This is a genomic window from Candidatus Hadarchaeales archaeon, assembly GCA_038736355.1.
GTDB lineage: Archaea > Hadarchaeota > Hadarchaeia > Hadarchaeales > WYZ-LMO6 > WYZ-LMO6.
In genome coordinates, this window is record JAVYML010000002.1 from 390173 (window position 1) to 440073 (window position 49901).

Annotated in this window: 61 protein-coding genes, 1 other RNA gene and 1 pseudogene; 39 read left to right on the forward strand and 24 right to left on the reverse strand. The window is 54.7% G+C overall.

The annotated features are described in order from the left end of the window. Window positions 1-19: 19 nt before the first annotated feature. From QXG22_04440 to QXG22_04450, 3 genes are read left to right on the forward strand one after another with little or no spacing between them, the layout of a single operon-like run. A complete protein-coding gene (locus tag QXG22_04440) occupies window positions 20-307 on the forward strand; it encodes a hypothetical protein (GenBank protein ID MEM0359238.1) in 288 nt (95 codons plus the stop codon). After that, window positions 277-2202, forward strand: coding sequence for a helicase C-terminal domain-containing protein (locus tag QXG22_04445; protein MEM0359239.1), 1926 nt, complete (start codon window positions 277-279; stop codon window positions 2200-2202). The genes QXG22_04440 and QXG22_04445 overlap by 31 nt, the downstream gene beginning before the upstream one ends. Then, on the forward strand, window positions 2124-2876 hold the full coding sequence (locus QXG22_04450) for an ERCC4 domain-containing protein (protein ID MEM0359240.1): 753 nt from the start codon (window positions 2124-2126) through the stop codon (window positions 2874-2876). The genes QXG22_04445 and QXG22_04450 overlap by 79 nt, the downstream gene beginning before the upstream one ends. Here the strand turns inward: QXG22_04450 and QXG22_04455 are convergent. Further along, a complete protein-coding gene (locus QXG22_04455) occupies window positions 2818-3951 on the reverse strand; it encodes a pyridoxal phosphate-dependent aminotransferase (GenBank protein ID MEM0359241.1) in 1134 nt (377 codons plus the stop codon). The genes QXG22_04450 and QXG22_04455 overlap by 59 nt on opposite strands. Before the next feature lie 59 nt (window positions 3952-4010). On the opposite strand from QXG22_04455, the gene lysS reads away from it, so the two are divergent. Next, window positions 4011-5588: a lysine--tRNA ligase gene (gene lysS, locus QXG22_04460; protein MEM0359242.1), complete on the forward strand. Its 1578-nt coding sequence runs from the start codon at window positions 4011-4013 to the stop codon at window positions 5586-5588. Here lysS and QXG22_04465 read toward each other — a convergent pair. After that, window positions 5578-6300, reverse strand: a complete 723-nt coding sequence (locus QXG22_04465) for a nucleotidyltransferase domain-containing protein (protein MEM0359243.1) — start codon at window positions 6298-6300, stop codon at window positions 5578-5580. The two genes, lysS and QXG22_04465, sit on opposite strands and share 11 nt — an antisense overlap. Beyond that, window positions 6276-6578: a divalent-cation tolerance protein CutA gene (gene cutA / locus QXG22_04470; protein MEM0359244.1), complete on the reverse strand. Its 303-nt coding sequence runs from the start codon at window positions 6576-6578 to the stop codon at window positions 6276-6278. The genes QXG22_04465 and cutA overlap by 25 nt, the downstream gene beginning before the upstream one ends. 70 nt (window positions 6579-6648) lie before the next feature. On the opposite strand from cutA, the gene QXG22_04475 reads away from it, so the two are divergent. Continuing rightward, on the forward strand, window positions 6649-7845 hold the full coding sequence (locus tag QXG22_04475) for a site-2 protease family protein (protein MEM0359245.1): 1197 nt from the start codon (window positions 6649-6651) through the stop codon (window positions 7843-7845). A 36-nt stretch (window positions 7846-7881) separates the two neighbouring features. Further along, window positions 7882-8190, forward strand: an RNA gene (gene ffs / locus QXG22_04480) — signal recognition particle sRNA. A gap of 92 nt (window positions 8191-8282) precedes the next feature. Here ffs and QXG22_04485 read toward each other — a convergent pair. Beyond that, window positions 8283-8942: an endonuclease V gene (locus QXG22_04485; protein ID MEM0359246.1), complete on the reverse strand. Its 660-nt coding sequence runs from the start codon at window positions 8940-8942 to the stop codon at window positions 8283-8285. 56 nt (window positions 8943-8998) lie between these two features. On the opposite strand from QXG22_04485, the gene QXG22_04490 reads away from it, so the two are divergent. From QXG22_04490 to QXG22_04500, 3 genes are read left to right on the forward strand one after another with little or no spacing between them, the layout of a single operon-like run. Then, entirely contained in the window at window positions 8999-9163 is a 165-nt protein-coding gene (locus tag QXG22_04490) for a hypothetical protein (GenBank protein MEM0359247.1), read from the forward strand. Between the two features lie 32 nt (window positions 9164-9195). Beyond that, window positions 9196-10263: a hypothetical protein gene (locus tag QXG22_04495; protein ID MEM0359248.1), complete on the forward strand. Its 1068-nt coding sequence runs from the start codon at window positions 9196-9198 to the stop codon at window positions 10261-10263. Further along, window positions 10260-11300, forward strand: coding sequence for an Ldh family oxidoreductase (locus QXG22_04500; protein MEM0359249.1), 1041 nt, complete (start codon window positions 10260-10262; stop codon window positions 11298-11300). Before QXG22_04495 ends, QXG22_04500 begins: the two co-directional genes overlap by 4 nt. On the opposite strand, the gene QXG22_04505 is transcribed toward QXG22_04500, so the two are convergent. Then, entirely contained in the window at window positions 11301-12509 is a 1209-nt protein-coding gene (locus QXG22_04505; protein MEM0359250.1) for a phosphoglycerate kinase, read from the reverse strand. A gap of 1 nt (window position 12510) precedes the next feature. After that, window positions 12511-13512 (reverse strand): type I glyceraldehyde-3-phosphate dehydrogenase, encoded by a 1002-nt coding sequence (gene gap / locus QXG22_04510; protein ID MEM0359251.1) that lies wholly within the window; start codon window positions 13510-13512, stop codon window positions 12511-12513. An 85-nt stretch (window positions 13513-13597) separates the two neighbouring features. On the opposite strand from gap, the gene QXG22_04515 reads away from it, so the two are divergent. From QXG22_04515 to arfB, 5 genes are read left to right on the forward strand one after another with little or no spacing between them, the layout of a single operon-like run. Then, a complete protein-coding gene (locus tag QXG22_04515; protein MEM0359252.1) occupies window positions 13598-14257 on the forward strand; it encodes a DUF120 domain-containing protein in 660 nt (219 codons plus the stop codon). Next, entirely contained in the window at window positions 14248-14934 is a 687-nt protein-coding gene (gene ribB / locus QXG22_04520) for a 3,4-dihydroxy-2-butanone-4-phosphate synthase (protein ID MEM0359253.1), read from the forward strand. Before QXG22_04515 ends, ribB begins: the two co-directional genes overlap by 10 nt. Further along, a complete protein-coding gene (gene ribC / locus QXG22_04525) occupies window positions 14931-15395 on the forward strand; it encodes a riboflavin synthase (GenBank protein ID MEM0359254.1) in 465 nt (154 codons plus the stop codon). The genes ribB and ribC overlap by 4 nt, the downstream gene beginning before the upstream one ends. A gap of 7 nt (window positions 15396-15402) precedes the next feature. Then, window positions 15403-15813, forward strand: a complete 411-nt coding sequence (gene ribH, locus QXG22_04530; protein MEM0359255.1) for a 6,7-dimethyl-8-ribityllumazine synthase — start codon at window positions 15403-15405, stop codon at window positions 15811-15813. 7 nt (window positions 15814-15820) lie between these two features. Further along, a complete protein-coding gene (gene arfB / locus QXG22_04535; protein ID MEM0359256.1) occupies window positions 15821-16468 on the forward strand; it encodes a 2-amino-5-formylamino-6-ribosylaminopyrimidin-4(3H)-one 5'-monophosphate deformylase in 648 nt (215 codons plus the stop codon). Here arfB and QXG22_04540 read toward each other — a convergent pair. Continuing rightward, window positions 16457-16702: a DUF357 domain-containing protein gene (locus QXG22_04540; GenBank protein MEM0359257.1), complete on the reverse strand. Its 246-nt coding sequence runs from the start codon at window positions 16700-16702 to the stop codon at window positions 16457-16459. The two genes, arfB and QXG22_04540, sit on opposite strands and share 12 nt — an antisense overlap. Continuing rightward, complete coding sequence (gene dph5, locus QXG22_04545; GenBank protein ID MEM0359258.1) at window positions 16699-17466, reverse strand: diphthine synthase; 768 nt, start codon at window positions 17464-17466, stop codon at window positions 16699-16701. Before dph5 ends, QXG22_04540 begins: the two co-directional genes overlap by 4 nt. 52 nt (window positions 17467-17518) lie before the next feature. Between dph5 and QXG22_04550 the strand changes: the two genes are divergently transcribed. The 4 genes from QXG22_04550 to fbp all read left to right on the forward strand — a co-directional run bounded on the left by QXG22_04550 (window position 17519) and on the right by fbp (window position 19897). Continuing rightward, complete coding sequence (locus QXG22_04550; protein MEM0359259.1) at window positions 17519-17929, forward strand: hypothetical protein; 411 nt, start codon at window positions 17519-17521, stop codon at window positions 17927-17929. 76 nt (window positions 17930-18005) lie between these two features. Next, on the forward strand, window positions 18006-18563 hold the full coding sequence (locus QXG22_04555; GenBank protein MEM0359260.1) for a DNA-directed RNA polymerase: 558 nt from the start codon (window positions 18006-18008) through the stop codon (window positions 18561-18563). Continuing rightward, window positions 18560-18748: a transcription elongation factor subunit Spt4 gene (gene spt4 / locus QXG22_04560; protein ID MEM0359261.1), complete on the forward strand. Its 189-nt coding sequence runs from the start codon at window positions 18560-18562 to the stop codon at window positions 18746-18748. Before QXG22_04555 ends, spt4 begins: the two co-directional genes overlap by 4 nt. A gap of 30 nt (window positions 18749-18778) precedes the next feature. Further along, window positions 18779-19897, forward strand: coding sequence for a fructose-1,6-bisphosphate aldolase/phosphatase (gene fbp, locus QXG22_04565; GenBank protein ID MEM0359262.1), 1119 nt, complete (start codon window positions 18779-18781; stop codon window positions 19895-19897). A gap of 4 nt (window positions 19898-19901) precedes the next feature. On the opposite strand, the gene QXG22_04570 is transcribed toward fbp, so the two are convergent. Genes QXG22_04570 through QXG22_04580 form a run of 3 tightly spaced genes read right to left on the reverse strand, consistent with a single transcriptional unit; the run spans window position 19902 to window position 21016 of the window. After that, window positions 19902-20462 (reverse strand): hypothetical protein, encoded by a 561-nt coding sequence (locus tag QXG22_04570; protein MEM0359263.1) that lies wholly within the window; start codon window positions 20460-20462, stop codon window positions 19902-19904. Window positions 20463-20511: 49 nt separating this feature from the next. Next, a complete protein-coding gene (locus tag QXG22_04575; protein ID MEM0359264.1) occupies window positions 20512-20724 on the reverse strand; it encodes a hypothetical protein in 213 nt (70 codons plus the stop codon). Window positions 20725-20746: 22 nt separating this feature from the next. Continuing rightward, the gene (locus QXG22_04580; GenBank protein MEM0359265.1) at window positions 20747-21016 is read right to left on the reverse strand and encodes a MarR family transcriptional regulator; all 270 of its coding nucleotides are present in this window, start codon (window positions 21014-21016) and stop codon (window positions 20747-20749) included. Between the two features lie 143 nt (window positions 21017-21159). Between QXG22_04580 and QXG22_04585 the strand changes: the two genes are divergently transcribed. The 5 genes and pseudogenes from QXG22_04585 (at window position 21160) to QXG22_04605 (ending at window position 25180) form a co-directional block, all read left to right on the forward strand. After that, complete coding sequence (locus QXG22_04585) at window positions 21160-22041, forward strand: hypothetical protein (GenBank protein ID MEM0359266.1); 882 nt, start codon at window positions 21160-21162, stop codon at window positions 22039-22041. Continuing rightward, entirely contained in the window at window positions 22038-22418 is a 381-nt protein-coding gene (locus tag QXG22_04590; GenBank protein MEM0359267.1) for a desulfoferrodoxin, read from the forward strand. The genes QXG22_04585 and QXG22_04590 overlap by 4 nt, the downstream gene beginning before the upstream one ends. Continuing rightward, window positions 22415-22681, forward strand: coding sequence for a hypothetical protein (locus tag QXG22_04595; GenBank protein ID MEM0359268.1), 267 nt, complete (start codon window positions 22415-22417; stop codon window positions 22679-22681). The genes QXG22_04590 and QXG22_04595 overlap by 4 nt, the downstream gene beginning before the upstream one ends. 37 nt (window positions 22682-22718) lie before the next feature. Continuing rightward, window positions 22719-24623, forward strand: coding sequence for an aconitate hydratase (locus QXG22_04600; protein ID MEM0359269.1), 1905 nt, complete (start codon window positions 22719-22721; stop codon window positions 24621-24623). A gap of 152 nt (window positions 24624-24775) precedes the next feature. Next, a pseudogene (locus QXG22_04605) lies at window positions 24776-25180 on the forward strand (DNA polymerase ligase N-terminal domain-containing protein). Window positions 25181-25205: 25 nt separating this feature from the next. Here QXG22_04605 and QXG22_04610 read toward each other — a convergent pair. Beyond that, on the reverse strand, window positions 25206-25364 hold the full coding sequence (locus tag QXG22_04610; GenBank protein MEM0359270.1) for a CxxC-x17-CxxC domain-containing protein: 159 nt from the start codon (window positions 25362-25364) through the stop codon (window positions 25206-25208). A 233-nt stretch (window positions 25365-25597) separates the two neighbouring features. Beyond that, a complete protein-coding gene (locus tag QXG22_04615) occupies window positions 25598-26383 on the reverse strand; it encodes an NAD-dependent deacylase (GenBank protein MEM0359271.1) in 786 nt (261 codons plus the stop codon). A 66-nt stretch (window positions 26384-26449) separates the two neighbouring features. On the opposite strand from QXG22_04615, the gene QXG22_04620 reads away from it, so the two are divergent. Genes QXG22_04620 through QXG22_04630 form a run of 3 tightly spaced genes read left to right on the forward strand, consistent with a single transcriptional unit; the run spans window position 26450 to window position 28195 of the window. After that, entirely contained in the window at window positions 26450-27025 is a 576-nt protein-coding gene (locus QXG22_04620) for a CBS domain-containing protein (GenBank protein ID MEM0359272.1), read from the forward strand. A 28-nt stretch (window positions 27026-27053) separates the two neighbouring features. Beyond that, entirely contained in the window at window positions 27054-27614 is a 561-nt protein-coding gene (locus QXG22_04625; protein ID MEM0359273.1) for a hypothetical protein, read from the forward strand. Between the two features lie 29 nt (window positions 27615-27643). Next, window positions 27644-28195, forward strand: coding sequence for a hypothetical protein (locus QXG22_04630; protein MEM0359274.1), 552 nt, complete (start codon window positions 27644-27646; stop codon window positions 28193-28195). 41 nt (window positions 28196-28236) lie between these two features. On the opposite strand, the gene QXG22_04635 is transcribed toward QXG22_04630, so the two are convergent. The 6 genes from QXG22_04635 to QXG22_04660 all read right to left on the reverse strand — a co-directional run bounded on the left by QXG22_04635 (window position 28237) and on the right by QXG22_04660 (window position 32866). Continuing rightward, entirely contained in the window at window positions 28237-29001 is a 765-nt protein-coding gene (locus tag QXG22_04635) for an ABC transporter ATP-binding protein (GenBank protein MEM0359275.1), read from the reverse strand. Continuing rightward, window positions 28976-30031, reverse strand: a complete 1056-nt coding sequence (locus QXG22_04640; GenBank protein ID MEM0359276.1) for an iron ABC transporter permease — start codon at window positions 30029-30031, stop codon at window positions 28976-28978. Before QXG22_04640 ends, QXG22_04635 begins: the two co-directional genes overlap by 26 nt. A 3-nt stretch (window positions 30032-30034) precedes the next feature. Beyond that, a complete protein-coding gene (locus QXG22_04645; protein ID MEM0359277.1) occupies window positions 30035-31168 on the reverse strand; it encodes an ABC transporter substrate-binding protein in 1134 nt (377 codons plus the stop codon). Continuing rightward, on the reverse strand, window positions 31168-31851 hold the full coding sequence (locus tag QXG22_04650) for an FmdE family protein (GenBank protein MEM0359278.1): 684 nt from the start codon (window positions 31849-31851) through the stop codon (window positions 31168-31170). The genes QXG22_04645 and QXG22_04650 overlap by 1 nt, the downstream gene beginning before the upstream one ends. A gap of 84 nt (window positions 31852-31935) precedes the next feature. After that, complete coding sequence (locus QXG22_04655; protein ID MEM0359279.1) at window positions 31936-32109, reverse strand: CooT family nickel-binding protein; 174 nt, start codon at window positions 32107-32109, stop codon at window positions 31936-31938. After that, a complete protein-coding gene (locus QXG22_04660; GenBank protein MEM0359280.1) occupies window positions 32084-32866 on the reverse strand; it encodes a DUF87 domain-containing protein in 783 nt (260 codons plus the stop codon). The genes QXG22_04655 and QXG22_04660 overlap by 26 nt, the downstream gene beginning before the upstream one ends. 79 nt (window positions 32867-32945) lie before the next feature. Here QXG22_04660 and QXG22_04665 point away from each other — a divergent pair, with 79 nt between their 5' ends. Genes QXG22_04665 through QXG22_04710 form a run of 10 tightly spaced genes read left to right on the forward strand, consistent with a single transcriptional unit; the run spans window position 32946 to window position 43921 of the window. Further along, window positions 32946-34211, forward strand: a complete 1266-nt coding sequence (locus tag QXG22_04665) for a hydroxymethylglutaryl-CoA reductase, degradative (protein MEM0359281.1) — start codon at window positions 32946-32948, stop codon at window positions 34209-34211. Window positions 34212-34252: 41 nt separating this feature from the next. Beyond that, window positions 34253-36313, forward strand: coding sequence for an OB-fold nucleic acid binding domain-containing protein (locus QXG22_04670; protein ID MEM0359282.1), 2061 nt, complete (start codon window positions 34253-34255; stop codon window positions 36311-36313). Between the two features lie 32 nt (window positions 36314-36345). Then, a complete protein-coding gene (gene radA / locus QXG22_04675; protein MEM0359283.1) occupies window positions 36346-37272 on the forward strand; it encodes a DNA repair and recombination protein RadA in 927 nt (308 codons plus the stop codon). Between the two features lies 1 nt (window position 37273). Further along, complete coding sequence (locus tag QXG22_04680; GenBank protein ID MEM0359284.1) at window positions 37274-37510, forward strand: KEOPS complex subunit Pcc1; 237 nt, start codon at window positions 37274-37276, stop codon at window positions 37508-37510. 33 nt (window positions 37511-37543) lie between these two features. Next, on the forward strand, window positions 37544-39022 hold the full coding sequence (locus QXG22_04685; protein ID MEM0359285.1) for an aminoacyl--tRNA ligase-related protein: 1479 nt from the start codon (window positions 37544-37546) through the stop codon (window positions 39020-39022). A 2-nt stretch (window positions 39023-39024) separates the two neighbouring features. Next, window positions 39025-39675: a 30S ribosomal protein S3ae gene (locus QXG22_04690; GenBank protein ID MEM0359286.1), complete on the forward strand. Its 651-nt coding sequence runs from the start codon at window positions 39025-39027 to the stop codon at window positions 39673-39675. 46 nt (window positions 39676-39721) lie between these two features. Further along, window positions 39722-41053, forward strand: a complete 1332-nt coding sequence (gene glmM, locus QXG22_04695; protein ID MEM0359287.1) for a phosphoglucosamine mutase — start codon at window positions 39722-39724, stop codon at window positions 41051-41053. A gap of 48 nt (window positions 41054-41101) precedes the next feature. Continuing rightward, window positions 41102-42406 carry a sugar phosphate nucleotidyltransferase gene (locus QXG22_04700; GenBank protein ID MEM0359288.1) on the forward strand — a complete coding sequence of 435 codons (1305 nt, stop codon included), beginning with the start codon at window positions 41102-41104 and terminating at the stop codon, window positions 42404-42406. 1 nt (window position 42407) lies between these two features. Beyond that, window positions 42408-42746: a DUF2095 family protein gene (locus QXG22_04705; protein MEM0359289.1), complete on the forward strand. Its 339-nt coding sequence runs from the start codon at window positions 42408-42410 to the stop codon at window positions 42744-42746. Beyond that, window positions 42743-43921 carry a redox-regulated ATPase YchF gene (locus QXG22_04710; protein ID MEM0359290.1) on the forward strand — a complete coding sequence of 393 codons (1179 nt, stop codon included), beginning with the start codon at window positions 42743-42745 and terminating at the stop codon, window positions 43919-43921. The genes QXG22_04705 and QXG22_04710 overlap by 4 nt, the downstream gene beginning before the upstream one ends. 116 nt (window positions 43922-44037) lie before the next feature. On the opposite strand, the gene QXG22_04715 is transcribed toward QXG22_04710, so the two are convergent. The 5 genes from QXG22_04715 to QXG22_04735 all read right to left on the reverse strand — a co-directional run bounded on the left by QXG22_04715 (window position 44038) and on the right by QXG22_04735 (window position 47305). Beyond that, window positions 44038-44235, reverse strand: coding sequence for a hypothetical protein (locus QXG22_04715; protein MEM0359291.1), 198 nt, complete (start codon window positions 44233-44235; stop codon window positions 44038-44040). Between the two features lie 3 nt (window positions 44236-44238). Then, complete coding sequence (locus tag QXG22_04720; GenBank protein MEM0359292.1) at window positions 44239-44976, reverse strand: metallophosphoesterase; 738 nt, start codon at window positions 44974-44976, stop codon at window positions 44239-44241. Between the two features lie 58 nt (window positions 44977-45034). Then, window positions 45035-45322, reverse strand: a complete 288-nt coding sequence (locus QXG22_04725; protein ID MEM0359293.1) for a hypothetical protein — start codon at window positions 45320-45322, stop codon at window positions 45035-45037. A 34-nt stretch (window positions 45323-45356) separates the two neighbouring features. Beyond that, window positions 45357-47066, reverse strand: a complete 1710-nt coding sequence (locus QXG22_04730) for an NAD(P)-dependent methylenetetrahydromethanopterin dehydrogenase (protein ID MEM0359294.1) — start codon at window positions 47064-47066, stop codon at window positions 45357-45359. A gap of 71 nt (window positions 47067-47137) precedes the next feature. Then, on the reverse strand, window positions 47138-47305 hold the full coding sequence (locus QXG22_04735; protein MEM0359295.1) for a hypothetical protein: 168 nt from the start codon (window positions 47303-47305) through the stop codon (window positions 47138-47140). A gap of 140 nt (window positions 47306-47445) precedes the next feature. On the opposite strand from QXG22_04735, the gene QXG22_04740 reads away from it, so the two are divergent. From QXG22_04740 to QXG22_04750, 3 genes are all read left to right on the forward strand, one after another. After that, window positions 47446-48474, forward strand: a complete 1029-nt coding sequence (locus QXG22_04740) for a phosphate uptake regulator PhoU (GenBank protein MEM0359296.1) — start codon at window positions 47446-47448, stop codon at window positions 48472-48474. A 339-nt stretch (window positions 48475-48813) separates the two neighbouring features. Further along, window positions 48814-49482 (forward strand): NADH-quinone oxidoreductase subunit NuoE, encoded by a 669-nt coding sequence (nuoE, locus tag QXG22_04745; GenBank protein ID MEM0359297.1) that lies wholly within the window; start codon window positions 48814-48816, stop codon window positions 49480-49482. Further along, a partial coding sequence (locus QXG22_04750) for a (2Fe-2S) ferredoxin domain-containing protein (GenBank protein MEM0359298.1) occupies window positions 49479-49901 on the forward strand: 423 nt, incomplete at its 3' end. The genes nuoE and QXG22_04750, both read left to right, overlap by 4 nt.

Genomic DNA, 49901 nt, shown 5'->3' on the forward strand with positions numbered 1-49901 from the left:
TCCGAAAAGGGATGATAAAATGGAGTTCAAGACCAAAGCTTCCCTTCCCTTCATGGCCTTCGGGGCCATAGCCGGCCTCCTGTCTGGCCTCCTGTCAGCCGAGTCCGGTTCCTCTTCCCCCGCCCTCCTCCTCTTCCTCCTCCTCTTCCTCCTCGCCTACAAGCTCACCCCGCCCCTGCTGAGACTCCCCCCTTCTCAGTTTCCGGAGGGGGGATGGTCGGTGATGAAAGCCCTCAAGCTGGGCTTTTGGTCTTTCTTGGCCTGCTGGTTGCTGGTATGGATTCTAGCCTACAACCTCGCCCTCTGAGGGAATATCCCGAACTGCTTTCGATCTTTCCCTACCGGGAAATCAGGGAGCCCCAGCTGGAATTGATGGTGGCTGTGAGGAGGGCCGTGGAGAGGTCCGTTCCCCTCGTGGTGGAAGGTCCCACGGGTATGGGAAAGACGGTGGCTCTCCTGTGCGGACTCCTCTCCTCTCCAGAGCTGAGGGGGGTAAAGATAGTGTACTGCTCTAGGACCCACGGCCAGCTGGACAGAGTGGTGGAGGAGCTCAGAATGCTCTCTTCCCGTCTCAACGTACCCGGTCTTTCCCTTAGGGGAAGGAGGGAGATGTGTCTCCATCCCCTCCTCAGGAGGTTCACTTCCGGGGCGGGTGAAGCCTCACACCTCTGCACGGTGCTTAGGAAGGAAGGAAGGTGCGAATTCTTCAGGGAATGGGAGGAAAGGGGGGAAGAGCTGCTTCCAGAATTCTTGGGAGAACAGGTCAAGGCAGGGGAGTTACTGCGAAGATGCAGGGAAGAGGGCCTTTGTCCCTATGAGATCTCCAAGCATTTGATGCCGAGCATGAGGGTGGTGGCATGTAGCTATCTCTATTTGCTCGATCCTTCCATCCGTCCCCCCTTCCTGAGGTCCCTGGGTGCGGGCCTCCCAGAACTTGCGGTTGTTTTCGACGAGGCCCATAACCTTCCGGAGTTGGCAGTGGAACTGGCGAGCGATAGGCTGACCTTGAACTCCATTCTCCAAGCGAAGAGGGAAGCTAGGGAGCTGGAGGATGGAGAAGCGGAGGAAATCTGTTCGAGGATGGAAGAGGCGATGGGGGAACTCTCCCGTGGTCTGGGGGAGGGGGAGGAAAGGATCTTGGAGGAGGGGGAGCTCGAGGAAAGGATGGAGAAAAAAGTGGGGGGATGGGAGGGGGCGGGTGAACTCCTCTTGGAAGTGGGTGAAAGAATGCTGCTTCTCAAGTTGAGGGAAGGAAAGGCTCCCCGCTCATACTTGAGGGGAATGGGGAAGTTTCTCCTCCAGTTGGGGATGACGAGGAAGAGGAGGGATTTCATGAGGATCGTTTCGGTGGGGGAAGGTGGGGTACCCGTGCTCGAGGTACAGGCACTCGATCCCAGGTATCTCACTTCCCCCGTCTTGGAAGGGGTGAAGGTGGCGATCTGTACTTCCGGGACCCTCTCCCCGTTGGAGGCCTATGCGGATGTGGTGGGTCTTCCCCACTCCCTAAAGCTCAGGTGCTCCTCACCCTTCCCACCCGAGAACGTGCTTGCCCTCGTGGTGAGGGGGTTAACGACCAGAGAACAAAACAGGGGTCCGGAGATGTATGGTAGAATGGTGAAGGCCATCGTGCAGGTGGAAGGGGCCACGCCGGGAAACGTGGGTGTTTTCACGGCCAGCTATGAGGTTCTGGAAGGACTTTTGGAAGCGGGCTTGAGGGAAGCCCTCTCCAAGCCCCTCATCGTGGAAGAAAGGGAGTGCTCTTCTGAGGAAAACGAGAGGAAGATCAGGGAGTTCAAGGCATACGCGGAGAAAGGGGGTGCAGTCCTCTTGGGGGTGATGGGTGGCAGGAACGCGGAAGGTGGAGATTATCCAGGCCACCAAATGGACTCCGTGGTGGCGGTGGGGATACCCTATGCCCCTCCAAGCCAAAGGTTGGAGAGGACGATCGGATACTGGGAGGAGCAGTTCCCCGGATTGGGGAGAAGGTATGGGTATTATCTCCCGGCCCACAGGCGTTTGGCCCAAGCGGCGGGAAGGGCCCACAGGCTCCTTTCCGATCGAGCCGCCATCATCTTCCTGGATGAAAGGGTCTTCTCCCCCTTCGTGAGGGGAAGTCTGCCAGGTTGGATGGCGGAGAGGTTGAGGAGGGTGGGGGAGGGAGAATTACGGAAGAGACTGGAAGAGTTCTTCCGGGAAAACTGAAGATCCTCGCCGATCCCCAGGAAATGGGGGGGGAGCTGGAAAGGGAGCTGAGGAAGAGGGGGGTGGAGGTGGAAGTGGTGAGGCTTGAAGTTGGAGATTTCGTGGTGAGCGACAGGGTGGTCGTGGAGAGGAAGAGCACGAGGGATTTCCTGAGGTCCATCTTGGATGGGAGACTCATGGACCAGGCGGAGAGGATGAGGGAGAAGTTCGAAAAACCGGTGCTGGTGGTGGAGGGAAAGGAGGACCCTGAGGAGTTGGGGAAGCTTCATCCGCACGCGGTACAGGGCGCGATCCTCCACCTCGTGATGGAATTGGGAATACCCGTCCTCAGGACCGTGGATAGTTCCCAAACGGCTTCCCTCCTCTGGCTTCTCGCTAGGAGGGAAAGGGAAGAGGGGAGGAGACCACCTCCCTTGAGGAGGAAGAGGGGGGATCTCCCCCTCCCCCTCCAACAGAGGTTCGTGGTGGAAGGACTCCCAGGAGTCTCCTCCGTTTTGGCCGAGAGGTTGCTCCAGCATTTCGGGAGTGTGGAGGCCGTGATGAGGGCTTCCGAAGAGGAACTGATGAGGGTAAAGGGGATAGGGAGGGTAAAGGCTAGGAGGATAAGGGAGCTCCTCACCCTGAGATATGGTGATGCTGTAGGAACTCCCCCAACCTCTGAAGGGTCTCCTTGAGCACTTCCATCGAACAGGCGAAGCTGAACCTCACATGGCCCTCCCCAAAGGGTCCAAAGCCTATTCCGGGAACGGAGGCTATTCCCACCTCTTGGAGCAGATGCTCGCAGAAGCTCGTGGAATCCTTCCATCCCTCCGGCAGACGGGGGAAGAGGTAGAAGGCGCCCTTGGGCGGAAGGCACTTCAGACCTAGGGAAGAAAGTCCCTTCACCATGAAATCCCTCCTCCTCCTGAATTCTTCCCTCATCCTCTCCACGAAGTCTTGGGGTCCCCTCAGGGCTTCCAGTCCCGCCATCTGCACGAAACCTGGTACGCAGGAGGTGGAGGCCTGCTGGATCTTGTTCATTTCCGCTATCAGTTCTTTGGGTGCTACCGCGTATCCCAGCCTCCATCCCGTCATGGCATAGGTCTTGGAGAAACCGTTGATGTAAACGATGCCCTCTATGGATCCAGCGAGGGAGAGAAGGCTCGTGCTTTTTCCCTCGTAGACCAAACGATCGTAGATTTCGTCGGTGAGGATCCAGAGGTCCCTTTCCCTAGCGAAGTCGAGGATGGCCTTCAGGTTCTCCTCGTCGAGGATGGCCCCGGTAGGGTTGGAGGGGGAGTTGAGGACGAGGAGCTTGGTCCTTGGGGTGAGGGCCTTTTCCAGCCTCTCCACATCCACCCTGAAACCCTCCTCCATCCTGGTTTCCAAGAAGACGGGTTTTCCCCCCACGCTCAACACGATACCGTCGTAGGTCCAACAGGGGGAAGGAAGGATCACCTCCTCCCCGGGATCCAGGATGGCCTCCATGGCACAGAAGATGGCATGCTTGGCGCCGGGAGTGATCAGCACATTTTCCCTCTCCGCTCCCACCCTCTCCGCCACCGCTTCCCTGAGTTCGGGCAATCCCTCCGAGGGGGTGTACTTGGTCATTCCCTTCTGAAGGGCCTCCCAGGCAGCCCTCTTCACGTGCTCTGGGGTGTCGAAGTCCGGTTCCCCTACTTCCAGATGGAGGATGTTTCTTCCTTCCCTCTCCAGTTTTTTGGCCAGTGAAAGGACCCTGAGGGTGCTCGAGGGGGGGATCTCCTTCATCCTTTCTGCCGGCCTAGGGGACACAGTACATTTTAGAGGCTGCGAATAAAATTTTGCGGATGCACTGGATAGACGAAGTAGCGGAGGAGCTGCTCGCTAGGGGAAAGAAGCATCTGGTAGCGAGTGGGATCTCCATTTCGGGGCACATCCACATCGGGCATTCCAACGACGTCTTCATCGCCGATGGGGTGAGGAGGGCAATAGAGGAGAGGGGAGGGGAGGTGGAGGCCATCTGGTATGCGGATGATTTCGATCCCCTGAGGCGTGTCCCCTGGCCCCTCCCTCCTTCCTACCAGCGCTACCTTGGAATGCCCTACGCCAACCTTCCCTCACCGGAGAGAGGTTTCGAGGACTTCGTGGACTACTTCACACGGGATTTTCTGGCTTCCTTCAAGGATTTCGGTCTCAAGCTGAAGGTGATGAGGGGGAGTGAGGTCTACAGGAGCGGGGAGATGGCCCCCCTCATAAGGCTCTCCCTGGAAAAGGCCGGGGAAATAAGGGAAATCCTCAACAAGTACAGGGACAAACCCCTCCCCGAAGATTGGTTGCCTTACGATCCCCTTTGCGAAAATTGTGGCAGGATCTCCACCACCAGGGCTTACGGGTGGTCGGGAGATTACGTGAAGTACGTGTGTGAAGGGTGCGACTACGTCGGGGGATGCGGGCACGAGGGAAAGGCGGATTACACGAAGGGGGAAGGAAAACTCACTTGGAGGGTGGAATGGCCTGCCCGATGGAAGCTCCTGGGAGTGACCTGTGAACCCTTTGGAAAGGACCATGCGGTAAGGGGCGGGAGTTACGAAACGGGAAAGGAGATCGTGGAGAAGGTCTTTGGGGGGAAGGCCCCTTATCCCATCCCCTATGAATGGGTGAGCCTCTCGGGAAAACGCATGTCTTCCTCCAAGGGGGTGGTCTTTACCCTTTCCCAATGGCTTTCCATAGCGGAGCCCGAGCTCCTCAGGTACTTCATCTTCAGGAGCAAGGCCATGAAGAGCAAATCCTTCGATCCGGGACTCCCCCTCCTCGACCTCTACGACGAGTACGATAGGGTGGAGGAGCTCTACTTCTCCAAGGCAGAGGAGGGTAAGAGGGAAAGGCAGCTTTCCAGAATTTACGAGCTTTCCCAAGTGGAAAGGATACCGACCACCAAGCCCCAGAGAGTTCCCTTCAGGTTTGCGGTCGTGCTGAGCCAAGTGGTGGGTGGAAGGGAGGAGAGGGGATTGGAGATCATGCAGAGGAAAGGGTTCCTCGTTCAGCCCACGGAAGAAGACATACAGAGGGCTCTGGGAAGGCTCAGGAGGGCTAGGAGGTGGGTGGAGGAATACGCTCCGGACTGGATGAGGTTCAAAGTGCTGGAGGTCCTTCCGGAGGAAGTGAAGGGAAGGTTGACGGAGGGTCAGAGGAAGGGTCTTTCCAAGTTGGCCTCAGACTTGAGGGAAAGGGAATACGATCCCGTGGCCCTCCACAACAGGGTCTATGAAGTGGCCAAGGAGGTGGGGGCGGATCCCCCAGAGCTTTTCAAGGCCATCTATTTGGTGTTCATAGGGAGGGAGGAAGGACCCAGGGTGGGGAACTTCCTCTCCGCCATGGAAAGGGAGTTCGTCATTTCCAGATTGGAAGAGGCTTCTAGGATTTGAGCCTCAGTCTTAGGGAGGAATGGGAGCGGACTAGGGAGGCGAAGACCTTCTCGAAGTTCTCGGTGGGTGAGAGTTCCCTCTTGAGGAAGAGACCCGTGTGGCCTTCCTCCTTTCTGGAAACGAGGACCTGCACCCTTTCCCTCACGATTTCCAGGCTCACACCCAGTTTTTTGGCCACTTCCCCCTCCCTTCCCCTCACGGGACTCTCCACATGTCCTGCAGGGGTGGGTTCGATGAGCATGAGCCTCTTGTCCACTCCTGGGACCCTCTCCCCTTTCTCCAGTCCTTTCCTCTCGAGAGCTCCGCCGAAGTAGTAGAACTCCAGCTCGAGGGGTTTGGGTTTTAGGAGGGGGAAGGTGACTACCGTTCTTTCGTCCAGATAGAGGTGGGCTTTGGGGAGCTGCCAAGGGGTGGCCATCACCAGTTCCCTCTTTTCGGGAAGAAAACCTGCCTCCATCAGGGCCGTTTCCACCAGAAAGGAGGGAAAGGGTTGGGGAAGGAAGAGATCGATGTCGCTTTCCTCGTTCACGTCCCCTCTGGCGAGGCTTCCGTGGGCGAGGGCCTCCATTCCCCTTTTCGAAAGGGCCACCATCACTTCCAGCGCCCTCTTCCTTAGCTCCGCGAGGAGCTCCCATCTGCGGGGAGGATAGACCACCTCCCTCCTGTCGGCCCTTGCGGGAGCGGGGTTTACTCCACCACTTCCCTTGCCCATCTCAGGTACTCCTCCGAGACCGCGGAGGCCCTCAGAACTAAGAGCTCCGGAACCTCGTATGGGTGTAGCTCCTTCAGTCTCTCCATCAGCTTCTCCGGACTCAGGGTCTTCATGAGGAGCAGGAGCTCCTCCGCTTCCTCCCTCTTCCCCTTCCAGAAATAGAAGGATTTGGCCCCAGGGAGCACGGTCACGCAGGAAGCCAGCTTCTCCTCCACTACCCTTCTCGCCAGTTCTTCCGCCTTTTCCTTTCTATCCACGGTGGTGAGGAGGATGTACATCAGTTCTCGAAGGAGGCTGGGGGTATTAGGATTGAGGTGGGCTTATACAGGGGGCAGGGAAAAGGGAAAGATGGAGCTCTCCCAATCCCTTCTCCTCCTCCTCCTGGGTTTGGGTTCCTTCTGGGCGATCTTTCTCCTCTTCTACCGGGAGGGTCATCTGAAGAAGTACGGATTTTCGTTGGAAGGGGGAATGCTCCTCTGGAGGACCGAAAGGGGTCTGAGGATCATCGATCGTGTCGCCAAGAAGAGGAGAAAGGGATGGATTTGGTTCGGGGAAGTTGGGACCTATGTGGGTCTCTTCCTCATGTTTTTCGTCTTCTTCAACCTCCTCCTCAACGCCTACTTCATACTGAGGAGGCCCGAACTTTCCGTGGCCGGGGCGAGGTTCGTACTTCCAGGGGTAATCCCAGGACTCACCGTTTACTGGTGGTTGATTTCGGTGGCCGTGGTTCTCCTGGTTCACGAGGTCTCCCACGGTCTCCTGATGAGGGCCCAGGGAATCCCCACGAAGTCAGTTGGTCTCCTCCTCTTCATCGCCCTTCCAGGGGCTTTCGTGGAGCCAGATGAGAAAAAACTGAATGCTTCCCCCCTCAAGAAAAGGCTGAGGATTTTCGCAGCGGGTTCCTTCGCCAACATTTTGGTGGGCCTCCTAACCTTCTTCTTTCTTTTCCTCCTCCTTTCCCCCCTCCCCGGTGTGCGCGTGTGGGGGGTAAGGGAGAACGGTCCCTGCGAAAACTTGGAGCTCGGTACCCTCCTCCTCTCTTTGAACGGTAAACCCCTGCACACCTGGAGGGATTACGTGGAAGGGGTGGAGAACTTGAAACCGGGGGAAGAAGTGGTTCTGGAGACGGATAGGGGGACCTTCGTGGTTACAGCCGACAATAGGGACAACAGGGGGAGTCTGGGAATATGGCCCGTCTCCTCCCCCCCGCGCTCTGAGCTCCTCCATCCCCTCTCCATGTTGGGGCTCATGGTGAACGAGTTGCTGGGAAGACCCGCCCTCCCACCCTATACCCTCCTCCATCCCTACTTCTACCGTTCTCCCCTTCCCTGGCCCTTGGTGGACCTCCTGAAATGGATCTTCGTCCTCGATTTGGGAATAGGGATGTTCAACCTCCTCCCCCTCGTGCCCTTGGATGGGGGTTACATGTTCAGGGGTCTGCTGGAGCTGAAGATGTCCAAGAAGAGGGCCAGGCAGTTCTCCAATTTCTTCTCCCTCTTCCTCCTCTTTATCCTCCTCTTGAATCTTTTCCCTTCCCTCCTGTAGGCAAGGTTATAAGATGGATGGGGAAGGTTTGAATGGCGGCGGGCTAGGCGGGGGGCTAGCGGTCCCCTGTAACCGGAAATCCGCTCATGCCGGGCCGAAGTCGGGGGGCGGCGCTGGAACCTCGCACCGCCCGGTCCCGGGTGTGGAAGTCCCGCCCCGCAGGGTCGGCGGCGGAGGGGCCCCGACCGGAGGGCCGGGGAGAACCTCCCTTACCTGCTGAATCCCCCAGGGGCGGAAGTCAGCAAGGGTAGGCAGGACGCACGGCGCTTGCGGAAAGCGGGATGGAGCCTGAGGGGCCGGTCAACGGTGTGCAGGGGAAGGCGTCCACCTTCGACGCGCCCGCCGCCTCTCACGCTTCCCGAGCAGTTTCAGTTTTTGTTCTTTCCCAAGGCTATTCCGCTGGCAAGCTGTTTCAATCCCTTCACCGAGGAAAGATCTTATTTGGCGCTTTTGGTGGCGAGGAAATGGGCCAGCCTCAGGGGTTGTGGGATCCTGAAGGAGGTGGAGGTCCTGAGCGTGAGTTCTATGGCCGTTGGGAGGGAGAGTTTGTGACCCACGCTCACGTACACTGGTTTGACTCCCGTTTTGGTTCTCACGGCAGCTCCCACCACTTCTCCCCCTTCCCTCAACAGGGAGTATCCCCCCCTTTGGAGGGGAGGTTCTTCACCCTCTCCGCAGAGCTTGGATTTCGCCACTCCAAGGGTTGGTTTTTCGAGCACCACCCCTAGATGGGAAGCTAGGCCCGCCCTCCTGGGATGGGCCACTCCGTGACCGTCCACCATGTACACGTCGGCCTCCACCTCCCTTGCCACCTCCAGCATCCCTTCCAACTCCCTGAAGGCTAGGAAGGTGGGGAGATAGGGAAATTTTATCCTGACTTTTTTCACCCTCTTTTCAAGGATCTCCAGGGAGCTGAGGTCCAATACCACACAGGAGGAGTACCCACGGTCTTTTCCCGCATAGGCCAGATCGAGGCCTGCTATTCTCTCGAGTTTCTTCCATTCGTCCTTGATCAGTACTCTTTCGGCCACCCTTCTTTGGATCTCTATTAGTTGACGTAAATCCACCGTTCTGTGGGGTTTCAGGAGGGGAAGCATCATGAGCTTTTGGAGAGAGAACTTTTATCTTGAAGAGGAAAAGGGAGAGGGAAAAAATGCGAGCCAAAGGACCGAAATGTAAGTCCTGTGGAAAACAGATCCAGCTCATGAGCTATAGTACGGGTTATCTCAAGGTGGTGGTTCCGGGAGAGGCCAAGGCCAAGTTCCTTTGCCAGGAGTGTGCCGAGAAACTGTTGGGCAAAAAGCTAGCCGAACTCTAATCAGCATGGCGGAGCCAAGGGACCACATCCTGATGACGTTGGCGATAAAACCGAAGGGGAAGTTGGTGGATTTAGAGCATATAAGGGAAAAGGTGAGCCGCGATTCCAGAAGGGAATTTTCGGAGAAGGAGGTTTTGGACCTCTTGAAGGAATTGATGGAAGAGAAACTGGTGGAAGAAAGGGAGGGGAACTACGCCCTTACGGAAAGGGGGAGGGAGTACTTCGAACGCAGATGGAGGGAGATAGGGAAAGAGCTGAACCAGGACTACTTGAAGGTCTATAGGGCCAAAAGATACTACCCCGTGGTTGCTCCCACCCTTCTCGAGTTCTGCAGGGGGAGATGGGTTTCGGTTTTCAGACTCTTTACGGGAAGGGCATGGTTGCAACGGAAGATGGGACCCAGATACATCACCATCCAAAGCCTCTCTGACCTGCAGAAATGGCTCGATCTCCATGGCATAGATTTCATCCCTTATATCCATCGGGTGGGTTCCGATCGACCGGACTGGTTTGTGCTGGATTTGGATGCTGGTAAGGAGGTGAAGGATGCGGAGGTCAGGAAGGCGGTGGAAGTCACGATGGAGAAGATGGAAGACTTGGGCTTGGAGCCCAAGCTGAAGTACAGCGGTTCTAGGGGATTCCAGCTCTGGACGAGGTTCAAACCCCACGAGCTTCCCAAGGATTATCGTCCCCTGGAACTACAGGCTGGAAAAAGGGAGAAAAATTTCTTCAGCTTTTACGCCGATCTCATAAGGTTTCTGGAGGCGGAAGTCTCCAACAAGCTTCCCGGTCTCACCACCTCCGATGTGGCCCACAAGGAGAAAAGAAGGGGAAAGGTGCTTTTCGATCCTTCGGTGATGAAGCCCATGGGTGATGTGCGGGCACCCTACTCGATGCATTACAAAACGGGACTCATCTCCATGCCTTTGACTAGAGAGGAGCTGAAGGGTTTCACCCCAGAGCAGGCCGATCCCGAAAGGGTGGCGGAGAGGTACGAGGAAAGGGGAAACGAGTTTGAACTGGAGCCCGTCGATGGGGAGGATTTCTTCAGGGAAGCCATTGAATGGTTCAAGCAGAATCCTGGAGGTAGAAAGGAATGATCCTCACGGCGGATAGGGAAAGGGAGGTGATACGCACCCTCCTCCTGAAGAGCGGGGCGGGTGAGGAGGAAGCGGAGGACGTGGCGGAGGTATTGACGGAAGGGGATCTCAGGGGTTTCCATTCCCATGGGATGTTGAGGCTTCCATACATCCTCAGGGCCTTGAGGAGGGGAACCATCCTCCCCAGGGCGAAGGTGAGGGTGGTGAGGGAGAGTCCGGCCACCGCGCTCTTGGACGGGGGACATGGGTTGGGACACCATGTGGCAAAGAGGGCCATGCTTCTGGCCATCGAGAAGGCTAGGGAGGTGGGGGTGGGGGCGGTGGGGGTATTCAACTCCAATCATTTCGGTATCGCCGGGTACTATGCGGAGATGGCCATGAGGGAGGGCATGGTTGGGATAGTGGCCACCACCACCGATCCCTTGGTGCACCCCTGGGGCGGGTGCGAGCCCCTCTTGGGAACCAATGCCCTCGCGGTGGGCATACCCACCCGTCCACCCGTCCTTCTGGACATGGCCATGAGCGTGGCGGCTAGGGGAAAACTGGTGGAGGCGGCGAAGAAGGGGGAGAGGATACCCGAGGGATGGGCGGTGGATAGGGAGGGAAGACCCACCACGGATCCCGAGGAGGGATTGAAGGGTGCACTCAGCCCCTTTGGGGGGCCGAAGGGATATGGGTTGGCCTTTGTACTGGAGCTCCTGGCGGGTCCTATGGTCAACGCCGCGGCCGGCAGGAAGGTCAGGGGAACGCTTGAGCCCGTGGAGGGTTTTTGTACCAAGGGGGATCTGATGATGGTTTTGGATCCCTCTGCCTTCACCGATAGGGAGAGATTCCTGAGGGAGGCAGAAGAGTTTATTCTGGAAGTGAAAGCCTCCAGGAGGGCCGAGGGTTTTCAGGAGATCCTCCTTCCAGGGGAGCCGGAGTTCAGGAAGAGGGAGAGGTATCTCAGGGAGGGAATACCCCTTCCGGACGAAATATGGGAGGAAGTGAGGAGCACGGCGAAGGAATTGGGCCTCTGGCCTGAGGAATGGGGTTGATCAGCCGGTTTTGAGGAGGAGATCCACCACGGGCATGGGTTCTCCGGCAAGGAAACTTATGCACGCACCCCCTCCCGTGCTCACGTGACTCAGCTTGGAGAGCACCCCTGCCTTTTCGGCGGCGGCCACCATGTGACCTCCTCCCACGATGGTGTAGGCTCCGGAGTCCACCATCGCCCGCAACACCTCCACGGTCCCCTTCTCGAATTCCTTTTCCTCGAATACTCCCAGCGGACCGTTGGCCACCACCGTTTTCGCCCCCTTTATGATTTCGGAGTACTCCCTGATAGTCCTGCTTCCTATGTCCTTGATGGGGGCATTCACGGGAAGGCTGGAAACTTCCACCTCCTCCCTCTTGTTTCCCCTTTCCACGGCAACATCCACCGGGAGCTTGATCTTCCCCCCATAGGTCGACAGCAACTTCTTTGCCCTCTCCCTTTCCTTCTCGAATCCCTTCTCCCTCAACACTTGAAAGCTGGGTTCTCCCAGGTCTATCCCGGAGGCGGAGAGGAAGAGCAATGCCACCAGACCCCCAGTCAATACCATGTCGGCAATTCCCTTGGAGAGTACATTTTCGATCATGCTCATGGAGTCCTTCGATTTTCCTCCCCCGAGCACGTAGATGCAGGGTCTCTCCGGTTCCCTGGCCCTGCTCAATCCCCTCAGTTCCCTTTCCATCAGCCTCCCGGCGTAGGTGGGAAGCACGGCCCCAAAGCCCACCAAGGAGGGTTGCCCCCTGTGTGCCGCCCCGAAGGCATCGTTCACGTAAAGGTCGGCGAGGGAGGAGAGTTCCCTCACCAAAAAAGTCTTGGCCATCTGCTCGGGGGTACCGGTAAGGGACTCCTCAGCGTAGAACCTGACGTTTTCCAGTAAAAGGACCTCTCCTTCCTTCAGTCCCTTTATGGCCTCTTTCGCCGAAGGTCCAAGCAAGTCCGGGACATATTTGATGCGCATGCCAAGGATTTCTTCCATCCTTTTCGCATGTTTTTCCAACCTGGAGAAGTCCTCATCCCCGGGCCTGCCCTGATGGGCCAGGACCACCACCTTCGCCCCTTTTCCCGCCAGTTCCTTGATGGTGGGAGCACACTCCCTTATCCTGGAGTCTTCCAGGATTTCTCCAGTTTTGGGATCCAGGGGGGAATTGATGTCCACCCTGAGGAGAACGGTTTTACCCTTCACTTCTACCCGATCCAGGGTGGGGAGCGACATTTTACTCCTTGGAGGCAATCAGGTTGGCCATGTCCACGAGTCGGCAGGAGTATCCCCATTCGTTGTCGTACCAGGCGATCACCTTCACGAGGTTGCCACCTATGACCGTGGTCAGGGATCCGTCCACGATCGAGGAGTGACTGTCGCCTATGAAGTCACAGGAAACCAAGGGTTCTTCGGTGTAGGCTAGGATGCCCTTCAAACTTCCCTCGGCAGCCCTCTTGAAGGCAGCGTTCACCTCCTCCGCCGTGGTTTCCCTCTTGAGGAGAGCCACTAAGTCCACCACTGAAACATCCGGTACTGGAACCCTCAAGGCGATTCCGTGGCTCTTTCCTTTCATGCTGGGTATAACTTCGAAGATGGCCTTGGCGGCTCCAGTGGTAGTGGGAATGATGGAAACGGCCGCAGCCCTGGCCCTTCTCAGGTCTCTGTGAACGAGGTCCAGTACGCGCTGGTCGTTGGTATAGGCATGTACCGTCGTCATCAGACATTTCTCTACCCCGAAATTCTCCTCGAGCACCTTCAGGAGGGGGGCGAGGCAGTTGGTGGTGCAGGAGCCTAGGGAAATGATACGGTGTTTCGAGGGATCGTATTGAGTTTCGTTCACTCCAGGAACGATGGTGATATCTGGGTTTTTGGCGGGAGCGGTGATGAGGACCCTCTTTGCTCCTGCCTCTAGATGTTTGGAGGCTCCCTCTCTATCCGTAAAGACTCCAGTGGCTTCTATCACCAGATCCACCCCCAGCTCCTTCCAAGGAAGTTTGGAAGGATCCTTTTCGGAGAGGTGCCTCATCCTCTCCTTTCCCACCACTAGGTAGCCGTCTTCCGCCTTCATCTCCACCTCCAGCTTTCCGAAGGTGGAATCGTACTTGAGGAGGTGGAGAAGGGTCTGGGCATCGGCCAAGTCGTTGACCGCCACCACCTCGAAATTCTTCCTCCTTTCAAGAGAACTCCTGTAAAAGAGCCTCCCTATGCGTCCGAAACCGTTAATGGCTACGCGCATCCTCTTTTCTTGTTGAGAAAACTTTATATATGTCGTCCTCCATGCGATAAGAACCATATTTGAGAATTTAACCAAAAGTGGTAAGATGGAGGAGATAAAGCTCCTGCTGGAAGTTGCAAAGGCCGGAGGGGTTTCGGGATCGACCTCCCTCACCCTGAGGGAACTCTCGAGGAGGATGGGGAAACCCCCCTCCACCCTTGCACGCTGGCTGAGGAGACTGGAGGAAAGGGGATGGTTGGAGCGCTCTCCAGAGGGAAGGGGACAGAGGCTGAGGCTTTCCCCAAGGGGTTTGGCTTTTCTCAAGGCACTGTATACAGAGCTGGGTGAAGTATTGGAGGGAAGGGAGGAGGTGATGAGGCTGGAAGGAGTGGTGGTGAGCGGTTTGGGGGAAGGGAGTTATTATGTCAAGCAGGAGGGTTATCGCAAGCAGTTCCAAGAACAGCTCGGTTTCGTCCCCTTTCCCGGCACGCTCAACGTAAAGCTCAACGGCTCTTCAAGGCAGGCGAGGGAAGTACTCCAAGAACTGCCGGGAGTGATGCTGAAGGGCTTCCGTACCCAGGAGAGGAGCTTTGGGGAGGTGAAGTGTTTCCCTGTGAGGATAAGGGGGAAGGAGGCCTTTCTGGTGCTTCCCCTCAGGAGTTCTCATAAAGAAGTAGTGGAGCTTGTGGCGGAGGAAAAACTCAGGGATGCCCTTGGTCTCAAGGATGGGGATAGAGTGGAGTTGGAGGTGAGGAAATGGAAATAGAAGAGGCCCTCAGGGCCATGAGGGAGGGCAGGTTCGTTCTCATCCACGATAGCGGTGAAAGGGAAAACGAAGTGGACCTCGTGATGGGGGCGCAGTTCGTGGAACCCCGTCATGTGGCCATCCTTAGAAAAGAGGCGGGGGGCCTTATCTGTGTTCCCCTCCATCGCAGGATAGCGGACAACTTCGGACTTCCCTATCTGACGGAAATCTACCGGGAGGCAGCGGAGAAGTTCAGGCTCCTGAGGAATATCTTTCCCCACGACCTCCCCTATGACGAGCGTTCGGCCTTCTCCCTTACGGTGAACCACAGGAGAACCAGGACGGGGATCACCGACAGGGATAGAGCCCTGACCATAAGGGAGCTGGCGAGGATAGGGGCCATGGCCTTGAATGGCTCCGCAATAGAGGAGTTCGGGAAGAACTTCAGGAGTCCGGGTCATGTTCCCCTCCTCCCGGCCGCTGAAAGCCCCTTGGAGAGGCAGGGACACACCGAGCTTTCGGTGGCTCTGGCGGAAATGGCAGGAATCATTCCCGTAACGGTCATATGTGAGATGCTGGATGAGGAGACGCACGCGGCTTTGAGCGTGGAAAAGGCAAAGAAGTACGCGGAGGAGAGGGGTCTAGTTTTCTTGGAAGGAAGGGAGATCGTGGAAGAATACAAGAGGAGGAGATCATGACGGTAAGGATAGCGATGGTCGATACCACCTTCGCCAGATACGATATGGCTTCCTCTGCCATGGAGGAGCTCAAGAACCTCTGTAACGTGAAGTTCGAGAGGAGAACGGTTCCCGGTATAAAGGATCTTCCCGTGGAATGCAAGCGTCTGTTGGATGAGGGGTGCGTTGCGGCCATGGCTTTCGGCATGCCTGGACCCACCCCCATAGACAAGCAATGTGCCCATGAAGCTTCCTTGGGACTCATCTGGGCCCAGCTCCTCACCAACAAGCACATCATCGAGGTGTTCGTTTTCGAAGACGAGGCCTCCTCAGAGGAGGAGCTGGCCAGGTTAGCTGACAGGAGGGCCAGGGAGCACGCCCTCAACCTCTACCGCTTGCTCTTCAAGCCAGAAGAGCTAACAAAAAGGGCCGGCACCGGGCAAAGGGAAGGCCGCCCGGATGTCGGGCCCCTAAGGAGGTGAGAAACTGGTGAAGCTGGGACTGGTGGCCAGCGAGTTCTCTTGGGATGTGGTGGGTCCCATGGTGGAGTTTGCGAAGAGGCACATAGAGTTCTTGGGAGCGACGCTGGAGAGGGAAGTGCTGGTTCCTGGGGTCTGGGAAATACCAGTGGCCGTGAAGAAGCTGCTTTCCGAGGGAAAGGTGGATGCCGTGGTGACGCTGGGGGCTGTGATAGAGGGAGAAACCGAACACGATGAGGTGATCATGCAGCAGACCACTAGGAAACTGATGGATTTGGCCCTGGAGTACGGCAAACCCGTGGCTTTGGGCATCTCAGGGCCAGGCATGACCAGACTCCAAGCGCTGGACAGGGTGAATGAGTACGCTAGGAGAGCGGTGGAGAGTGCGGTCAAAACGGCGAAAAGGCTGGGAATCGGCTGAAGGCCGGGTGGGGATACTGGCTTTGGGTTCCCACCAGGAGAGACATGGAGCTGTGCTTCCCCCAGATACCGATGCCAAGCTGGCAGCCCATGTGGCCTTAGAAGCGGCCAAGAGGAGCGGTGCCAAATTCTTGGGGATCCTCCTCACCTCCTACGAGCTTCCCCTCATAAGGACGGGAAAACACCACTCCCTGAAGAAGGTGATGGGGGAACTGTGTAGGAGGCTGGGGGAGGCCAAGGAAGTTCTGGGAGTGAAGGCCGTGGTGCTCGTGAACGCCCATGGAGGAAATAAGCCCCTCAGGGAACACCTACACAAGCTGGAGAAGAGGATGGGGGTGAGGTTAGCTTTCACCACCCTTCTGGTCGACCTCGAAGGGCCACACGCTGGAACGGGGGAAGTAAGCGCGGCTGCTGCTGCTGGATTGGCCGACCTTTCGAGGCTGGATGAGCACTTGGATTTCCAGAAGTATCCGGAGGTGGGTTTCGTGGGGATGGAGAGGGTACGCAGGAAATACACATGGGCGGAGAGGCATGCTAGGGAAGTTATGGAAAGGGGAGTGAAGGCGGATCTGGAGCTGGGAAGGAAAATCTTGGAAGGGGCGGTGGAGGAGGCGGTAGGGGAGGTGAGGAGATTGGTTTCCGAGCTAGGGGGTTGAGAGACAACCGAACTCCTTCCCCATTTCCAACAGGGCCCAAGCCCAAACCAAACATTCGAAACTCTTCACGAGGGAACGGGAGCGGAAGTGGAGAGAATCCTGGTAATAAGCTTTGATGTTTTCCAGCAGTTTTTCTCCCCTCCTATCCAAAGATTTTACACCCTTAAGGGCCTCCTCCAGTTTCTTCGACCAGACCTCTATCTCCGTTCGCAGTTCTTCCTCTAGGTCCTTCACAATTCCGCCCCCGCCAGGATTCTCAGGGCTTCTTCCTCCAAGAAATGCAGTTTTCCCGGGACCACCAGCGCGTGGGGTGGAGGTCCAAAGTCCTCCTCCCTCAACTTCTTCACCCTCCCTGCCTTGACCCTGCCGTCGGGGCATCCGGCGCGGGCCAGGACCACCACCAGGGTCTCCGGGGTGAAAACTCCCCTTCCCATCCTAGCTTCCAGCTCCAGCATGATCTCCATTCCTTCTTTCGCCGTCATGTACCTCTTTTCCTCCGCCCTGAGATCCAGCAGGAGGAGGGTATGGAGTCCCCTCGCCAAATTCTCGACCAAGGTATCGTAGGGGACTGTAGAAGGATGATCCCGGAAGGGTATGGTGGCAGAGCGGCCGAACTTGTAGCTCTGCAAACCCGTTAGGCCAGGCGCGGCAGAAAGGATGGAAGAGGAAGGGACCACCAGAGTGGGAATTCCCCTTTTTTCGGCCCTGAGCCTGAGATCCACGTGGGTAGTGGCCACCATGGAGTCCCCCGGAACCAGCAGGACCACCTTCCCCTTTCTTGCCCTTTCCAAGATTTCCTCAGGATTTTCCTCCAGGGTTTGGCGGTCCACCACTTTTATGGGTTTTCCCACCCATCCTTCCAGTTCCTTGAGGTCAAGTTCGGGGAGGAGGCTGGTATAGTGCTCCATGTAAACCCAGTCAGAATCCTTGGCGAGTTCCAATCCACGTAGGGGAAGACCCTTGTGGCTGCAGAGACCCAGTCCTACGAAGATGAGCATCATTTTTTTAAGGAATCCCTTCTTTTTTTTATTGAGAAGGTCTCCCAGAGTGATGGGATTGAAGTACTTGAAGGTAATAGCGGATACTAGTTTCTTAATGATACCTGGAACCTTTGGGGTAGATATCATTAGCGAACTCAACAGGCTCCTGGAAAGGAGATATAAGCTCCTCATCCCCTCTCCCGTCTTGAAGGAACTGGAATATTTGGCTAAGAAGGGAACCCCGAGCGAGAGATCTTCAGCTAGGATGGGTATGGTTTTGGCGGAGCAGGGAGAAATCGTGGAGTGGGAGGGAGAGGATGCCGACGAGGCCATCCTAAAGCTGGTCCAGAAGGAAGGAGTAAAGGGATGTGTGGTGGGCACCAACGACAGGGCCCTTCAGAAGAAACTGGAAAAGATAGGAGTACCAGTGGCCCGTTTGAGGCATCGTTCCTATCTGATGTTGACCAAAGATTTGGAATGAAATTTTCATATTTTGAGAAAAAGCAACCTTTTAATAGACTCTCCGATGAGGATGATTAGGCTTTCGACAAGGAGGAATGAACTTGCACTGGAGGGTGACTTTAAAGGACACGGTTAGGGTTCCTCCCCATCGGTTCGGCGAACCACTCGAGAAAGTAGTGGCGGAAATCCTCCAGCAGACCTATGAGGGTGTAATAGACAAGGATGTTGGAATGGTGGTGGCCATTACGGATGTGAAGGAGATAGGGGTGGGGAGGATAATAATGGGGGATGGGGCGAGCTATCACGACGTAGTTTTTGAGGCCCTTACCTACCGCCCCGAGCTAAACGAAGTGGTATTGGGGGAGGTGGTGGAGGTGGTAAGTTTCGGGAGTTTCGTGAGGGTGGGACCTTTGGATGCTCTCCTTCACATCTCCCAAGTGATGGACGATTACGTATCCTACGATGAGAAGAAGGGAGCCCTAGTGGGAAAAGAGACGGGGAAAACGCTGAAGGAGGGAGATAGGGTTAGGGCCAGGGTAGTATCGGTGAGTTTGAAGAGGGATTACAGGGGAAAGATTGGACTGACCATGAGACAGCCTGGGCTGGGCAAGCTGGAGTGGCTGGCAGAAGGGAAAAAGGAGGGTAAGAAGTGAAGGAGTTGGCTTGCAAGAAGTGCCACAGGATAGTGAGCAAGGAAGAGGTTTGTCCCGTTTGTAAGGGGACTTCCTTCTCAGCCGAGTGGAAGGGATACGTGGTGGTGAGGGATCCCGAAAAATCACAGATAGCCAAAGCCCTGAAGATAACGCAAGAAGGTAGTTATGCTTTGAGGGTCCGCTGAATTTATTTATGGGCGGAATAAAAGAGAAAGATGGCCAAGACGACCGTATCGGTGATTAAGGCGGATGTCGGTTCGCTGGTGGGACACCACACGGTGCCCGAACCCCTCTTGAAGATAGCCAGGGAGGAACTGAAGAAGGCGAAGGAGACGGGCTTGATCAACAGTTATTATGTGTTCAATGCAGGGGACGATCTGGAGCTTCTCATGGTGCACCGAAAGGGGGAGGACAACCCGGAGATCCATGGCTTGGCCTGGGAAACCTTCAAAAAGGCGGCGGAGAAATCGAGGAGCCTAAAGCTCTATGCGGCAGGGCAGGATATCCTGAAGACGGCTTTCAGTGGTAACGTTAAGGGAATGGGGCCAGGAGTGGCCGAAATGGAATTTGAAGAGCGCCCTTCCGATCCCGTGTTGGTGCTGGCTATGGACAAGACGGAGCCCGGAGCCTTCAACTATCCTCTCTTCAAGGCCTTTGCCGACCCCTTCAACACAGCGGGATTGATCATAGACCCAGCGATGGTTGGAGGCTTCAAGTTTGAGGTATTCGATCTCATAGAGAGCAAGAAGATCGTGTTGAAGTGTCCGGAGGAAATGTACGAGCTCTTGGCTCTGATAGGAAGCCCGGGCAGGTATGTGGTTTCCAGGATTTGGAGGGCCTCCGATGACATGGTTTGCGCTTCCACGAGCACCACCAGGCTTTCCCTGATTGCGGGTAAGTATGTGGGCAAGGACGACCCGGTATGTGTGGTGAGGGCCCAGCATGGTCTGCCAGCAGTGGGAGAGATTTTGGCACCCTTCATGCACAGCTACTTTGTGGAGGGATGGATGAGGGGAAGCCACTGGGGACCTCTCATGCCGGTGGGTTTGAAGGATTCCAGATGCACGGTCTTCGATGGGCCGCCCAGATTGGTGGGATTGGGGTTCCAAATATGCGATGGGGCTATAGCCACTGACGACTCGGGTAATCCTATGGTGGTGGATCTCTTCGAAGATGTGGCCTTCGACTTGGCGAGAAGGGAGGCAATGGAGTATATGGCAGTGCTGAGGAGGATGGGGGAGTTCGAGCCTGCTCGCCTAGCACATGATGCCATGGAATACACCACCCTACCGAAAGTTTTGGAGAAACTGAAGGACAGGTTCAAGTCCGTTTAAAGGTTCATTGGAAATGGCCGAAGAGGAGGGAGGCGAAGAGCCCAGCTACGAGAGAGAAACCCAGCACGAGGGGTAGAGGGGAAAGGGTAGAGGATCCCTCACCGGGACGAACGGGTTTGCCCATGAGCCTGTATCTAAGATAGGTAGCCCTTGAGGTACCGAGGTGAGAGGCCCACATGCAGAGCGGGAGGTTGATGGAAAGAACGAGGAGGATGAAGAGAACGGAAAAAAGCGAGGGAGGGGAGAGCTGGGGGAAGGAAAGCTCCGAGAGGGAGACTTCCAAGGCCCTTATGAGGATACCCCCATCATAAGTTCCCCGCAGGAAGAGGAGAAAGGGAGCACTGGCTCCGAAGAAAAGTTGGGAAAATAGGTAGAAAGAGAGGGGGGTCAGGGTGAAGAAGAGGAGGGGTTCCCACCACCCTCCCATTTCGGAAGGTAAGGGAATGTCCATGATCAAGCTGAGCTCCCTCGAGAGATCTTTTCCCATCCAATAACCGCAAGAAACCCCTGCCACCCAACCCGCCAGGATCAAGAACCAGAAAAGCTGGTCGAGGAGCTTTTCCATTTTCTCCCACTTGGATGGGCTGGGTCCTCTTTATTTGGAAGGAAATCCCTCAAAGGGTTTTTTGATATTCCCTTTTGGCAATGGCAATGGTTTTGCTCAGATAGCCCATACGCATTTCGTTCTTTTCGTTTTTCTCGGCTTCCTGTTGGGCGGGTGGGGGGATAAGGAACCTTCTTTCCAACATTTCCAAACGTTTTTCCAACTCGTCCAAACGTCTGCTTAAGGAGGAGAGTTTCAGTTCCAGCTCGGAAAGCTTTTCCACGATTATGTTTGGAATTTTGAGGTTAATAATAGATAGTGTCCGGGAAGCGCTCGTTTATTACCCAGACCGAGCTTCTTCCCACCTTTAAACACTTGATCCTTCCCCATCCCTCCAGTCTTTTCAGGAGGGGCTGGATGGTGGCTGGCTTGCATCCTAGGATCTCGGCTAGGTCCTTGGCCCTTAGGTTACCGTATCTACGCAGAAGGTACTCCAGGATTTCCAACCTGGCCATGGTTATCCAGTCTTCTTCTTCCTCTTCTTCCTCTTCTTCCAGTATTTCGGGGAATTCCATCTTTTTTCTTTATTTTTCGCACATTTTAAATTCTATTCTCGGGAGGGCCTCACCCTTAGAAGGTATTTAGGAAGAAAGGAAAAGGGGAAGCGATGTACAGGTTCTTTCTTCTTCCTTTAATTTTCTTCCTTTTCTTGGTCCCGGTGGAGGCCGCAGAACTGAACGTAGAGAACCTCCAACTTCATTTGGAATTCACTTCCCAAGCCAGAGTTCTCGTGGAAGCTTCGGCCTTTTTCCAGAGTGATCAGATCCTTCCCCACCTTCAGCTGGAACTCCAGGCCCTTTCTTCGGATTCTTCCTTGAAGGCAACGCTTAGGGGAGAAATGAAGGGATTGCCGGAGGAGTTGGAGAATCTGCTCCTCTCCTTCTCCCCTCAATTCCTCAATATTTTTCTTTCCCAGTACGAGGGTAAGACCCTGCGGGAGATAAGGGAAGGCTCCGGAGGTCTTCCCGCCATAGAGCTCAGGGACTTGGAGTTTCTTCCCGAAATAGAAAACTTGGTGTTGAAAGAAATAGAGATCAGGGAATTGAGGGGACTTCATCCCGGTGTAGAGTTTTCCCTTTTCTTGGTACTGAAAGGGGTGAGGAGGGAATATCTCCCCTTGAGTTTTTGGCTTTCACTAAAAAATGCAGAAGATGGAGCCTTCCTTCATCTACGTGCTGAGTCCGGTCTTCCGCATGAAAGAAATCGTGTGGTGTTGAATTCCCTCCCCTTGGGGAGGTTTTTGAAAGGGATTTCCCCAGGAAACTTCCTTTTGACCCTCAAAATACCCGAAGGGGCAGAGATTTCAGGCCTGCCTGAGGGTTTCGAGAACGAGGGAGGTGTTTACGTTTTTTCTGGGGAGAACATGGAACTGTTTCAAACTTTGGTCAGCGAACTGGAGGGAACTGGCCTCTATTACGAATATTTCCCCCCCTCTTCCTCCCTTCCCATCCTTCCCCTCGTGGTGCTTGCTTTGGTGGTTCTTGCTTCTTTCCTTTTCCTCAAAAGTTTTATACTCCCTAGAAAGAATGTGAAAATATGACAGAGAGAAAGCAAATTTATAGGTGCAACATTTGTGGCAACATCGTGATGGTATTACATGCGGGTAAGGGACAGCTGGTTTGTTGCGGCCAACCCATGGAGCTCCTGCAAGAGAGAACAGAGGAAGTGGGGAGAGAAAAACATGTGCCGGTGATCGAGACCAAGGAAAGGGGGGTAAAGGTGAAGGTGGGTTCGGTGCCACATCCGATGGAGGAGAAGCATTATATCGAATGGGTGGAAGTGGAAGGAGAAGGTCTTCTCTGCCTAAAGTTCCTCCAACCTGGTGAGGCACCTGAAGCCGACTTCCAAGTGAGGGCCACCAAGGCTAGGGAGTACTGCAATGTTCATGGTCTCTGGAAGGGCGAGCGGAAAGAATGATAGATGTCTGTCCTGGGATAAGGAAGCTGATAGAACCACAGATAGTGGTAAGGACTTGCCCGGCTTGTGGTGAGGAAGTGGAGTTCTTCGAATACGAAATCGAAACCAAGTGTCCCAAGTGTGGAAAGAAGGTTCACAGGGAGGCTTCTCCCTCTTGCGTGGTCTGGTGCAAGTATGCGGAAAAATGTCTGGAAGATTTGGAGAAAAGGAAGATGGTTCCACCTTCTAGGATAGAGGAACTCCGGAAGCTGATAAGACGTTAGGACTACTTTTTAGGTTCCGGGTGTAGAGAAATCTGAAATGGCGACCCTGCTCGAAAGGATAGTACGAAAACACTTGGTGGAAGGAAGACCCTGTCCGGGTGAGGAAGTGGCGATAAAGGTGGATCAGACCCTCACCCAGGATGCGACGGGTACTTTGGCCTATCTGGAGTTCGAGGCGCTGGGCCTTTCTAGGGTTCGGACAGAACTGAGTGTGAGTTATGTGGATCATAATACCCTCCAGACCGATTTCAGGAACGCCGACGACCACCGTTACCTACTCTCCGTGGCCAAAAGGTACGGGATTTACTTCTCCCCCCCAGGTAATGGTATCTGCCACCAACTACATCTGGAACGCTTTGCTTCTCCCGGAAAGACCCTGTTGGGCTCCGACAGTCATACTCCAACGGCTGGAGCGATAGGTTGTTTGGGGATGGGGGCGGGGGGATTGGACGTGGCTTTGGCCATGGCCGGTTTGCCCTACTCTTTCACCTATCCCGAGGTGCTTGGATTCAGGCTGTCCGGCGAGCTCCCTGAATGGGTATCCGCCAAGGACCTGGCTTTGGAGGTCCTCAGGAGACTGGGGGTGAGAGGGGGTAGGGGTAAGGCGCTCGAATATTTTGGTCCAGGGTTAAGGGGACTGAGTGTACCCGAGAGGGCCACCGTGGCCAACTTGGGTACGGAGACAGGTGCCACCACCAGCCTCTTTCCCAGCGATGCAATTACCAAACATTTCCTCAGGGCCCAAGGAAGGGAAGAGGATTGGGTATACCTTCCCGAGGAAGGAGGGTATGAGGAGGTGGAGGAAGTAGAGCTCGAGAGGTTGGAACCGCTCGTAGCCCTCCCCCATAGTCCTGGCAACGTAAAGCCAGTGAGGGAGGTGGAGGGTGAGGAAATACACCAAGTGGTGATAGGTTCCTGTACCAATTCCTCGCTCAGGGATCTGAAGGTAGTAGCCCACATCCTGAAGGGAAAAAAGGTGGCAGAAGGGGTGGATTTGCTCATAAGTCCTGGTTCCCGACAGGTGGTGGAGCATCTGGTGAAGAGCGGAGAGATGAGATATCTCCTTCAAGCAGGTGCTAGGATTTTGGAATGTGCCTGCGGCCCTTGTATAGGGATGGGAGGTGCCCCCCCCTCCGGCGCAGCTTCCCTCAGGACCTTCAACCGCAACTTCGAAGGTAGAAGCGGAACTCCAGATGCCAGAGTTTTCTTGGTGAGCCCGGAAGTGGCAGCCGCTTCTGCCCTCAAGGGAAAGCTCACGGACCCTCGCGGAATGGGTAAATATCCTAGGGTGAGAATGCCTGGACGTTTCCTTTCCTCCGGATTTTTCGTTCGTCCCCTTCCCCAAGAAGAGGCGGAGAGGGTGGAAGTGGTGAGGGGGCCAAACATTCGCCCCCTTCCCGAGTTCTCTCCGCTCCCCCTAGTAGTGGAGGGAAAAATTCTGCTGAAGGTGGGGGATGACGTCAGCACCGACCACATCCTTCCGGCAGGCTCAGAGGTTCTTCCCCTCAGGAGCAACATACCAGAGCTGGCCAAGTATACCTTTTCGCGCCTTGATCCCACCTTTTATCAAAGGGCTAAACAGGAAGGAGGAGGTTTCGTGGTAGGAGGGGAGAACTATGGACAGGGATCCAGCAGGGAACACGCAGCCCTTGTTTTGAGGTATTTGGGAGTGAGGGCAGTTCTGGCGAAGTCCTTTGCCCGTATTCACCTCGACAACTTGATCAATTTCGGAATCCTCCCTCTGGTTCTTGATTCCTCTCAGTACGAGAGACTGAAGGAAGGGGAAATGCTCAGGTTGGAAACGGGAGACTTGCGGAAAGTCGTGGTGAGGTGGAAGGAAGGGGAAATGGTTCTCTCCTCCCTCCTCTCTGAGAAGGAAGGAGAAATGGTGAGGATGGGTGGGAAGCTGGCTTGGGCAAGGAAAATCCTCGGAAGAGATTAATTGGGTACCGGGGCTTGTCCCCGTTCGTCCTGATTTTTTCAAAATCCCTTGAAGAGCTTCAGCCCGCGGTTTTTGCCAACGATCCCTAGTCCACACATCCATCCTTGCCTCCCCCTTATAGCTAAAAGGTTCCCTCGCAGAGAAAGCATGAGGGCTTGATCTACGTCATCCAAAAACATAGGGCGAGGCGTCTCCACTACGACCTCAGGCTAGAGATGGATGGCGTGCTGAAGAGTTGGGCAGTTCCCAAGGAGCCACCCCTGGAAGAAGGAATAAAGAGGTTAGCCGTGCAGGTGGAGGATCATCCCCTTGGTTATGAAAATTTTGAGGGTATCATCCCCGAGGGACAGTATGGGGCTGGAGAAGTGGAAATTTGGGATAAGGGGGAATACGTGTTAAAGGAGAGGAGAGAGGATAGGCTAGTCTTCGAACTGAAGGGAAAGAAGCTGAAAGGAACCTATTGCTTGCTGAGGTTCAAGAAGGGGGAACCAAAGAATTGGTTGTTTTTCAAAATCAAGACCCCAAAACTTGAAGAAAAAGAAAAAGGGAAAAGATAGGGCGGGAACGAAGGTTGTTCCTTCCCTATCTCCTGCGGCGCCTATCCCAGCACTCTCTGCAGTAGACGGGCCTACCCTCCGTCGGCTTGAAGGGAACTTCACACTCCCTTCCGCAATCGGAGCACACGGCCTTGTGCATCTCCCTAGGCCTGAAGCCCCGACGCATGCCCCTGCTCACGTCCATTTCCTAACCTCCTTTCGTTTTTTTGGATATACCACCAAGAAACTCTCGTTTCTCGGTTTCTCCTGGACAAGTCCAGAAGACGGTATATCCGCGTTTCTCTCGTAGGACCAGTATAAAAAAGTATCAGTGGGCAGGGGTACCCTTCTTCCCCCCTTTGGAGCAGTACACCCGCTTTAGAGGACTTCAGCCCCAAGCAGAAACATGAAAACTCTAGAGAGTGTCCGTTCGCGCTCTCATCCCTTTAGCTCCTTGATTCTCTTCACCAGCGCGGGGAGGATTTCTCCCACCTTTCCACGTAAGGAGAGATCGGAGAGAGGTGTGAGGGGGGTGGGTTCCAGATTTACCTCAACCAACAAAGCACCCTTTTCTTTGGCCAAACGGGGAAGATGGGCGAAGGGATAGACCACCGCCGAAGTACCGCATACCAGCGCGAGGTCACACTTCCTTACCTCTTCCAGGCTCTCTTCCATCACATCTTCGGGAATGGGTTCCCCAAAATAGACCACATCGGACTTCAGCGGTCCTCCGCATCTGCACCTTGGTGGAAGTTCCCCCCTTTCCCTCATACCCTTCAAGTCAAATTCTTTCCTGGAATACCTAGTACCGCACCTTGGACATCTGAGCTTGAAGGCGTTGCCGTGATATTCCAGTACCCTCTTGTTCCCGGCCTTACGGTGCAGGTCATCTATGTTTTGGGTGATCACGCACTTGAGGATTCCTATTTCCTCCAGCTCGGCTAAAGCAAGGTGTCCAGGATTGGGAGAGTAAGAGTCCAGGTCCCCGAAGGGAGAGGGTCTGCTCAAGACTTCCTCCCAGTATGCCTTGGGATCGGAAAGGAACTTGGGGTAGAGCAGATAGGCCCTAGCCTCTTCTTCGGGGTACTTGGTCCAGATTCCGGAGGGTCCTCTGAAATCCGGAATCCCCGACTCCGTGGACATTCCAGCCCCGGTGAGGGCAATGGCATAACGGGAGGAAAGTAGGAGCCGGGCACCCCTCCTGAGCAGTTCCTCCTGCCCCAAAGCGATCTCCCGGATTTTTCGGGAGAATTCTATATACTTTTGCTCCTTAAAATAACTGATAGGAATATGAGAATCCTTAGGCCTTCAGAGCTAAGGACGTTGCGTCTTGAGAAGGGTTTGACCCAGGCCAAATTGGCTGAGCTCACCGGTCTTACCCAAGCCTATATTGCGAAAATAGAAGCGGGAAAAGCCGACCCAAGATTTTCCACTTTAGAGAAGCTTTCTTCCGTGCTCCTCCGAACGGAGGAAGAACCCCTGCTTAGGGCAGGAGAGATGATGACTTCCCCCGTGCTCTATGTGAGACCCTCCGATTCCCTCGAAAAGGCGATCAAACTCATGGGAGCCAAAGGTATTTCCCAGCTCCCCGTGCTGGAGGAGGGAGTGCAAGTGGGTTCTCTCTCGGAGGCGGACGTAGTGCGGAAGGTGGCAGAGGGGGAAGGTAAGGAGCTCTTGAAGAAAAAGGTTGGAGAGGTAATGGGTGGGCCCTTTCCCGTGGTAGGACCAGAGCTCCCTGCCCCCGCCATTCTCTCAATGCTGGAACATGCACCCGCTGTTTTGGTGGTGGAAAGGGGGAAAGTGAAGGGGATCGTCACCAAAGCTGATGTTTTAAGGGCCCTAGTGGAAAGGGCGGAAGCCAAATAAAGTCGAGCAACAACTTCTTATAGGAAAAATGGGTGAAAGAGCGCTCCATATAGGTCTCCTGCTTCTCTCTTTAGCACTCTCGGTGGGTCCCTTTCTGGTGGCCTTTGCCTCGGAGAGCTGGGATGTACGTTCCACCTTGTTGGGAGATCTTGGACCCTTTGAGGAACTGACTTCGGAAGGTAAGGAGCCGAAGATGGAGACGGGGGACACCACCTTTCTTGCCCCCGTGACCAGAGAAAATGATCTACCTACCCTGCTTTCGTGCGTCACCCTCGCCAACTCCTATTCCTTCAAGTTGGGGGTAAGGGAAATTTCCTTAAAGATCTTCTGCTCGGAGGATGGTTTTGAGGTGGGAAGGGGAAGGCTGGAGGAAGCCGTAGTGGTTGGGCCAGCGTCGAGGGAGAACCTGAAAATTTTGTTGACTTTCACATCCGAAGGCTCCCGTCACCTCTTGGAAAGGCACGTGGTTGGTTCTTACCTCCAGGTACGCTTGGATCTGAAGGGGGACTTCACGCTGGACATTTACGGTTTGGAGATCAAGGCGCGCGTGGAGGATTCGATAGAGCTCTATCAGGAGGTGGAGGGATGAAATCCTCCTCGAGAGTTGGTAGAAGGAGTATGAACTGGTTTGGACTCGTGGCTGGACCCCTCATGATCCTCCTTCCCTTCTTGGGTTTTTGGTGGAACTTGAGGATCGGTATGGGAGCTGTGGATCTCTCCTTCTCCCCCTTCAACTTCAGGCTGATGGCACTAGAACAACCCATCTCCTCCCCGCTGATAAGGTTCATATGTTTGGGGGCCACCCTTACCCTTGTCATCTCAGGGATCTTCCTTATTCTGGCTTCCCTCTACCCCAAGAGGTGGTGGTCGAGGAGGCTGCTGAAGTTCGGGGCCACCAAGCTGCTCTGGATGTGGGTAAGCTTCCTCGTCCTGCTCTTGGCACTTTCCTTGCTGGGCAACTTCCTTGCAGGAAAGGTCCCCGAACTGCGGGGCTTCAGCCTGCCCTACCTCTCGGGAAGCTCCACCGCCGTGCTGGAGATGGAGAACACGACCATCACCCTTCCGCTCAGAATGTCCTTGGGCTGGCCCTTCTTCTTTGCCCTCGTTCCGGCGGTGCTGGGTGTACTGGCAAGGATTTACCACCGCAGGTTCTCATCTCCTGAGGAGTGAGCTGCGGAGGGCGAAAAGCACGGCACACGGAAACCCATGCCTCACGCGGGCACGATTATCCTGTGTGTGGGCAGCACGAGCATTCTCACCCCGTATACCTTGAGGAGGTTTCCCGGAGTCAATACTTCCTCCGGGCTACCCAAGGCAAAGACCCTGCCTCCTTTTAACATGAGGACTTTATCCGAAACCCTGTAAGCATGGGTCAGGTCATGGGTGGCCAAAACAAGGCAAAGACCATGGGAGCGCAGTTCTTCCAGCAGCTCCAGGGTCTCCAGCTGATGTTTGGGGTCTAGGTTTGCCGTGGGCTCGTCTAGCAACAGGATTTCTGGATCCCCAGCCAGTGCCCTGGCTAAGTACACCCTCTGGAGTTCCCCCCCGCTGAGTTCCTCCAGCGTTCTTCCTGCCAACCGCAGTGCTCCCACCTTCCGAAGGCTCTCGTAGGCTTTTTTCTCGTCCTCTCTGGAAGGCGCCCATTTCATGTATGGCCTTCTACCGGTCAGCACGAAGTCGAAGACCGTGAGCATCCCAGTGGGCAGAGTTTTTTGGGGTACCATTCCCATTCTCCTCGCCACCTCCCTCCTGGGCATCTCCTCCACCGCTCTCCCGTCCAAGAACACCACTCCCCTGTGGGGTCTCAGCACTCCATCGATTACCTTAAGGAGGGTGGTTTTTCCCGCCCCGTTGGGTCCCACCAGCGAGAGGATTTCACCTGCCCCCACCTCCAGCGAGACTCCCTCTAGGGCCCTGAAGCTCCGGTAGAGGACACTCACCCCCTTTACTCTAATATCCACCGCCAAGCCTTCCACCCCTCATGAGCAGGTAGACTAGGAGGGGGGCACCCACCAGCGAGGTCATGATGCCCACGGGTATAATCGTTGGCGAAAGGATGGTTCTCCCCACGGTGTCCGAGAGGAGGAGGATGAGGGCACCCATGACCATGGAGGCTGGCATCAGGTATCTGTGTCCTCCCCCCAACAGAAGCCTACAGGCGTGAGGTGCCACTAGGCAAACAAAACCTATGACGCCCGCGAAGGAAGTGGCCAGGGCCGTGCCCAAGGCCGCCACTATACATGTTTCCAGTCTTATCCTTTCAGGGCTCACCCCGCTCGAGCGGGTGAGTTCGTCACCGCTGGTCAGAAGGTCGTAGTCCAAGCTGCGGTACAGGAAATAGGGGAGCACAAGGAGCAGGGAGGGTAGGGAGAGGAACCAGAGTTCCGTCCAGCTTACCCTCCCCAAATCCCCGAAGGTCCAAAAAATCACGGTGGAGACCAGGACCTCGTTGAGGACGAAATATTGCAGCAGGTAGAGGAGGGCCTGGTAGAGGAAGGAAATGGCGATAGCGGAGAGGATCACGGCCCTGGTGTCAAGCCCGGCCCTGCGGGCGAGGAGGAGGATGAGGGCCACTTGCAGGAGGGAAAAGGAGAAGGCGGAGGCGGAGACTAGAAAGGGGTTGTACACGGAGATGGTGAACCTGCTCACGTTTCCGCCGTGCATGAAGAGGAGAGCCACCGCTACTCCCAAAGAGGCAGCGAAGGAAAGGCCGAAGGTGAAGGGGGAGGCGAGCGGGTTCCTCATGGAGGCCTGTACGGCAGCTCCCGAGGAGCCAAGCACCGCACCTATGAGAAGGGCTGCCAGAATCCTTCGGAGCCGTAGATCCCAGATGACGGTCGAGAGGGGACTACCGTCGGGCCTGAGAAGCACCCTCAGGACGTCGAGGGGCGAGGCCCTGTAGGTGCCGAGGCTCAGGGAGAGGGGAATGAGGAGGAGGACGAATAGGATCAGGGAGAGGAGGACAAGCCTCTTCCTGCGGATTAGCCTTCTGAACTTTGGGTCCATGATTCAGGAAGGTGGAAAGAGGGCGGAGAGGTTGCGGAAGCCCCCATAGGCGTTCTCGTAGGCTGAGTAGAGAGGTTTACCCACAAAAGTTCTGAAGATTTCGTCGGCTTTCTTCACTGGGTCCACGTCGGCGAAGCGGTCTGGGTATAGTATTTTCCCCAAGTAGTAAGCGTTGGCGAGGGCCACGCTGAAGTTGGTGGCATAGTAGTTGTATGGTAGAAGGCCGTAAACCCTCCCCTCTCGGAAGGCGGAGAGATGCCGGTACTTCGCCGGGTCCTTGTTGAAGTCCTGTAGTACGGTGTTCAGATTGTTCTGGTCTATGAAGACGAAGTTCGGATCCTTCTGGAGGATGAATTCGAAATCGACGGTGGGTGGTTCGCCACTGGTTGCGTTATCCGCTATGCTTGGCGTGTTGAGGAGCTGGAGGGGAGGGTAGGGCGACTGGGTGGTGGTGAAGGGCTGGGGCCCCTTGTAGGAAATGGCACCTACGTAAACGCTCGGCCTGTTTTCCAGACCCGCGGTTCTGAGGTCCAAGTCCCGGCGCAGTCCCTCGATGAAATCCACCAGCTCTTTGGCCCTTTCTTCCCTGCGGAGGGCCCTCCCCAGGGTACTGATCATGTTTTCCAAGGCCTCCAGCGCCACTCCGGTAGCCCCGTACCCCGTCACCATCACGACGGCCCCGGTTTCGTTCTGGAGGCGGTCGGGATCATACATGCTGGCGTAAGTGGGGGAGAGGAGAATGAGCTGGGGCTGCACGGCCAGCAGTAGTTCGGGAGAGGGGGGTCTGCCCGGACCTCCTGGGCCTATCACAGGGAGGTTCTCAAACCGCTGGCCATAGGCCATGGCGTAGTCACGGCCCGTGAAGCCCCAGTTCTTCTCCGCCTCCTCCACACCTACGAGCAGGTCGGTGGCATCTAGGTAGCAGAGAAGCCTGAGCGCGCCCGGTCCTGCCGCCACCACCCTGTTGAGGTTTTCGGGTATTACCACTTCCCTTCCCAAAAGGTCTTGGATTACTACAGGTCCTACAGTTTCTTTTTTCTCCGCCGGACTGATTAGGAGAAAGACCGCGGAAGAGAGGAGAATGAGGGCGAGAGCGCCCACCAAAACCACGGGGATGTTCAGGCCTCCTTTCTCCATCAACTTCCCCTCCTGAGGGGTACCTCCATTCCCACCACTATCCCCCTTCCCATCACGGCGTTGCACCTCCCTTCACAACCGAGGCAGAGGTTCTTTCCTTCCCTTTTCTTGATCCTGGTTTTCATGACCAGCTCACCACATTCTTCGCACCTCACGCTGTCAAAGATGGGGGCCAGCTCCAGCTCCTTAACCCCCACTTCCTCGATCTTGAACTCCTCCTCCGGGAGTTCTGCCATCTTGTAACCTATCTTTTCCCACAGCTCACCCAGTTTTCTTGCCTCCTCTTCCGTTCCTTCCCTCCTGCTCACCACCTTCTCGAAGAGTTCCAGCGCCTCCCTGCTGAAGTGCTTCGCCCTGAGGTACTCAGGGTCCACGCACACCCTTATCCCCTTCCACTCCCCCCTCTTCACCAGCGTGACTGCAGTTTTCCCTAAATCCAGGTAGATCAGGCAGTTGTTCCCCAGCGTGCATCCCGTGGCCACCTGTACCCCGTCCGTGAAGCAGCTGTTGCACTCCACTAGGGCCAGGAGCCTTTCCCCCACCGTTTCCCCCTCTCCGGCCCTTTTCACCCCCAGCCTTTTCATGGCGATCTCGGAGGCTCTCACTCCCAGAGAGAGGAAGGGACAGAGATGTCCGTGAAACCTTTTGGCCTCCTCTACCAGTTCCCTAGTCCTGCTCAGCAATGGAATCGATACACTGTATCATCCACTCTATTTAAAGATTACTTTTTTACAAAAAAGTAATACTAACTTTCTTGAATTCTCAAGCTATTCCAAGAGCACCAAGTGCTGTTCCATGTCTATCTTACGAATTTTGCCCTTGATTTCCACCCTTTCTCCCAGCAGGGTGGTGACCACGTATCCCCCCTCCCTCTCCTCTATCAGCACCACGTCCTTGATTTCCCTCTCCCCCGACTTAACGGTGGCAATACACATCTTCATTCACCCCGAGCAGGAAGTCCAGCACCTTCCCGGCCTCCTCCCAGGCCTTTCCCGCTCTCAGTTCCCTCCCCTCCAGTTCGGATTCGAAGAGCTCTCGGTCCTCGTGGATCACTCCTGCCACCCTCAGCCCCCTCCTCTCCACCTCTGCCCTAAGCCTTTCCTCCATCCTTCCCTGCCTTACCTTGTTGAGCACGGCGTAAACCCTTTTCTCCATTCTCTCCACCATCTGCGCCGTTCTGCCCGCCAGCACGATCGAGTCGAAGGAAGGGTCCACCACCACCAGCACCACGTCCACCCCTTCCTCCACCCCTCTCCCGAGGTGCTCCACCCCAGCCTCCAGGTCGGCCAGCAGCAGCTCCCCTTCCGCCAGCCTCAGCCTCCGCAGGACCTCCCTAGCCAGCGCTCCCAGGGGGCAGGCGCACCCCTCCTTTACCATCGTGATTTTCCCCACGCACAGGAGGGAAAGCCCTTCCTTCCTCCCCACATACTCAGGTGGGAGTTCCTCCACTCCGAAACTTTCCTTTGCCAGCACTCCCTTTCCACCCTCCAGAGTCTCCCACACACCCTTCCTTCCTCCCGCAAGCTCCAGCAGGGGGGAGGGAGGCCTCTCGAAACCTAGCAACCTGAAGAGTCCCGGGTTGGATTCGTCGGAGTCCACCACCACCACGCGAAACTTTCTGGAGAGGGCTTCTTGGGACAGGAGGGCCACCAGGGTACTTTTACCGCTTCCACCTTTCCCACACACTGCCAGCTTCACGTTTTGTGCTTTTGGGAGGGAGATTTAAAGGTTGGGGGTTGGTATCGTTAAATAGCCAGAAGGAAGAAAGGTTGAGAGCTTGAGGTCCTCCCGACTACCAGGCTTCCACGAAATCCCTCCAGAGGAGAGGCTGAAGCTGGTGAAAGAATTCGCGAATTTAACGGATGAAGAAGTGGAAATCCTGAGGAACACAGGCTCCCTCCCTCTCGACCTGGCCGACCGGATGATAGAGAACGTGATAGGAGCCACGCACCTCCCGCTGGGCATAGCCACCAACTTCCTCATCAATGGAAAGGATTACCTCATACCCATGGCTATAGAGGAGCCAAGCGTGGTGGCCGCCGCCTCCAACGCTGCCCGTATGGCCAGGATGAAGTACGGTTTTAGGGCCAGCGCCGATGAACCCATCATGATAGGACAGATTCAGGTTTGCAAACTTTCCAATCCCGAGGAGGCCAGGAGAAAGATCTTGGAGAACAAGGAAAAAATTTTGGAAAAAGCCAACGAGAAGGACCCCCTTTTGGTGAAGGTTGGGGGAGGGGCGAGGGATTTGGAGGCAAGGGTGTTGGAGACCTACATGGGCCCTATGATAGTAGTACACCTGTTGGTGGATGTGAGGGATGCGATGGGAGCCAATGCCGTGAATACGATGTGTGAGGCCGTGGCTCCCGTGATAGAGCAACTCACGGGTGGAAAGGTCTATCTCCGAATCATCTCCAATCTAGCTGTTTACAGAAAGGCCAGAGCTGAGGCCTCCTTTCCCAAGGAAGCCTTGGGTGGGGAAGAGGTGGTGGAAGGTATTCTTTATGCTCACGCCTTGGCGGTTGCGGATCCTTACCGCTGTGCCACTCACAACAAAGGAATTATGAACGGAATCGTGGCGGTAGGTCTAGCCCTTTCAAACGATGTAAGGGCATTGGAGGCTGGAGCCCACAGCTATGCTGCCTTGGGGGGTTACAAGCCCCTCACCACCTGGGAAAGGGAGGAAAATGGAGACCTCAGGGGAAGAATAGAACTACCGCTGGCGGTGGGCATCGTAGGTGGAGCAGTGGGTGTGCATCCCGTAGCTAAGGTGTGCAGGAAAATCCTTGGCGTTAGTTCTTCGAAAGAACTTGCAGAGGTAATGGCAGCAGTAGGTCTGGCTCAAAACCTTGCTGCCCTCAGGGCACTGGTGGCAGAGGGCATCCAGCGCGGACACATGAAGCTTCACGCCAGGAACATAGCGATAGCGGCTGGGGCCAAGGGTAAGCAGGTAGAAGAGGTGGTTAGGAGAATGGTGGAGGAAGGATGCGTCAGGATGGACAGGGCAAAGGAGATCCTTGCCGAGCTAGAAACACGCCAGTAGTCTTTTTCCTTTATAAGACTGTCCGGACGAAGTGGGAAGAGATGGGATTGGGGTTTGAGCGCGTGGTGGAAGAGATAGTTAGGCAGACTGGTGTGAGCAGAGAAGAGGTAATGGCTAGGATAAGGGAAAAGGAAAGGGAGTTCGGCTCCATCACCACCCCCGAGGGCTTGGCCAAGATGGTGGCGGCTGAGCTTGGGGTAAGGCTCCCCGGGGAGAAGCTCAAACCCAGGGAGATCACCTTGAAAGATCTGGTTCCTGGTATGTCGAATGTGAATTTATTGGCAAGGGTGGTGAGAGTATATGAGCCCAGGAGTTTTCCCCGCTGGGATGGGTCGGTGGGGAGGGTAGCTTCCCTCATCCTTCAGGATAGCACGGGAAGGGTTAGGGCTTCCCTTTGGGACAACAAGGCTTCGCTGGTGGAGACGGGTGCCATCCAGAAGGGGGATCTGCTCAGAATCAGCGGGGCCTACGTACAGGAAGGAAGGGAGGGGGAACCAGAACTGAAGCTTGCTGCTAGGAGCACGGTGGAAGTAGTCAAGGATCCTTCTCTGGAGGCCAAGTTCCCCCTTCCGGAAGAGGATTTGGTGAGGATCTCGGACTTGAAAGAGGGACACAGGGAAGTGGATTTGGTGGGAAGGGTGGCGGCGGTGGGAGAGGTGAGGGTCTTTGAGCGCCCAGATGGAAGTACCGATAAGTTCGCCTCTTTCGTTTTACTCGATGAGACGGGAAAGATCAAGGTCTTTCTCTGGGGAGAAAAGGCAGACTTGGTAAAGAACCTACGCAGGGGTGAAGTGGTTAAGCTTGAAAATGCGCAGGTTAGGGTGGATCCCAGTGGAAAGCCCTACTTGAGAGTGGGGAGTGGTGGTAGGGTAATCCTTTCACCCGATTCACCCAGAGCTTCTCAGTTGCCCGAAGTGGATGGAAAGTTGTTGAAGCTCGAAGAGGTGGAGCCGGGTATGCCTTGGGTGGAGGTGGCTGCCAGGGTGAGGAGGAAATATCCGGAGCGCGAGTTCAAGCGTCAGGATGGAAGCGTGGGGAAGGTAGTGGGGATGATGCTCGAGGACGAGACGGGATTGATGAGGGTCTCCTTCTGGGACGGAGCAATCGAAAGGGCTGGGAGTTTGAAGGTGGGAGATGTGGTACTTTTGAGAGGTGCTTACACGAGGGAAAGTCCCTCGGGGAGACCGGAGCTACACGTGAGTAGATCTGCCTCCGTTGAAGTGAATCCCCCCGGTGTGGAAGTGGGGGAGTTCAAACCCAAGAGGGTAAGGGTGGGTGAGTTGGAGCCAGGTATGGATGGGGTGGAGGTAGTGGGGAGAGTGGTGGAAGTGGAGGGGGTAAGGGAATTCGTAAGGGAAGGGAGGAAAGGAAAGGTAGCCAGCCTGATCTTGGGGGATACGACGGGGAAAGTGAGAGTCCTCCTCTGGCAGGAGCACGCCGAGCGGGTTCCCAAGGTGGGGGAAATTCTGCTTCTGAGAAACGCCTACACACCGCTGGGCTCACCCCAGCTGGAACTGCACCTGGGAAGAATGGGTCAGCTGGAAATCAATCCCCCGATGGAGGAAGAACTCCCACCGGCTGAAATCCTCTCCCGTCTCTCCCAGGTTCCAGAGACGAGGGACATAGGGGAAATTCAAGAACCAAATCTACAAGTAAGGGTGAGGGGAACGATAGTACAGGTAATCAAGCGGCGCCCCATCTTCGATCTCTGTCCCTTGTGTGGGAGGACTTTGGGTACGGTGGATACCAGTCTTTTCTGCGAGGAATGTGGTAAGGTAGTTTCTCCAGAGCACAGGGCAGTGTTAAACCTACTCCTGGACGATGGAACGGGTGTAATCAGAGCAGTTCTCTTTGGGAAGGTGGCGGAGGAGTTGGTGGGTATGAACTCCACGAGGATTTTTGAGGAGTACAGGAAATCGCCCAATCTGATCGAGTTCTATCGATCGCTTGGATTGGAGGGAAGGGAAGTGATCTTTTCAGGTACTACTAGAAGGGATGAATATTTGGATCAACTGGAGTTGAGGGTTACCTCCGTGGAGTTTCCGGATGCCAGGGAGGAGGCAGAACGTTTGCTGGAAAGGGTTAAAGCGTTGAGAAGTTGAGGAGGTAGGAGAGTGTGGAAGACGATAAGAACTTGGAAGAGCTTCCCGGGGTGGGACCGGCCATTGCGGAGAGGTTGAGAGAAGCAGGATACAGGACCATTTCCTCGCTTGCCGTGGCGACCGTGGAGGAGCTGAGGGAAGTGGCGGAAATAGGGGAAGCACAGGCTCGAAGGATCATAGAAGCGGCCAAGCAGATGGCGGACATAGGTAAGTTCATTACGGGAGAAGAGGTCCTAGAACTGAGGAAAAAGCTTGGATGGATCACCACTGGGAGCAAACAGTTGGATGTTTTACTGGGAGGGGGGATACCTACTAGGTCGGTCACCGAGGTCTTTGGGGAGTTTGGGACGGGAAAAACTCAACTGGCCCATCAGCTCTGCGTTAATGTACAACTACCCGAGGAGAGGGGAGGTCTGAACGGTAAGGCGGTCTTCATCGACACGGAAAACACGTTCAGACCGGAGCGTATTCAGGATATGGCAAGAGCTTTAGATTTGGACGAAAGGGAGGCCGTGAGAAACATCTTTTTCGCCAGAGCCTACAACACGGACCAGCAACTCCTCCTGGCCGAGAAGGTGGAGGAGCTGGCAGAAAGGGAAAACATCAAGTTGTTGGTGGTGGATTCCCTCACCTCCCTTTTCAGGGCGGAGTTCGTGGGAAGGGAAGCCCTAGCGGCCAGACAGCAGAAGCTAGCCAGACATCTCCTGACCCTCCACAGGCTTTCGGAGTTCAAGGACTTGGCAGTACTGGTGACCAACCAAGTACAGGCTAGGCCAGACATGTTCTTTGGAGACCCCACCAAGCCCATAGGAGGACACGTGCTGGCCCATTCCGTGACCACTAGGGTATACCTGAGGAGGAGCAAAGGGAACAAGCGTATAGCCAGGGTGGTGGATAGCCCCTCCCTTCCGGAGGCCGAAGCCATTTTCTCCGTCTCCGAAGTGGGTATAAGGGACTGAGATGCGGTTGAAGGCCAAGGTATGTTGTTACTATTCTCAGGATAAGAAAGCCGAAGCCGTGGCTAAAGCCCTTTCCCCAGACAACGTTGGAGGGAAGGGAGTGAAAGTTTGCACGGTTAGAAGGGGAAAGAAGGTGGTAACCACCATCGAAATGGAAGGGAGGATAGAGACCCTTCTGGCTACCCTAGATGACCTTCTCGCCTGTACGGAGGTGGCGGAGAGTCTAAGCACCCTGTGAAATACTTATTTTCAGAGGACAAAGGGGACCGGCTTGAGGTTCCTTTTAAAAGCGAGGCTGAGGTTCAGCGGAGGGCTGGAGGGACTAAGGGAAGAAATAGGTGAGCTGCTGGAAGGATCATCCGATCTTTTGAGGAAGGGTGCCCCGCCGGGAAGGGAGGGGGCAAGGGTGGAGAGATGGGAGGTGAAAGGTGAAGAGTTAGAACTCTGGTTGGTCTCCGATAGATATGTGAGGGCCCATAGCGCCCTCCTTCGTTTGGCGAAGGAGCTGAGAGAAAAACTGGGGAAGCATAGGCTAGGGCTCAGAGAAGTGAAGGGGGAAGAATACAGGATAGAGTTACCCTTCGTTCCCGAGGTGAAGGATCTGGGAGGTCTCAAGTGTAGGGTGGAGAGGGTAAAAGAGAACGCCCTTTTGGTTCTGGAGGATCTCTCCGAAGGTGATCTGAGGAGGGGGACGGTGGATCGCCTGCTTTCCCTGCTGGAGAAACAACCTCCCCAACCAGAGAGGATCCAGGAGATTCCAAAGGTGGTGAAAGAAGAGGAGGGAACTCCCCCCCTTTTCTCAGACAATCCGACGGAGGAAATGGAAAAGAGAGGATGGATTCAGGAGTTCCCCGGAAGGGGGCAGTGGCTTTATGGTCCTCCCTTCACCTCCCTACTGTTGGCTTTGGAAGAGCTGATTTTGGAAGAGGTGGTAAGACCTTTGGGCTTTGTGGAGGTCATGCTTCCAAAGCTCATCCCCTTGGAAGTGATGAGGAACATGCCTGGTTACCTCGACGGTATACCAGAGGGAATGTATTATGTTTGCTCCCCGCCCAGGGATCCTCAGGCCTTCGCAGACTTCAAGAGTGAAATAAGGCTCCGCAAGAGGGTGGCTTCAGAACTGCTCAAGGAAGCGGTGGAGGCCCCCTCCTATGTCTTGGCGCCCGCCCAATGCGAGCCCTTTTATCAGATGTTCAGTAGGAAGCTGGTGAAGCTGGAGGAACTTCCTGTCAAGTTCTTCGACAGGAGCGGTTGGACGTACAGATGGGAGGGAGGGGGGGCGGAAGGTCTAATCCGTACCCATGAATTCAGGAGGATAGAGCTGGTTTTCTTGGGCTCCCCCCAACAGGTGGTGGAGATAAGGGAGGGGGTGAGGGAGAGGAGCGAGAATCTTTTGAGGAAGTTGGGAATGAGGTGGAGGTTGACCGTAGCCACTCCCTTCTACCTCAGGGAAGGTGAGAAAGAAAGGGGAGGACCAGAAGTGGCAACCTATGACTTGGAGGTGAGGCTACCCTACAAACAGGACTGGTTGGAGGTGGCTTCTTTGAACGTCCATGGGGAGAAGTTCGTGAAATCCTTCGGGATAAGGGAGATGAAGGGAAGGGAGATTTGGACGGGATGTTGTGGTTTCGGAACCACGCGTTGGGCGGTGGGTTTTTTGGCTCATTATGGCCTGGAAAAGGGGTCTTGGCCAGAGCCCGTGAGGGCACGCGTGAGGGTTTTATCCGGTGGAGAGAAAGATGAGGGATAGGCTTGCCAGAGAAAGCGAGCTCGGCTAAGGAGTGGAAGAAGAAGACCTGGTACGAGCTTTATGCTCCCCCGATGTTTGGGGGAGCTAGGATAGGGGAGACTCCGGCATCCGATCCCCAAAAGGTCCTGGGGAGAAGGGTAGAGGTCTCTTTGGGGGACCTAGTTCAGGACCCTTCGAGGACCTATCTGAAACTCTTTTTCCAAGTGGTGAAAGTGGATGGGGAAAAGGCTTATACGGACTTCGTGGGCCATGATATGGCCCAATACTTCATCAGGAGCCAAGTAAGGAGGAGGGCCACCAAGATTACCCATATCCTCACCGTGAAGACCAAGGATGGAAGGGAGATCCAGATCACTGCCGTGGTGTTAACGTTGAAGAAAATTTCGAGATCGCAGGTGAAGGCCATTCGTTCGGAGATAACCAATCTCCTCACGACAAGGGCTTCGGAGCGCACCTTCGATCAGTTCGTTCAGGAGGCCGTGCTAGGCAAGCTCTCAGCCGATATCTACAAGGTGGCGAAGAAGTATTGTCCTATCAGAAGGGTTGAAATTCAAAAAACAGAAGTTCTCAAGACTCCGAAAAGGGAAGTGGCCGAGCCGGGTACTCCAGTTCCTCAGGTTCCGGTTGCGGGGGTTACCGAGTCTGGAGCTTAAGCTGTTCTACCAAACGTATATTACGGTTTGGGGGAGGGTTTGAAGGGTGCCACATCTTTTCGGTACTTCCGGTATTAGGGGCTTAGCCAACCTTGAGGTGGATTCTACCCTCGCCATGAGGGTGGGATTGGGCCTAGCCCATCTACTGGGGAATTCCGGAAAAGTGGTGGTGGGAAGAGATAACCGGACTTCCAGCGAAATGCTTGAGAGCGCCCTCCTTTCCGGCCTCCTCTCCGGAGGATGTACGGTGGTGAGGGCGGGAATGATCCCTACACCCGTGCTGGCCTTCGCCACCAAGAAGTGGAAGGCAAAGGCTGGGGTGATGATTACCGCCTCCCACAATCCTCCGGAGTACAATGGCCTGAAATGCTGGGATGGGGAGGGTGCAGCCTTCACGCCCGAAAAAGAGGAGGAACTGGAAAGGGAAATGGAAGGGGCGAAGGGCGTGGAATGGGGGAGAGTGGGAAGGGTGGAGGAGAGAGATCCTGTGGCGGAATATCTGGAGTGGGCCCTGGACCGTTTCACCCCCGGGGAAAGGCATAGGGTAGTGGTGGACGGTGGAAACGGTGCGGCTTCTAGGGTGACCCCCCTCCTCCTCAGGAGGGGAGGGTGTGAAGTTTTATCCCTCAACTGTTTTCCCAGTGGGGAATTTCCGGGAAGGGATCCGGAGCCTTCTCCCGAGAGCCTTCAGGATCTTTCGAGGGTGGTGGTATCGAGTGGGGCAGAGCTTGGGTTTGCCCATGATGGTGATGCCGATAGGATAGCCGTAGTGGATGACAGGGGAAGATTCGTACATCCTGACAGGTTACTCGCTCTGGTGGCCTCCCACTTGGTGGGAAAAGGGGAAAGGATGGTGACTACCGTGGATGCTTCCACCGTGATAGAGGAATGGGTGGAAAGGAAGGGTGGGAAGGTGGTGAGGACGAAGGTAGGGGATGTGAACGTGGCTAAGACCCTCAGAGAAGTGGGGGGAAAGTTCGGTGGGGAGCCCAGCGGGGCTTGGATCTTTCCTGAGGCCCACCTAGCACCCGATGGTCCTCTAGCCACCCTCCTCATCCTCAGGATGCTGGAGGAGGAGGGAAGGAGGCTTTCTGAACTCCTGGAAGAAGTTCCCTGTTATCCCCTCCTCAGGAAAAAGGTGATGTGTGGTCAGGCGGAGAAGGGGGAGAAAATGGAGAAGTTGAAAAGGGACCATGTGAAGCTGAAGGGGGTGAAGGGAGTGGAGGAAGTGGATGGCCTCAGAATCCTTTTCGAGGAGGGAAGCTGGGTGCTGGTGAGACCTTCTGGAACTGAACCATGCTTGAGGCTAACCTGCGAGGCGAGGAAGGAGGAGGATGCCAAGAAGAGGATGGAGGAGATTCTTTCCCTTCTTTCCTGATCTATCCATTTAGGTAAAAATAAATCCGGAGGTGGAAGAGGAGAGTTGATGAAGGCAGTGGTATTGGCAGCGGGGTTGGGGAAGAGGATGCGTCCCCTCACCTTCACCCGCCCAAAGTTCCTCCTTCCGGTGGCGGGTAAGCCAGCTTTGGATCGGGTTCTGGAACTCCTCATCGATGCCTTTGACGAAGTTGGAATGGTGGTGGGATACGGAAAGGAACAAATCATGGAGAGGTATGGGGATGGTTCATCGCTGGGACTGAAGATAACCTACTTCCACCAGCAGCAGCTCTTGGGCACGGCACAGGCCGTTTCACTGGTGAGGGAATGGGTGGGAAAGGAGGATTTCTTGGTCATCAATGGGGATACCCTCACGGATGAGGCCTCCATCCGACGCCTTTTGGACCTTCATGCGGAGAAGGCTTCTTCCCCGGACTTCGGGGGGTGTTTGGCCATCTCCGAGGTGGAGGATGCAAGCCAGTATGGGGTGGTCTTTTTGGAGGGGGAGAGGGTGGTGGGGGTGGAGGAGAAGCCCAAAGTGTGTGAAGTCAAAACCGTTAATGCAGGGGTTTACATCTTCACTCCCGAAATCTTTAGGGCCATAGAGAGGACGGAGAGATCTGAGAGGGGGGAATACGAGATCACCACCTCCCTGCAGTTGCTCCTCGATGAGGGGAAGAAGATCTATGCTTCCCCCCTGAACTTTTGGGCCGATCTCGGAAGACCTTGGGACCTTTTGGTGGCCAACGAACACTTCCTGAAGAGACAGAAGGGGGAAGTCCATGGAAAGATAGAATTTGGAGTGCACATAGAGGAAAACGTCTATGTGGGGGAAGGAACTAGGATAAGATCTGGTTCTTACATAGAGGGTCCGGTTTACATAGGAAGATACTGTGATATAGGACCAAACTGTTACATAAGGCCCTGTACTTATATAGGAGATTACGTGAGGATTGGGCATGGAGTGGAGATCAAGAACAGCATCATCATGGATCATACGCACATCGCCCACCTTTCGTATGTGGGTGATTCCGTGATAGGAAGCAGGTGCAACCTTGGTGCCGGGACCACCATTGCCAACCTGCGTTTGGATGAGGCGGAGGTGGAGATGGAAGTGGAGGGAAACAGGGTGGGGACCAGGAGAAGGAAGCTCGGGACCATCATAGCCGATTATGTGAAGACGGGAGTGAACTGCATGATCAATCCCGGAGTGAAGATTGGTCCTTATTCGGCGATAGGACCTGGAGCGGTGATCTACGAGGACGTTCCCCCCAGACAGATCTTCCTCGCTAGGCCCTTCATAGAAAAGAGGAGCTGGGGAGGGGAGGCCGAGGCGGGGACTTCGGAGGAATAACTTGGAGTTCACCCCGGAGCAGTTCAAGAAACTCTTCCCCCATCTGGCGAGGGAGATGGGGAAAGAAGGTACGGTGAGGATTTCGGGGAGCAGAACGGATGAAGGGGAGGCGGAAAAAGCGGCGATGGGTGAGGGGTTTTCCCCCTCCGCGGTGGACTTCCTGCGCAGGTGTGACACGGAGAGGGAGGCTGAAGAGATCATCGATTACTTGGAGAAAAGAGGAGAGATCACGCACGAGTATGCGGAGGCACTGAGGAAGCAGCTGAAGGAAAAGGGAGTGAGGAGCTTCGGGAGCAAAAAGGAACCTGGTTATTACTTTGAGCACTTCGGTTTTCCATGATAGAACTGGGTTTAGTGGGGAAGCCCAACACGGGTAAGAGTACCTTTTTCAATGCCGTCACCCTCGCCAATGTGCCAGTGGCCAACTATCCCTTCACCACCATCGAACCCAACGTGGGAGTGGCTTACGTGAGGGGGAAATGTCCATGCGTGGAATTTGGGGTAAAATGCCATCCGAGAAACTCCACCTGCATGGGAGGAGTGAGGTACATACCCGTGAGGATAATAGATGTGGCTGGTCTGGTGAAGGGGGCGCATCAGGGAAAGGGGTTGGGGAACAGGTTCTTGGATAGCCTTCGCATGGCCTCGGCCCTGCTACACGTGGTGGATGCAGCTGGTTCCACCGATGAAAACGGAAGGCCCTGTCCCCCCGGAACCCACGATCCCCTCGAGGACCTGGCTTTCCTGGAAGAGGAAATAGATCTTTGGTTGTGCGGTATTCTGGAGAGGGGATGGAAGAAATTCACCAGGACGGTGGAGCTCAGAGGAGAAGATTTGGAAAAGGAACTTTCAAGGAGGTTGAGCGGATTGGGCATCACGGAGGAGCAGGTTTCTTTGGCCCTTCAGCGGGCACCCCTGGATCCCTCCCATCCGCTTGAGCTGGCGAGGGAGCTCAGGAAGCTGAGCAAGCCCATCATGGTGGTGGCCAACAAGGCCGACCTAGAACCAGCCCAAAGAAATGTGGAGAGGATGCGCGCGGCAGGTTATGTGGTGGTTCCCGTAAGTTCGGAGGCCGAATTGCTCCTCAGAAGGGCCGCGGTCAAGGGCCTCATCTCCTATCGTCCGGGCGATTCTTCCTTTTCCATCCTCAAACCGGAGGTCCTCACTCCAGAACAGCTCAAGGCGCTGGAGGCCGTGAAGAGATACCTAGAAAAATGGGGGAGTACGGGGGTGCAGGAATGCCTGGATACTGCCGTTTATAAGTTCCTGAATCTGATAGCGGTATATCCCGTGGAGGACGAGAACAAGCTTACGGATAAGGAAGGAAATGTTCTCCCTGATGCCTTTTTGGTTCCGCGGGGGACCACGGCCAGACAATTAGCCTATAAAATCCACACAGAGTTGGGAGAATCCTTTCTCTACGCCATAGATGCGAGAACGAAACGTAGGGTTGGGGAAGACTATCAGTTGAAGGACGGTGACGTGATAAGCATCGTGGCCGCCAAGGGTAGATAGCCTCTAGGAAGATTCGGCCTTTCCCATGGGCTCCTCCGTCTTATAACGGCGGAGGAGGAGATAAAGGCCCAAGAAGAAGAAGGCAAGGAGTAAGTAAATCAAACCCTTCAGGACCATCATCCCATCCCCAGTTCTTCCAGCAACCTCTTGCTCTTCTCCCTTCCCACCAACCTCTCCAGTTCTTCCCTCCATCCCTCCCCTTGAACCCTCAAGAGCTCCTCCACCTTCTCCGCGGTTTCGGGGCTCAAATCCCTCAGGGCCTTCCTTATCCAGTCCCTCCTCCTCACGTCTTCCGGTCTGAAAACCGCTCCCATCTTTTATCCTTCTTCCTCAGGATAGTTATTCCTTGCTGGAAGGGACTTCACCCTTCCCAGATAGGTACCATCCAAAAGGAAGGCCTCCATCTCTTCCAGGCGCACGGCGCCGCATCTGAAGAGGGGACCCAAGAGTTCTTCCGAAGAAGGTCCGTTCACGGCATACCCTCCTACCAGCTCCCCGAAGGCAGGCATCACGATGAGTTCCCTTTCGCCCTCCACCCCCTTCTTCCTTTTCGGGGGGAGGAGGGAGGTGTCCACCCTTCCCTTCAGCCAGACTGGGGCCACCAGTCTGCCCCCTAGGGAATCCCTGAACTCCACGGCAGGGTGGCTATGGGCACAAACCAGTACTCCCGCATTCCACAGCTCGGGGGAAGGCCAGGTGTGGCCATGCAGGAGTCCTACCTTTCCCACCCTTATCCCCTCAGGGTCATGTACTTTTATCCCCGGAGGTACCATCCCTTCTATGTCTCCGTCATGGTTTCCCTTCACCACTTCTACCTCCACCAGTTCCGACAACGCTTCGAAAAAGGAGGGAAGTTCGGCCCATTCCCTCCAGGTGCTGGTAGGAACGTTGTGTTTCACGTCTCCTAGGAAGATCAACTTGTCGGGTTTTTTCCTCCTTATGAGCTCCTCCAGTTTTCTTCGTGCGGAGGGAATTTGGCTGGGAAGAGAAATACCTTGTTCTGCCAGCTCCCCTTCTATCCCCAAATGGAGATCGGCCACTACCAGTACCCGCATGCCTTCGGAGGAGAGAAAGAGCGCAGGAGAGCCCACGACAGGGCAAATCTTCAAGGTCTTAGAGCTTCCAGAGCCCTAGCAGCAGGCCTAGGATGAAGCTCAGGGAAGTGTAGGGAAGGATGTCTTTAATGGTGTTTCCCGTTTTCAGGAGATTGGGTAGGTAATCCATGGCCCTTTCCAGCAGGTTTTCGACGGAGAAGGCGATGGATCCAGTCACGGCAAGAATGGCCACCAGCACCAGCAAGAGGATGATGAACTTTGCAGCCGCTTTGATCATAGCTCCCACTACTAGTCCTATCAGGAAAGGAGCAACGAGGGGAACGAGCCAGCTGGGGTCGACTCCCATCTTTTCTCTTTTCCTTCAAGGAATTTAAAAAAGTTCAGTAAGCGATTTGAAGTGGGGCGAGTTTCATTTCCCTCTTTCTTTCCCTGAGCAGTTCCCTAGCTGTCTTGAAGGCATAGTCCAAGTCGTAAACCCCTTTTCCCATCGTCTTGGCCCTGGTGAGTATCTCCTTCTCCGTCTTGTTCTTGAGCTTGCCCACTGCCAGCGCTCCTATGCCGAAGATTCTTGGGCGGAACTCCTGTAGATCGTAGTCAGGTCTCAGTCCCGCGATTCCACTCGGTGGAACGGCGTTAACATCAGCCATGATTTTCTCGCTTCCCTCCAACCTCTCCAGGGTTTGCTCGGAGACCAGCTCCACTCCGGGTGCTCCACTCGCTACCACCACGTAAGCATCCCTGAGAAGCTCGAAGGTTTTTTCTTGATCGTCCACTTGTATTCCTTCCACTTTGACACCCCACCTCTCCAGGATTTCCTGGGCGCTTTTTCTGGCCCTCTCTTCTTTTCTAGAGGTGAGGTACACTTGGAAGCCCAACCTACCTAAGAGAGTGGCCGAGGCCATCCCCACCGGTCCCGTTCCAGCGAGCACCACTGCTTTCAAGCCCTCACTCACCATCCCCAGCTTTTTCACTCCTTCCTCTATCTTGGCCACCAAGGCCGCGGAGGTGGTATAGGCCCCATGGGGATCTATCACCACGGAGGTCTCGAAGGGTGGAAACATGCTCTCCTTCACCACCTTTAGGATTTTCTCGGCTTCCTCCAGAGATTTCCCTCCTATGAGAAAAGTGGAGCGTTTCACCCCCTTTGGACCTCTGGAGAAAAGGGCATCCTGAACGATATTTCTGGCATCTTCCGCCTTAACTCCTGCATACGGGATGACGGCGTCGAATCCCACATCGTAGGCTAAAGAGATGTCGAAGGGACTAACGTGGGGCTCGGTATCGAGGAAAAAAAGGAGGAAAGGCATCTCTTCTCTTTCCACGATCCTCACCGCAGGGGTTACCTCGAAACCAGGCAATTCGAGGTCCCTCCCCAACCTGGTGGGGGGAAAATTCATTTTCAGGTTGGGGAGGGCCTTCTTCTCCAGTTTCACATGGATGAGGTTCGCCCCCATCGATCTGAGAAGCTTCGCCACACCTTCTATGTGTCTGGGACTACTCAGGTGTACCACCAGCACTTCGTCTTTTTCCACCTTCCTAGCCCTTTCCAAGATTCCCATGGTGATCCAAGCTTCTCTAACTTCGAACTCGGCCTTCCTCATCTCCTCTTCCAGTTCTTGGTGTAGGTACTGGACATAGGCCTTCAGATACTCGAATTGCTGTGGGGAGAGCTTCTCGCTTTTCTTCTTGCGCGCCAATACTTTCAAGATTTCATCCCTTTTCTCCTTAAGTTCACTCACTTTTCCTTCTAGGTAATATCTGGCATTTTCGTCAACGTCAGCGGGGTAGAGGGGTATTCCTTTCTCAGAACATATTTGGGCTATTGGGTTTTCCTCGTAGAATTCTCTCTCGCTCCTCCTTCCCCTCTCTTCGGTGACGAAGTCAGGCTTTTCCTTCGTCAAGAGTTCCCAAAGGAATTCCCTGAAGGCCGCTGAGGGTGTTCGAATCACTTCGAGGGCTTTTGGAAGACGGGGGAACAGAACCTCGTCGTGTTCCCAGAGGGGCTCGTCGTACTCCTTTTCCACCATCAGCACTGTCCATTTCTTTTCCAGGGGTTCCAACTCGAGGGTTTTCATTTTTCTCACCTCCATCTATACATACTTTCTGCCCTTTTATATACTTTTGGAATAGATTTTTTAAATTCTTCTCGACAGTATATACTTTATTTAAAAAAATATAAGTCAACATTTAAATTTTTGAGGAAAGAAGTCAGGGATTTTTTGGGGGAGATCCTGTATCCGCCGTTGGACATCCATTTATTATTTGGCTTTGGAAGGTATACCACCACTTTGAGCTTTCCGAAGCGCTCTTCCACCCTTATCTTCAGCATCCTTTTCTTCGGAAGCTATTAAAATAAATACTTTTTCCTTATAATACATATAACAACTCAAATGTATATACTAAAAGGGAAGAGAGAAATTTAGAAACTGGACCAAAGAAATATATATGCGTAAAGAAAAAATATAAACTGTGCAACCGAGAAAGGTAGTCCAACTGGGAAAATCGACCCTAGTAATATCACTTCCCAAGCAATGGGTGGACTTGCATGGATTGAAACCAGGTAGGACCGTTTACCTGGGTATGAAGGGAGATGGATCTTTGTTTGTTTACCCAAAGGAGCTCAGAGAAGAGGAAAGGGAGCTCACCATCAACTTCGAGAAGGACAAGAAGAAGGAAGTATTCATCAGGGAGGTGGTTTCTGGATACTTAAATGGGATCTCCCGCTTCCGGATTGTATCCAGGGAGGTTTTCAACGCCGAACAACAGCAAACGGTGAGGGACATAGCTGGCAAACTTTACCTGAGAATCATGAAAGCCGATTCCCAAGAATTTCTCGTAGAGAGTCTACTCGACATGTCGAAGATTTCCCTTCACACTGGCATGAAAAGGATGCATACCATTGTGGCTTCCATGTGTGCGGACATGCTTAAAGCTCTCCAAGAAGAGAACGCGGAGCTGGCTAAGACCGTTGCCTCTCTAGACGAGGATGTGGATCGTTTTTCCCTCCTTCTTCTTAGAATGTTGCGGAATGCAGCCTTTGATCCCGTGATAGCGGGAAAGATAGGGATCAATCTCTTGGATTGTTTGGATTATCAGAATTTCATCCAACAGATGGAAAGGGTGGCTGATTTGACGGTAAACATTTCTAACTTGCTTATCCACCAAGAGGAGAAGTTCCATCCTTCCGTGCTGGAAAAGATGGTGAACATGGGACAAGCTTCCTATTTGTATTTTGAAGAAGCGGTGGAAGCTTTTTGGAACAAGGACACAGAAAAGGCCAACAAAGTACTGGACGCAGCGGGAGAGATGGACGAGCTGAACATGCTGGTATTGGGGGAGATGGCCAAGAAGGAAAAACGTCCTTTCGCGGTGTGTTCAACCTGCTTGGTGAGGGCCAACCTCATGGATATCTATACCTGTGGAGGGGAAATAGCTAAGACAGTGATCAACCATACTTTTGGTTACCCCATTCAGAGTCAGGACGGATCCAGTGAATAAAATGAAAAAAGAAGAAGTGGTCAGCGTTGTCTGTGCTTGGTGTAGGGGAAGCGGCTGGGGATGTTGTAATGCGAAATGTCCCGCCTGTAAGGGAAAGGGAAGTGTGATGGTGGCCTTCCCTCCCACTAAGTGTGGGTTATGTGGAGGAACCGGTAGAACCAAAGATTATTTGATGTGCCCATCGTGTGAGGGAACGGGATGGGCACATGTGCGATGGTGATTTTAAACCACTATGTCTCTCTAAGGAGGTAAAATACAAAATATATTCGATTAATCCAATTTATATATTATAAGGGAAAAGTATATAAAATCCGGGGAAAGAATTAGGTTGGTGAGTAGGTGAGTAAGGTAAAATGTCAGCACTGTGGATACGTCTGGGATTACCGCGGAAAGGGGGCTTTCTATACCACCTGTCCCCGCTGCAGGTTTAAGGTCAAGTTGCCAGAGGGAGCGAAGGAGAGGGGTCCAGAATCACAGCCCGAACAGCAAATGAAGTTAACCGGAATGGGCAATCTCGTGAACAAGGTTTTGGAAGAATTCGGTTATGACAGAACCAAACTGATTCAAATCCTGTTGAGACTTCAGAAGGGATTGGGCTGGCTTCCGATGGAGGTCCTCTTTGAAGTGAGCAAGCAACTCAACGTGCCTTTGAGCAACGTTTACCGCATCGTAACCTTCTATAAGGCTTTCACCCTGAGTCCAAGGGGAAGGAACCTGATCAGAGTTTGTATGGGTACTTCCTGCCAAGTGAGGGGTTCGCAGATGATTTTAGAGAGGATAATGAATCTGCTGGGCATCTCTCCCGGAGAAACCACCCCAGATCTCCAGTTCACGCTTGAGACGGTCAACTGCTTGGGATGTTGTGCGATAGGGCCTGTGATAATGATAAACGATGACTACTACGGGAACCTCACGCCAGCTTCCGTGGCGAAGCTGCTGGAAAAGTTCGGAGTAAAAGCCGCGCCTTCAGCCGTACCCGCAGAAGTGGAGGCGAGGGTGAGAAAATGAGGCTGAAATCACCTGCAGACTTGAGCAGATGGAGGGAGGAGCTTCTTAGGGGTAGGGATCCCAATCGCCCCCTCCTCACCATCTGCACCAAATCGGCCTGTGGCCTGGCGGCTGGGAGTGATAAGGTCCTAGCAGCTTTGGAGGAGGAAATAGAAAGCAGGGGATTGGTGGGAAGGATAGAGGTAAAGGAGACGGGTTGTAACGGGTTCTGCCAGAGGGAGCCCGTGGTCACGGTTTATCCGGACGAGACCTTTTATGTTTCGGTCAGACCTTCCGATGTTAGAGAAATTGTGGATGCCGTGGTTTCGGGAGGGGTGGTAGACCGCCTCCTCTATCAGGATCCCGTCACGGGACAGAGGATCAGGAAGGCCTCCGACCTCCCCTTCTACCGCCACCAGCAAAAGCTCCTCCTCTCCCTC

Bases quoted from the DNA above. Each gene is read 5' to 3' on its own strand.
- QXG22_04440 (MEM0359238.1), top strand. From the start codon at position 20: ATGGAGTTCAAGACCAAAGCTTCCCTTCCCTTCATGGCCTTCGGGGCC.
- QXG22_04445 (MEM0359239.1), top strand. From the start codon at position 277: ATGGATTCTAGCCTACAACCTCGCCCTCTGAGGGAATATCCCGAACTG.
- QXG22_04455 (MEM0359241.1), bottom strand. From the start codon at position 3,951: ATGAAGGAGATCCCCCCCTCGAGCACCCTCAGGGTCCTTTCACTGGCC.
- lysS (MEM0359242.1), top strand. From the start codon at position 4,011: ATGCACTGGATAGACGAAGTAGCGGAGGAGCTGCTCGCTAGGGGAAAG.
- QXG22_04465 (MEM0359243.1), bottom strand. From the start codon at position 6,300: ATGGGCAAGGGAAGTGGTGGAGTAAACCCCGCTCCCGCAAGGGCCGAC.
- cutA (MEM0359244.1), bottom strand. From the start codon at position 6,578: ATGTACATCCTCCTCACCACCGTGGATAGAAAGGAAAAGGCGGAAGAA.
- QXG22_04475 (MEM0359245.1), top strand. From the start codon at position 6,649: ATGGAGCTCTCCCAATCCCTTCTCCTCCTCCTCCTGGGTTTGGGTTCC.
- QXG22_04485 (MEM0359246.1), bottom strand. From the start codon at position 8,942: ATGCTTCCCCTCCTGAAACCCCACAGAACGGTGGATTTACGTCAACTA.
- QXG22_04490 (MEM0359247.1), top strand. From the start codon at position 8,999: ATGCGAGCCAAAGGACCGAAATGTAAGTCCTGTGGAAAACAGATCCAG.
- QXG22_04495 (MEM0359248.1), top strand. From the start codon at position 9,196: ATGACGTTGGCGATAAAACCGAAGGGGAAGTTGGTGGATTTAGAGCAT.
- QXG22_04500 (MEM0359249.1), top strand. From the start codon at position 10,260: ATGATCCTCACGGCGGATAGGGAAAGGGAGGTGATACGCACCCTCCTC.
- QXG22_04505 (MEM0359250.1), bottom strand. From the start codon at position 12,509: ATGTCGCTCCCCACCCTGGATCGGGTAGAAGTGAAGGGTAAAACCGTT.
- gap (MEM0359251.1), bottom strand. From the start codon at position 13,512: ATGCGCGTAGCCATTAACGGTTTCGGACGCATAGGGAGGCTCTTTTAC.
- QXG22_04515 (MEM0359252.1), top strand. From the start codon at position 13,598: ATGGAGGAGATAAAGCTCCTGCTGGAAGTTGCAAAGGCCGGAGGGGTT.
- ribB (MEM0359253.1), top strand. From the start codon at position 14,248: ATGGAAATAGAAGAGGCCCTCAGGGCCATGAGGGAGGGCAGGTTCGTT.
- ribC (MEM0359254.1), top strand. From the start codon at position 14,931: ATGACGGTAAGGATAGCGATGGTCGATACCACCTTCGCCAGATACGAT.
- dph5 (MEM0359258.1), bottom strand. From the start codon at position 17,466: ATGCTCATCTTCGTAGGACTGGGTCTCTGCAGCCACAAGGGTCTTCCC.
- QXG22_04550 (MEM0359259.1), top strand. From the start codon at position 17,519: ATGGGATTGAAGTACTTGAAGGTAATAGCGGATACTAGTTTCTTAATG.
- QXG22_04555 (MEM0359260.1), top strand. From the start codon at position 18,006: ATGAACTTGCACTGGAGGGTGACTTTAAAGGACACGGTTAGGGTTCCT.
- fbp (MEM0359262.1), top strand. From the start codon at position 18,779: ATGGCCAAGACGACCGTATCGGTGATTAAGGCGGATGTCGGTTCGCTG.
- QXG22_04570 (MEM0359263.1), bottom strand. From the start codon at position 20,462: ATGGAAAAGCTCCTCGACCAGCTTTTCTGGTTCTTGATCCTGGCGGGT.
- QXG22_04580 (MEM0359265.1), bottom strand. From the start codon at position 21,016: ATGGAATTCCCCGAAATACTGGAAGAAGAGGAAGAAGAGGAAGAAGAA.
- QXG22_04590 (MEM0359267.1), top strand. From the start codon at position 22,038: ATGACAGAGAGAAAGCAAATTTATAGGTGCAACATTTGTGGCAACATC.
- QXG22_04595 (MEM0359268.1), top strand. From the start codon at position 22,415: ATGATAGATGTCTGTCCTGGGATAAGGAAGCTGATAGAACCACAGATA.
- QXG22_04600 (MEM0359269.1), top strand. From the start codon at position 22,719: ATGGCGACCCTGCTCGAAAGGATAGTACGAAAACACTTGGTGGAAGGA.
- QXG22_04610 (MEM0359270.1), bottom strand. From the start codon at position 25,364: ATGGACGTGAGCAGGGGCATGCGTCGGGGCTTCAGGCCTAGGGAGATG.
- QXG22_04620 (MEM0359272.1), top strand. From the start codon at position 26,450: ATGAGAATCCTTAGGCCTTCAGAGCTAAGGACGTTGCGTCTTGAGAAG.
- QXG22_04625 (MEM0359273.1), top strand. From the start codon at position 27,054: ATGGGTGAAAGAGCGCTCCATATAGGTCTCCTGCTTCTCTCTTTAGCA.
- QXG22_04630 (MEM0359274.1), top strand. From the start codon at position 27,644: ATGAACTGGTTTGGACTCGTGGCTGGACCCCTCATGATCCTCCTTCCC.
- QXG22_04640 (MEM0359276.1), bottom strand. From the start codon at position 30,031: ATGGACCCAAAGTTCAGAAGGCTAATCCGCAGGAAGAGGCTTGTCCTC.
- QXG22_04645 (MEM0359277.1), bottom strand. From the start codon at position 31,168: ATGGAGAAAGGAGGCCTGAACATCCCCGTGGTTTTGGTGGGCGCTCTC.
- QXG22_04655 (MEM0359279.1), bottom strand. From the start codon at position 32,109: ATGAAGATGTGTATTGCCACCGTTAAGTCGGGGGAGAGGGAAATCAAG.
- QXG22_04670 (MEM0359282.1), top strand. From the start codon at position 34,253: ATGGGATTGGGGTTTGAGCGCGTGGTGGAAGAGATAGTTAGGCAGACT.
- QXG22_04680 (MEM0359284.1), top strand. From the start codon at position 37,274: ATGCGGTTGAAGGCCAAGGTATGTTGTTACTATTCTCAGGATAAGAAA.
- QXG22_04700 (MEM0359288.1), top strand. From the start codon at position 41,102: ATGAAGGCAGTGGTATTGGCAGCGGGGTTGGGGAAGAGGATGCGTCCC.
- QXG22_04710 (MEM0359290.1), top strand. From the start codon at position 42,743: ATGATAGAACTGGGTTTAGTGGGGAAGCCCAACACGGGTAAGAGTACC.
- QXG22_04715 (MEM0359291.1), bottom strand. From the start codon at position 44,235: ATGGGAGCGGTTTTCAGACCGGAAGACGTGAGGAGGAGGGACTGGATA.
- QXG22_04720 (MEM0359292.1), bottom strand. From the start codon at position 44,976: ATGCGGGTACTGGTAGTGGCCGATCTCCATTTGGGGATAGAAGGGGAG.
- QXG22_04725 (MEM0359293.1), bottom strand. From the start codon at position 45,322: ATGGGAGTCGACCCCAGCTGGCTCGTTCCCCTCGTTGCTCCTTTCCTG.
- QXG22_04730 (MEM0359294.1), bottom strand. From the start codon at position 47,066: ATGGAGGTGAGAAAAATGAAAACCCTCGAGTTGGAACCCCTGGAAAAG.
- QXG22_04735 (MEM0359295.1), bottom strand. From the start codon at position 47,305: ATGCTGAAGATAAGGGTGGAAGAGCGCTTCGGAAAGCTCAAAGTGGTG.